General features: G+C 46.3%; 44 protein-coding genes (1 of these 44 running past the window's edge). 8 read left to right on the forward strand and 36 right to left on the reverse strand.

The genetic code is table 11. The annotated features are described in order from the left end of the window. Positions 1 to 387: 387 nt before the first annotated feature. The 4 genes from G589_RS0112325 to G589_RS19900 form a co-directional block, all read right to left on the reverse strand. On the reverse strand, positions 388 to 2,109 hold the full coding sequence (locus tag G589_RS0112325; protein ID WP_026522361.1) for a sugar ABC transporter substrate-binding protein: 1,722 nt from the start codon (positions 2,107 to 2,109) through the stop codon (positions 388 to 390). A 122-nt stretch (positions 2,110 to 2,231) separates the two neighbouring features. After that, positions 2,232 to 3,104, reverse strand: coding sequence for a carbohydrate ABC transporter permease (locus G589_RS0112330; protein WP_026522362.1), 873 nt, complete (start codon positions 3,102 to 3,104; stop codon positions 2,232 to 2,234). Between the two features lie 15 nt (positions 3,105 to 3,119). Next, positions 3,120 to 4,061: an ABC transporter permease gene (locus G589_RS0112335; protein ID WP_022768004.1), complete on the reverse strand. Its 942-nt coding sequence runs from the start codon at positions 4,059 to 4,061 to the stop codon at positions 3,120 to 3,122. Between the two features lies 1 nt (position 4,062). Beyond that, on the reverse strand, positions 4,063 to 6,918 hold the full coding sequence (locus G589_RS19900) for a glycosyl hydrolase 115 family protein (protein ID WP_035776062.1): 2,856 nt from the start codon (positions 6,916 to 6,918) through the stop codon (positions 4,063 to 4,065). Between the two features lie 173 nt (positions 6,919 to 7,091). On the opposite strand from G589_RS19900, the gene G589_RS0112345 reads away from it, so the two are divergent. After that, entirely contained in the window at positions 7,092 to 7,952 is an 861-nt protein-coding gene (locus G589_RS0112345; RefSeq protein ID WP_026522363.1) for an AraC family transcriptional regulator, read from the forward strand. Positions 7,953 to 7,981: 29 nt separating this feature from the next. Here the strand turns inward: G589_RS0112345 and G589_RS0112350 are convergent, their stop codons facing one another. Continuing rightward, positions 7,982 to 9,973, reverse strand: a complete 1,992-nt coding sequence (locus tag G589_RS0112350) for a glycoside hydrolase family 20 zincin-like fold domain-containing protein (protein ID WP_051192368.1) — start codon at positions 9,971 to 9,973, stop codon at positions 7,982 to 7,984. A 96-nt stretch (positions 9,974 to 10,069) separates the two neighbouring features. On the opposite strand from G589_RS0112350, the gene G589_RS0112355 reads away from it, so the two are divergent. Further along, the gene (locus G589_RS0112355; RefSeq protein ID WP_022768000.1) at positions 10,070 to 10,975 is read left to right on the forward strand and encodes an AraC family transcriptional regulator; all 906 of its coding nucleotides are present in this window, start codon (positions 10,070 to 10,072) and stop codon (positions 10,973 to 10,975) included. A 168-nt stretch (positions 10,976 to 11,143) separates the two neighbouring features. On the opposite strand, the gene G589_RS0112360 is transcribed toward G589_RS0112355, so the two are convergent. The 3 genes from G589_RS0112360 to G589_RS0112370 all read right to left on the reverse strand — a co-directional run bounded on the left by G589_RS0112360 (position 11,144) and on the right by G589_RS0112370 (position 16,415). Next, positions 11,144 to 13,048: a sialate O-acetylesterase gene (locus G589_RS0112360; RefSeq protein WP_026522365.1), complete on the reverse strand. Its 1,905-nt coding sequence runs from the start codon at positions 13,046 to 13,048 to the stop codon at positions 11,144 to 11,146. Between the two features lie 112 nt (positions 13,049 to 13,160). Next, entirely contained in the window at positions 13,161 to 14,891 is a 1,731-nt protein-coding gene (locus G589_RS0112365; RefSeq protein WP_026522366.1) for an SGNH/GDSL hydrolase family protein, read from the reverse strand. A 42-nt stretch (positions 14,892 to 14,933) separates the two neighbouring features. Continuing rightward, positions 14,934 to 16,415: a glycoside hydrolase family 43 protein gene (locus G589_RS0112370; protein ID WP_026522367.1), complete on the reverse strand. Its 1,482-nt coding sequence runs from the start codon at positions 16,413 to 16,415 to the stop codon at positions 14,934 to 14,936. Positions 16,416 to 16,591: 176 nt separating this feature from the next. Here G589_RS0112370 and G589_RS22390 point away from each other — a divergent pair, with 176 nt between their 5' ends. The 4 genes from G589_RS22390 to G589_RS0112395 all read left to right on the forward strand — a co-directional run bounded on the left by G589_RS22390 (position 16,592) and on the right by G589_RS0112395 (position 23,485). Continuing rightward, positions 16,592 to 19,369: a carboxylesterase family protein gene (locus G589_RS22390; protein ID WP_196811883.1), complete on the forward strand. Its 2,778-nt coding sequence runs from the start codon at positions 16,592 to 16,594 to the stop codon at positions 19,367 to 19,369. A 339-nt stretch (positions 19,370 to 19,708) separates the two neighbouring features. After that, on the forward strand, positions 19,709 to 21,517 hold the full coding sequence (locus G589_RS0112385) for a sugar ABC transporter substrate-binding protein (RefSeq protein ID WP_242826448.1): 1,809 nt from the start codon (positions 19,709 to 19,711) through the stop codon (positions 21,515 to 21,517). A 102-nt stretch (positions 21,518 to 21,619) separates the two neighbouring features. Then, positions 21,620 to 22,558, forward strand: coding sequence for an ABC transporter permease (locus G589_RS0112390; protein WP_026512402.1), 939 nt, complete (start codon positions 21,620 to 21,622; stop codon positions 22,556 to 22,558). A gap of 12 nt (positions 22,559 to 22,570) precedes the next feature. Further along, a complete protein-coding gene (locus G589_RS0112395; RefSeq protein WP_026522371.1) occupies positions 22,571 to 23,485 on the forward strand; it encodes a carbohydrate ABC transporter permease in 915 nt (304 codons plus the stop codon). Positions 23,486 to 23,575: 90 nt separating this feature from the next. On the opposite strand, the gene atpC is transcribed toward G589_RS0112395, so the two are convergent. The 10 genes from atpC to G589_RS0112445 are packed head-to-tail and all read right to left on the reverse strand — an operon-like array spanning position 23,576 to position 30,786. Then, a complete protein-coding gene (gene atpC, locus G589_RS0112400) occupies positions 23,576 to 23,995 on the reverse strand; it encodes an ATP synthase F1 subunit epsilon (protein WP_026522372.1) in 420 nt (139 codons plus the stop codon). Positions 23,996 to 24,007: 12 nt separating this feature from the next. Continuing rightward, entirely contained in the window at positions 24,008 to 25,399 is a 1,392-nt protein-coding gene (gene atpD, locus G589_RS0112405; protein WP_022766443.1) for a F0F1 ATP synthase subunit beta, read from the reverse strand. 33 nt (positions 25,400 to 25,432) lie between these two features. Beyond that, positions 25,433 to 26,293 (reverse strand): ATP synthase F1 subunit gamma, encoded by an 861-nt coding sequence (gene atpG, locus G589_RS0112410; protein WP_026522373.1) that lies wholly within the window; start codon positions 26,291 to 26,293, stop codon positions 25,433 to 25,435. 18 nt (positions 26,294 to 26,311) lie between these two features. Then, a complete protein-coding gene (gene atpA, locus G589_RS0112415) occupies positions 26,312 to 27,835 on the reverse strand; it encodes a F0F1 ATP synthase subunit alpha (protein ID WP_022767990.1) in 1,524 nt (507 codons plus the stop codon). Between the two features lie 29 nt (positions 27,836 to 27,864). After that, positions 27,865 to 28,404, reverse strand: a complete 540-nt coding sequence (gene atpH / locus G589_RS0112420; RefSeq protein ID WP_022767989.1) for an ATP synthase F1 subunit delta — start codon at positions 28,402 to 28,404, stop codon at positions 27,865 to 27,867. Between the two features lie 29 nt (positions 28,405 to 28,433). Continuing rightward, complete coding sequence (gene atpF, locus G589_RS0112425) at positions 28,434 to 28,931, reverse strand: F0F1 ATP synthase subunit B (RefSeq protein WP_026522374.1); 498 nt, start codon at positions 28,929 to 28,931, stop codon at positions 28,434 to 28,436. A 17-nt stretch (positions 28,932 to 28,948) separates the two neighbouring features. Next, positions 28,949 to 29,230, reverse strand: a complete 282-nt coding sequence (gene atpE / locus G589_RS0112430) for an ATP synthase F0 subunit C (RefSeq protein ID WP_013279572.1) — start codon at positions 29,228 to 29,230, stop codon at positions 28,949 to 28,951. Between the two features lie 58 nt (positions 29,231 to 29,288). After that, positions 29,289 to 30,059, reverse strand: coding sequence for a F0F1 ATP synthase subunit A (locus tag G589_RS0112435; RefSeq protein ID WP_022767987.1), 771 nt, complete (start codon positions 30,057 to 30,059; stop codon positions 29,289 to 29,291). 10 nt (positions 30,060 to 30,069) lie between these two features. After that, positions 30,070 to 30,480: an ATP synthase subunit I gene (locus G589_RS0112440; protein ID WP_026522375.1), complete on the reverse strand. Its 411-nt coding sequence runs from the start codon at positions 30,478 to 30,480 to the stop codon at positions 30,070 to 30,072. A 27-nt stretch (positions 30,481 to 30,507) separates the two neighbouring features. Then, entirely contained in the window at positions 30,508 to 30,786 is a 279-nt protein-coding gene (locus tag G589_RS0112445) for an AtpZ/AtpI family protein (protein ID WP_022766435.1), read from the reverse strand. Between the two features lie 208 nt (positions 30,787 to 30,994). Between G589_RS0112445 and G589_RS0112450 the strand changes: the two genes are divergently transcribed. Beyond that, the gene (locus G589_RS0112450; protein WP_026522376.1) at positions 30,995 to 32,356 is read left to right on the forward strand and encodes a GGDEF domain-containing protein; all 1,362 of its coding nucleotides are present in this window, start codon (positions 30,995 to 30,997) and stop codon (positions 32,354 to 32,356) included. Positions 32,357 to 32,382: 26 nt separating this feature from the next. On the opposite strand, the gene aspS is transcribed toward G589_RS0112450, so the two are convergent. The 4 genes from aspS to G589_RS21935 form a co-directional block, all read right to left on the reverse strand. Then, positions 32,383 to 34,191: an aspartate--tRNA ligase gene (aspS, locus tag G589_RS0112455; RefSeq protein ID WP_035776065.1), complete on the reverse strand. Its 1,809-nt coding sequence runs from the start codon at positions 34,189 to 34,191 to the stop codon at positions 32,383 to 32,385. Positions 34,192 to 34,296: 105 nt separating this feature from the next. Further along, the gene (locus G589_RS0112460) at positions 34,297 to 37,230 is read right to left on the reverse strand and encodes a DUF4135 domain-containing protein (protein WP_026522378.1); all 2,934 of its coding nucleotides are present in this window, start codon (positions 37,228 to 37,230) and stop codon (positions 34,297 to 34,299) included. 75 nt (positions 37,231 to 37,305) lie between these two features. Beyond that, positions 37,306 to 37,440 (reverse strand): hypothetical protein, encoded by a 135-nt coding sequence (locus tag G589_RS22335; RefSeq protein WP_255344696.1) that lies wholly within the window; start codon positions 37,438 to 37,440, stop codon positions 37,306 to 37,308. A 155-nt stretch (positions 37,441 to 37,595) separates the two neighbouring features. Then, positions 37,596 to 37,748 (reverse strand): hypothetical protein, encoded by a 153-nt coding sequence (locus G589_RS21935; RefSeq protein ID WP_155832541.1) that lies wholly within the window; start codon positions 37,746 to 37,748, stop codon positions 37,596 to 37,598. A gap of 367 nt (positions 37,749 to 38,115) precedes the next feature. Between G589_RS21935 and mgtE the strand changes: the two genes are divergently transcribed. Next, positions 38,116 to 39,480, forward strand: coding sequence for a magnesium transporter (mgtE, locus tag G589_RS0112475; protein ID WP_026522379.1), 1,365 nt, complete (start codon positions 38,116 to 38,118; stop codon positions 39,478 to 39,480). Between the two features lie 101 nt (positions 39,481 to 39,581). Here mgtE and G589_RS0112480 read toward each other — a convergent pair whose 3' ends face one another. The 14 genes from G589_RS0112480 to uvrC form a co-directional block, all read right to left on the reverse strand. Further along, the gene (locus G589_RS0112480; protein WP_026522380.1) at positions 39,582 to 42,041 is read right to left on the reverse strand and encodes a hypothetical protein; all 2,460 of its coding nucleotides are present in this window, start codon (positions 42,039 to 42,041) and stop codon (positions 39,582 to 39,584) included. A 9-nt stretch (positions 42,042 to 42,050) separates the two neighbouring features. Continuing rightward, complete coding sequence (locus G589_RS0112485) at positions 42,051 to 42,818, reverse strand: Crp/Fnr family transcriptional regulator (protein WP_026522381.1); 768 nt, start codon at positions 42,816 to 42,818, stop codon at positions 42,051 to 42,053. Further along, entirely contained in the window at positions 42,811 to 43,371 is a 561-nt protein-coding gene (locus G589_RS0112490) for an NUDIX hydrolase (protein ID WP_022767979.1), read from the reverse strand. Before G589_RS0112490 ends, G589_RS0112485 begins: the two co-directional genes overlap by 8 nt. Before the next feature lie 11 nt (positions 43,372 to 43,382). Next, entirely contained in the window at positions 43,383 to 44,537 is a 1,155-nt protein-coding gene (locus tag G589_RS19905; RefSeq protein ID WP_051192369.1) for a serine hydrolase domain-containing protein, read from the reverse strand. Between the two features lie 27 nt (positions 44,538 to 44,564). Further along, on the reverse strand, positions 44,565 to 46,358 hold the full coding sequence (locus G589_RS0112500; protein ID WP_022767977.1) for a Na/Pi cotransporter family protein: 1,794 nt from the start codon (positions 46,356 to 46,358) through the stop codon (positions 44,565 to 44,567). A gap of 74 nt (positions 46,359 to 46,432) precedes the next feature. Next, positions 46,433 to 47,350, reverse strand: coding sequence for a GNAT family N-acetyltransferase (locus tag G589_RS0112505; RefSeq protein ID WP_026522382.1), 918 nt, complete (start codon positions 47,348 to 47,350; stop codon positions 46,433 to 46,435). Between the two features lie 2 nt (positions 47,351 to 47,352). Further along, positions 47,353 to 51,138: a diguanylate cyclase domain-containing protein gene (locus tag G589_RS0112510; RefSeq protein ID WP_026522383.1), complete on the reverse strand. Its 3,786-nt coding sequence runs from the start codon at positions 51,136 to 51,138 to the stop codon at positions 47,353 to 47,355. Positions 51,139 to 51,488: 350 nt separating this feature from the next. After that, positions 51,489 to 51,749, reverse strand: coding sequence for an HPr family phosphocarrier protein (locus G589_RS0112515; RefSeq protein WP_026520016.1), 261 nt, complete (start codon positions 51,747 to 51,749; stop codon positions 51,489 to 51,491). 10 nt (positions 51,750 to 51,759) lie between these two features. Beyond that, entirely contained in the window at positions 51,760 to 52,704 is a 945-nt protein-coding gene (gene whiA / locus G589_RS0112520) for a DNA-binding protein WhiA (protein ID WP_026522384.1), read from the reverse strand. 3 nt (positions 52,705 to 52,707) lie between these two features. After that, positions 52,708 to 53,577, reverse strand: coding sequence for an RNase adapter RapZ (gene rapZ / locus G589_RS0112525; protein WP_022767972.1), 870 nt, complete (start codon positions 53,575 to 53,577; stop codon positions 52,708 to 52,710). 24 nt (positions 53,578 to 53,601) lie between these two features. Then, on the reverse strand, positions 53,602 to 54,516 hold the full coding sequence (gene murB, locus G589_RS0112530; RefSeq protein WP_026522385.1) for a UDP-N-acetylmuramate dehydrogenase: 915 nt from the start codon (positions 54,514 to 54,516) through the stop codon (positions 53,602 to 53,604). Positions 54,517 to 54,534: 18 nt separating this feature from the next. Then, on the reverse strand, positions 54,535 to 55,470 hold the full coding sequence (locus G589_RS0112535) for an ROK family glucokinase (protein WP_022767970.1): 936 nt from the start codon (positions 55,468 to 55,470) through the stop codon (positions 54,535 to 54,537). Positions 55,471 to 55,501: 31 nt separating this feature from the next. After that, positions 55,502 to 56,452 carry an HPr(Ser) kinase/phosphatase gene (gene hprK, locus G589_RS0112540; protein ID WP_026520013.1) on the reverse strand — a complete coding sequence of 317 codons (951 nt, stop codon included), beginning with the start codon at positions 56,450 to 56,452 and terminating at the stop codon, positions 55,502 to 55,504. Positions 56,453 to 56,566: 114 nt separating this feature from the next. Further along, a protein-coding gene (gene uvrC / locus G589_RS0112545) for an excinuclease ABC subunit UvrC (RefSeq protein ID WP_026522386.1) crosses the window boundary here: on the reverse strand, positions 56,567 to 57,671 show its 3' portion. The gene runs 788 nt beyond the window's last position; only the last 1,105 of its 1,893 coding nucleotides appear in the window; its start codon lies beyond the right edge, outside the window; its stop codon occupies positions 56,567 to 56,569.

A 57,671-nucleotide genomic window follows, 5' to 3' on the forward strand; every position in this document is an offset into this window, starting at 1 on the left:
GTGATACTTCTGTTCCCCATACCTATGATTGCTAGTATAAGTTTTTCAATTGGTATTTTTCTGCTCCTAACAAAATCCTTTCCCGGAGAAACACAGAACTGATCGATGGACTTGCAAACGCTGTGTATCTCCTTTAGTAAAATATCTCTAACTTGTTTTGATTTCACGTGCACCTCCTTGAATTTAGACTTTTGCCTCTAATTTCAAGGGCCGCTTTCGCTACCTCTAAAAATAAATCTGTAGCGAAAGCGGCCGCACTTTTATGCTTACATGTCAACTGTTTTTAGAAAAAAAGACCCCTACATCATTTTCAGATGTAGAGATCTTTATAGTGTCATCTTAACTTAATGACATTGCCCTAAAGCGCAGCCCCTGAGGAACTTAATATTATGGAAGCATATCTGCATCGCCGAAGTACTCAGCCCACTTAGCTGTTCTCTCGTCGATGATAGCCTGTCCACCTGCTGAAAGGTAATCAGCAATACCGGCTTCCCAAACTGCATCGAAGTCAGCAGTTGAAGCAACTACAGCCTGATCATAAACCTGATCTCTCTTAGCTGAAAGTGTATCACCTACACCTGCCTCAGCCTCGATAACACCAACGTTAACGTTCTTAGGCTCAAGTCCGTCTGTCTTTGAGATCTTGTCAGCAGCACTTACAAGCTCAGGATCCTGTCCGGCATAACCATAAGCGATTGAAAGGTCAGCAAGCTTCTGATCACCGAAGTATGTTCCGTTACATGTGATTGTGTAGTCAATGTTCTTACCTGAGTTCTGGATTGCATCGCCTTCTGCTGCGATGATCTGGATAGCACCTGACTCAAGAACTTCGTGTGTAACACCCTCTTCACCTGCCTGGAGGTACTTGATTGTCTCAGGCTTTGAAATGAAGTCGAGGTAAAGAAGTGATGCAAGAGGCTCTGTGTTTGTTGTAGGGAAGAAGAGCTTTCTGTCGCCTGCTGAAGAGTAAAGCCACTTAGCATACTTTCCATCAGCGTTCTGGAAGCAGTCAACCGGTACGAACTTAGCATCAGGACCTACGTTTCTCTGAAGGTTAGAGTTGATTGAATCTTCACCGTTTCTGAATACATAATCCCAGTTGTGCTGGAATGCGCCTACATATCCGGCCTTGATCATATCGTCCTCAGTTGTGTCTCCGCTTCCGTAAAGAGCGAAATCCTTCCACATAAGACCATCGTTATACCACTTGTTAAGGAGCTTAACAGCTTCCTTTGTTGAAGCCTGTGTAACTGCTCTGTCATCGAATCCGTTGATGTAGTACTCTTTGTCAGTAATCTTAGGATCCATGAAAGATGTGATGATGTTAGATGCTCTCCAACCTACATCATAGCTTGTTGAGAAAGGAACCATCTTGGAAGCGTCTTTTCCAAGAAGAGTATCAGCGTTGTCTCTGAATGCAACGAGCATGTCTTCGAACTCCTGAGTTGTTGTAGGAGCCTTCATGTTAAGAGCATCGAGCCAGTCCTGACGAACGAAAGTAACGATTCTCTGCTGCTCAGCACGTCTTCCTTCAAGTGCCCAAACTTCGCCTGTCTTAGGGTCTTTGTCCCAAAGCATGTTCTGGTCGCCAAGCCAGTTCCAAAGGTTTGGTGTATCAGCCTTGTACTGCTCAATGAGGTCCTGAAGATCGATAACACCGCCCATCTGAGCGTATGTAAGAACTGTAGGATAGCTGTATGTTACGCAGATGTCAGGAGCTTCGCCTGCTGCAAGAAGGTTGTTGATATCATCAACCTCTGTCCATCTTGGAACCTTCTTGAAGGTTACTTCTACGTTGTGCTCCTCGAGCATTCCCTTCTTGATGTACTCTGTGTACATGTTGTTCTCAGGATCTGAACCGCCGTCATTTCCTCTGTCGTAGATCTCTACTGTGATCTTTCTTGTGTCAGCGAACTTACCGTCTGTAAGCTCTGATGCTGTCTCAGGCTCAGCAGCAGGTGCTTCTGCCTGTGTCTCTGTTGTAGCAGCAGGTGTTTCTGTAGTAGCTGCCGGTGTCTCTGTGGTTGCCCCACCGCCCTCTGATCCGCAGGCAACTATTGAAAGAGCCATTGCAGATGCAAGAAACATAGATAATACCTTTTTCTTCATAACTCTACCTCCATATTTTTTATGTGAATTTTTAATAATTACCAACAAGGAAGTTCTGCTCTCGCGCGAGCGCTCGCCAGAACAAGAATTCGTACTAACCTCGAAAATACCTCGCTAAGTACTCATTCTTTTACCGCACCCAGCGTTACGCCATGGATGAAGTACTTCTGCAGGAAAGGATAGATGCACAGGATCGGGATGGTTGAGAACATAACGATGGCTGCCTTAAGTGATGCAGCAAGTCCCGGAGCTGAGAAGCCCTCCTGTGTTGCAACCTCTACCTGGTTGATGTTGTTGATGATGTTGTACAAAAGAAGCTGCAGTGTGTAGAACCTGTCATCTCTCATGTACATCAAGGCATCTGAGTAACCATTCCATCTTCCTACTGCGTAGAACAGTGCAAGTGTTGCAAGAACCGGCTTTGACAGAGGAAGGTAAATGCTCATCAGTATCCTGAAAAGACTTGCTCCGTCAATCTCAGCTGATTCCCTTAAGCTGTCAGGAATTCCATAGAAGAAACTCCTCATGATGATCATGTTGTAAACACTAAGTACACCGGGCAGGATCAGAACCAATGGGTTACTGAGCAGGTGGAGCTTCTGCATCAGCAGGTAGTTCGGAATTGTTCCTGCGTTGAAGAACATGGTAATGGTGATAAAAATGTTAATTGCTTTTCTTCCCTTTAAGTGCTCAAAGATAAGGGGATAAGCACAAAGTGTTGTCATTGTAAGAGATGCTATCGTGCAGACAATTGTAAGAAATACAGTCCACACAAATGCTCTTATGTATTTGGGATCCTTAAGTACCGTTGCATAGGCATCGAAGTTAAGTCCCTTAGGTAAAAGATATACTTCATTTCTTACCAGGAAATCCGTACCACTTAAGGATTTGGCAAGAAGGTTCAGCATAGGGATTACGCAGATAAGGCTCACAAAGAGGCAAAATATCACGAACACCCAGTCCCATACTTTATCAGTCGTTGATTTTACTTTCATCTCTTTTGCCCTCCCTTACCAGATTCCTCTCTCGCCAAGCTTACGAGAGATAAAGTTAGCCATCAGCAGGAAGAACACACCAACAACCGACTGGAAGAGTCCAACCGCTGTTGTCAGCGAGAACTGAAGTCCCTTGATACCTACACGATATACATAAGTTGCGATAACGTCTGCCACCTTCATGACCAGGTTGTTCTGGAATGCGAAAGGTCGATCGAACCCGCCACCCAGGATATTTCCGAGGTTCATGATAAGAAGAACTACGATGGTTGGCTTGATGCCCGGAAGTGTGATGTGCCACATCTTCCTGAATCTGCCTGCTCCGTCAACGGCTGCTGCCTCATAGAGCTCAGGGTTAATGCCGGCAATTGATGCCAGATATACAATGGAGCCCCAACCGAAGTTCTGCCAGATACCGAATCCGATGTAGCTGCCGATCCAGTGAGCTGCGTCGTTAAGGAACGGGATTGATGATCCGCCCATCTTCATAAGAACCATGTTTACAAGTCCGTCATTGGGTGCAAGGAGCTGCAGAGCCAAGCTGTAGATGATGACCCATGAAAGGAAGTGAGGCATGTAAGCGATGGTCTGCACAACCTTCTTATAACGCTGGAAGCAAAGCTCATTTAATATAAGAGCAAATATGATAGGTGCCGGGAATCCGAAAACAAGATCCAGCAGGTTAAGTGTCAGTGTATTTCTAAGTGCATATCTGAAATCATTATTTCCGAATGCCTTGATGAAATACTCAAAACCGTGATTAGCTGCCAGTGGCAGTTTCCAAACACTCTCTACCAGCGAGTATTTCTTGAACGCGATCTGCACATAGATCATAGGTGCATATTTAAAGATCAAAAGATACAACAGTGGTAAAAATAACATCACATAAAGTTGCCAGTACTTTTTAAGATAGACACCGGCGCCCGCCTTATTTTGGGCCTTAGCTTGCCTGCTCATTTCATTCCTCCTCTAATCCCCTGATATAGCTCTCCCTGGGTCCAAGATAGGACTTCGGGATTTTAATTCCTTTTTTTATAAGCACTATCCTCTCAAGAACGATTCCCGGACTGCAGCCGTAAAACTTAAGTTCATTTTCCCCTTTTACAAGCTTTACTGTGTCCGTGACGATCTTGACGCTGTTTATTGCTTCCTCACGCCACTGCGGGCTGAAGAAAAACTGGTTCTCCGGATCTCTGACGGTGTTTATGATCTTTGTCTTGCCGCCGTTTACCGAGTATCCCAGGTACTGCTCCGGCTTAAAAGTAACCGGTGTTGTCGGTGCCAGTAAAAAGACTGCCTCGTACTCACTATTTTCCGTCGCCATAAATCTGTATGTGACACTGGGTCTTGTCTTTCCCCTGTAAAAATCCTCTGTCACAGGAAATGCTTTGATGGCGCTTCCGCTTCTTCCATAGGGAGAAAGAACTTTAAATCCTCCCTTTTTGGTGTCAGCCTTTTCGGAAAAATGTGCTGCTTCCATGCAGATATATCCGTCGCTCTCAATAAAGAGTCCCTTTGGAGCATCTGCCGGGGAAGCTTCCACCGTTACGTGTGCGCATCCGATTCCAATGCCTTCCACTGTAAACGTGCCTGTGATCTTTTCGGACAAAAGAGCTTTATTCACCGAAAGGGTAATCCGCTCTCTTTTTTTGACCTCGCCCTCTGTTTTTGAAAACAAAAGCCAGCTGCAATCGGTGCTGATCCTGTATTTGTATGGGATCTCACTTCCACTTATCAGGTCAAATTCGATACTGCTCACATCCGGTCTTAGCATGTCACTCCAGGTCTGAGGGTGATCATTCCACTCAAGGCCTGTCATGTAGTTCTCATCCTCTGCTCTGGAAACCAGCATCCTCGGCGAGTTTGCGCCATATACAAGATGCCTTATTGGATATCTGTTATCCTCTTCGTTCCAGTTGATAAAGCCCACATGCTCCGATCTGCCAAAGCCTTTGTAATAGCCGCCGTCCACCGTTTCATATTCATCAATGATACGGGCATCTTCTTTTACGCAAGCGTCAAGCTGCTCTGCAACATCGTTGGCTTCAATCCTGTTCTGCATTGCAAAGAACTTGTTCCTGCCGGCCAGTATCCACATCTTCATGAGGTTGGCCGTTCCGCAGGCCGGATAGTACAAAAGAGATATGAATGCCGAGAGGTTCTCGACATCTATTCTCTTTTTAAGTGCAGCTGATTCCTTAAGTATCTCATCGCTGAGGTTAAGGACCATGTCTGCCTCTCCAAAGTGAAGAGGGTGGTAAACATCTGCATTCATGATCTCGTGGCGTCTCTTTTCAAGAAGAGAGGTGTAATCCCACAGGATCTTTTTTGCTTTGTTTCTTCCGGAGAGGGGAAGCATACCACCAAACTGCCTCTCCGCCCACTCATTTACGTAAGTCTCAGTGATGGCTGCATCTGTGCCGCCCCACTTATCTATGTCGTAAGCAAGGTCAAGGAAATATGAAAGACCAAGCTCCTGAGTGCCTATATCACCAACATTGGTGACCCATATCTGTCTTACGCCGAACTCGTAAGCTGCTGTCATCTGCTCCCAAACCCTTGGGAGGAAGGTGGCTCCTATCCACTTAAAGGAATAAGGACCACCGTGCATATCCATGTGATAGTACATTCCGAATCCGCCGGGATGATTTCTCATCTCCTTATCCGGAAGTGTTCTTGTGTAGCCGACGTTGTTATCGGAGAGGATTAAAGTTACATCCTCAAGCTCCGGATCACCCATGAGGCCCTTTGTCTTTTCATTGCCGTAGAAGAATTCTTCCACTTCGGAGAAAAGAACTATCTGCCTCGGAACGTTCTTTAAATCATCATCAATTGTTTCTTTGATAAGATCGTTCTGGGTCTTCAAAACGTCTTTTACCAGATCTATGTTATCCTGTAGCGAAGCATCATCCCCAAGTATCCTTGAGTCTCTCTCGCCTCGCATGCCAAGAGTTATTACATTTTCAAAGGACTTGTTTCTTATAAGTCCGTCTCGCCAGAAACGGGTGATTCCCTCTCTGTTTGCCCTGAAGTCCCAGGCATCTCCGTAGATTGAGTTCTCTCCCCGAAGGAGCCTGTACTCCTCGCCGCTTCTCATGCAGGGTTCGTGGTGGGATGTGCTCATCACCACTCCGTACTCATCCGCAAGTCTTGCGCTCTCAAGTCCCGGTCCGTCCATGCTGAAGTTTGACGCCCACATGGCAGGCCATAAGTAGTTGCCCTTAAGGCGAAGGAGAAGTTCGAAAACTCTCTCATAGCAATTGGCGTTTATTCCACCGAAGTGCTCTGTGGCCCAATTTCCAAAAGCCGGCCACTCATCATTTATAAAGAATCCTCTGTATTTAACAGATGGCTCTTTGCTGACCATGTTTACTTCATCTGTCAATGAAGCGTTTTTCTTCTTTTTGGGTAATACGTGATTCCAGTTAACAAGTGGTGATACCCCGAGAAGCTCCGAGAGATGGAACAGTCCGTAGATGGTTCCGCGCTTGTCGCTTCCGGCGATGACCACTGCGTGATCAACTCCATCCATCGGGCTGTCTATAACCTGAAAGCTGTAGACTTCCCACTTACCTCTCACTTCCTCTAAATCTATGAGTCCCTTTTCTTCAAGCTCATCCAGGTAATCGCTCCTGCCGACGGTTCCGTAAATTATCAGGTTCTTACACTTACATCCCTTTGTATATTCACCTGCATGAAACCCTGTTACCAGGTACAGGTCCTGCCTGACCAGTGCTGCTACCTTATTGACTCCGGGAAAAGATTTAGATTCGTAAGTGAACATTAACCTGTTATCAAAACTGACCTTTGACACTTTTACCCCCACCAGGTTTTCTTTCCACTTTTGCTTGTTGATGTTTCCCCATTTGAATGCTATAAATAAATCATAGGGCATGGGATTTTAATACAAATACACAAAAAACCATATATTTTTTGCATTTTCCGATATAAAGTGCACAAGCTCTTTTCCCATGTATAAGGAGAGGTATGAAAAAGTGTCTGAACTTCCCGTATACCGTCATAGACAGCGAGATCATCTGCGAGCACAAGAAGGCCCGTGTCGATCCCACTGACATCAGCACTGTCCACAACCACGACGGATATGAAGTTGTTCTTTTCTTAAAAGGGGATGTAAATATGATGGTGGAGCCCGAGCTTTTCAAGATGGAGCCCGGGGATATTTTCTTTATAAGCCCGCTGGTCTTCCACGGTGTTGACCTCGAGGATGTAAGCGGCTATGAGAGGATCGTCATCAACGTTCAGTACGAGTATCTAAAGAGCCTCGGCGATTCCGAGACTGATTTTAGCACGCTCTTTAGGAGCACGAATTCTGCAAACATGAATCACCTGCGCATTCCAAAGGAGTCCATCCCCAAGTTCATTGCTGTGGCAAAAAACCTTGAGGAAGCCCTTCACAGCGAGTGCTACGGCCACAGCGTGCTGGCGAAAGCCTACCTTGCAGAGTTCCTTCTTCTTACCTGCAAGTACTCAGAGAACGTTCCTCCGCAGAAAAAAAGCAGCACTATGCCCGTTGCCGTGGCAAAAGTGCTGGAATATATCGACAAGCATCTCTCTGATGAGATCACTATAAATACCATGTCTGCCGAGCTTCACTACAGCAGTGACCACCTTAGCCGCGCTTTTAGCGAAGCGACAGGAGACTCTTTAAAACATTACATTAATGCAAAAAAAATCGCTCTTGCACAAAAATTATTGCTGGAAAATAATTCCCCCTACGATGTGTGCTTCATGGTGGGATACAACAATTATTCCAGCTTTTCAAGGCGTTTCTCAACGCAGATAGGCGTCTCGCCCAAGCAGTATCAGTTATCGAACCGCGTGGGCTAAGCCTAAATATTGGTCATAAAGCTTGATTCTTAATATATGGTTCTGCCTTTTTCGTCCGGAATGCCACATTTTCTGTAGAAGTAGGAGTTCACCTGATCTCTCCACTCTCTGGCATTATCCAGCTGAAGGTCGAACCTTTCTTTTACTCTTTTGTAGACTTCCTCGGGAACTGCGCCTTTTAAGCTGTCCCAGTCTGCTGCAAGACCTCTTGCCTCTTCTTCTCCCTGGAAATGACTGTCGTAGATGTGCTGGATCAGTGTCTTTCCGGTCTTAAGCTTCCAGGTGTACGGAATGTGATGGAAGAAAAGAAGAAGTTCTTCCGGGCAGGTATTTGGGTCGTTGTACAACTTTGCATTTTCCGGGTAGTACTGCTGGGCATAGCCCGTTCCCTTGTCTGTTCTGTCAACACCGATCCCAAGGTGATCAGCCCTGTGATAGGTTCCCCATCTTGAGTATTCATAGCCGTCAACGCTTGGTCCGTAGTGGCCGTTTGGTGTTACCATCCAGCCGATTCCAAGAGGTGATGTGTATCTCTCGTAGATCTCTCTTGAGCGAAGAAGCATGCTGCAGAGGATGTCCTCTTCCTTCTTTGGAAGATTCAACGTCTGAGCGATCCACTCTCTTGCTATCTCTTCAGCTGTGAGCTCTGTGTTAAAAGACAATCTTCCGAATCCGTAAGTATTGGCTGCTGCCAGGTCATCCCCGGTCCAGTTCATGTCGTTTCCGGTGTTGATGACTGCTGCCATTCCGCCGAGGTTGTTGCCCATGGTGCGACCACTTATAACGTCAGCCACAGTGTCTTTTTCCTCATTGCAATGTGTGTGGAAGTCGAGAACTTCCTTGAAAAGAGGGATGAGATAACACAGGTCGATCTGATGGCCGGTGTACTCCTGAGCTGCCTGAACCTCCAGCATCTGGTTGGTCTTTGTAAGGCCGCCCAGAAGGGGAGATACGGGTTCGCGGATCTGGAAGTCCATAGGTCCGTTCTTTATCTGAAGGATGACGTTGTCATGATATGCTCCGTCAAGGTCCTTGAAGTAATCGTAGCCGGCTCTTGCTCTGTCTGTCTTGGTGTCACGCCAGTCCTGAGTGCAGTTATAGACAAAGCATCTCCAGATGATGATTCCGCCGTAAGGAGCTATCACATCTGCGAGCATGTTGGCGCCATCTGCCTGAGTCCTTCCGTAGGTGAAAGGTCCCGGTCTTCCCTCTGAGTCCGCCTTTACAAGGAACCCTCCGAGGTGCGGGAGATTGTCGTAAACTTCCTTTATCTTTTTCTCCCACCATGAGATGACTGATTTATCAAGAGGATCGCAGGTGTCCATGCCTCCGATCTCGATAGGTGATGCGAAGTTGAGGGACATGTAGAGCTTTATTCCGTAGCCTTCAAAGATGTCCGAAAGCTCTTTTACCTTATCAAAGTACCTGTCAGTGATGAGGTATGAAGCTGCTCCCTTTACATTTACGTTGTTGATGACAACGCCGTTGATGCCGATGCTGGCCATGAAACGGGCGTAGTCTCTGGTCCTGTCGTTTATGATGATCTCTTCGTTTTCGAAGAAGAAGGAATTTCCTGAGTATCCGCGCTCGATGCTGCCGTCCATGTTGTCCCAGTGGTTCATCATTCTAAGAGGGTTGGATGGGGAGGCAGTCTCGGCTACTTCATCAGCTCTTTTGCCACATGCTATTAGGCGCAGGATTGCAAAGACGCCGTAGAGAACGCCGTTTGTATCTGATGCGCCAAGGTCTATGCCATTAGCGTTTCCTTTGATGCTATAGCCTTCTGCGGATATTAAAGCGACCTTTGTGATCTTAAGTGTCAGCGCTTTCTTGCCGGCCTCTGTCTGATTTGTTACCTGTTCTCCGGTAAGGAGCTCTATAGCTTTTTTGAACTCGCATATTGCATTTGATATGACAGCATCTGAATCTGAAAATCCTTCAAGGGTGATGTTCCATACGCCATCGCCCTCGCAGACTCTGTGGTAATTCAGCCAAAGCTGTGTCCAATCAGTTGTTCCCATAAAAAGTTTTCCCTTCTGTATCACAAATATTTGCACGCCCTTGGCGTAAAATGCTAGAATATGTACGAGTTAACATAAATCAAAGGAGAATGATCCATGATTGAAGATATTAACGCCCAGTCCAGAGAAGATATAATTTACGACACTTTAAAGGGCGTCCTTCTCTATCACAATACGCTCAACGAATATCCGCTCCACTGGCACAACGAGGTAGAGCTGATCCTTCCTTTGTCAGGGTCATTCCAGGTTAAGTTTCACAACGACTCTTCCGCAGTTGTCAACTGCGTTCCCGGAGATATAATGCTTATCGCTCCCGGAACCCTTCATGAGTACCTGTCTGTTGCACCGGGCGGTGAGAAGATGATCCTTCTCTTTGACTTTACTCGCTACTCACAGGTTTCTCTTATGGTTCCGCTCCTTAAGACTCTTCCGCCCTACGTTCATGTTAAGCAGAGCCAGTTCCCTGTGGAAGCTGCTCGCCTTCAGAACTACTTCTGGGACATTGAGCGCCTCTACGGAGAGAGCGATGAATTCCTTCAGATATCTGTATATTCTCTGGTGACTCTGATCCTCGCCCAGATAGGAAGCATGCATCTTGTGGATGCTATTGTTCCCACCGGCACTTCAGATTCCCAGTCTAAAAACATTGAAAAACTCGTGGCTGTAACCAACTACATCGATTCCCACAGAAGTGAGGATCTCTCGGTTGAACAGCTTGCTGAGCTTGCAGGCTTTTCCAAGTACCACTTCGAGAGACTCTTTAAGTCCTCCATGGGCATCTCCTGCTATCAGTACATCACCAAGCGTCGCGTGATGATGGCTCAGGAGCTCCTTGGCGACACCGACCTCTCAGTCATGGACATCGCACTGCAGTCAGGTTTCTTCTCTCTTTCAACCTTCAACCGTGTATTCAAGGATATGAACGGCTGCTCACCCACCGAGTACCGCAAGATGTACCTCCAGGGTGCCGACGTCGCCGGCCGAACCTACACCAAGCAGTGAGTTACCGGGGAGTCAGTGGGGACGGTTCTCTTGGGGAGTCAGTGGGGACGGTTCTCTTTGACTCCCTTGTTAGATAATTAAGAACGATAAAATTCCCAAACAAAGGGAGTCAAAGAGAACCGTCCCCACTGACTCCCCAAGAGAACCGTCCCCACTGACTCCCTCGGCTTATTTTACTTCGAGTTCGAAGGGGCCCATTGGGAGGTTGGCCTTGTTGTAGATCATGGCGCCTGAGTATGTGTATGCAACCAGGTATCTGACCTTCTTTATCTTCTCTGCCTTGAGGTTTGTCTGAAGCTGAATTGCCTCGCCGACAATCTTAGCCTTGGCTTCGTATTCTTTTCCTTTATCATCAACCACAACAAAATCGCGGATCTCGCTGCCCTTGCCGATGTCTCTGGCAACCATTCCGTCAGCGTGATCAAACCTGATCTCTACAGTTGCGCCTTTCATAAGGCCTGAACCTGTAACCTTAACTGAAACAGGAATAGGTGTAGGGCCTGTGAACTCGCCGGCATAGCCGTAGCGAAGGTGCGCAGCCCAGAGGGCCAGGCGCTTGCCGATGCGGCGCTTTCCTGTGGGATGAAGATCGTTGTCTTCGCCAAGGTCCATATTTACTGTCATTCCAACCATCGGATCGTCCAAAAGCTTTGCCTGCTTTAATCTGAACTCAGGCCATGGGTCGTCCACCGGCTGAATATCTATAACAAAGTTAGGAAGCTGAACCGTGATGTAAGGAAGGTTTTCTTCTCCCCACTTATCTCTGTAGCCCTTTATCATGCGCTTTGAAAGATCCACATAGTCATATGGCTCATAGGTGTTTGACTCACCCTGATACCAGATGATTCCATCGATTGGGAAGTTGTGGCAAGGCGCAGTCATGGCGTTGTAAAGACCTGTCGGATGCCAGTTGATAAAGTCTGTGGGCGGAATCTCTCCGCATCTTGCAGCAACCTTGTAGTACCAGGTGCCGTCAAGCCTTACCTCAGCATCATCGTTGAAGATCTTGTACTCCTTGTCCGGAGTAATTCTTCCAAGGCCGTACTCAACGCAGAGCCTTATTGCAATAACATTTCCCTTTTCCCGGGTAAGTCCCTCAGGAATATCATATTTCCTCGGCGGATACTGATACTCGATCCCGCCGACCTTCACTCCGTTAACAAAGACCTCGTCCCTGTCAACCATTGTTCCAAGGAACAGTCTTGCGTTCTTTCCGGCAAGTTCCTTTGGCAGATCAAAGCTCTTTCTGAACCAGACAGATCCGCACATTCCGTTTAGCTCGGTGTCTTTAAACATCACCGGAATATCCATTTCCTTCCAGCTGCGCTCGTCAAGGTCCTCTTTCATCCATTTCTCTGAAAGTCCCCTGTCAAGCTTATCGAGCTTCTCTCTCCAGAGAGTTCCATTAATAACGTTTTTGTCTGCCTGATTCTTTCTGAAATCATCCTCGGCGTACTTATCCGCCTCTTCTATAAGTTCGTCATACCCCTCCAGCATCTCTTTTGACATCCAGGAAGAAATCTTGGATCCGCCAAGGGATGCATTTATAAATCCAACAGTCTGACCTGTGAGCTTCTGGAGATATGCAGCAAAGAAGTATCCTGTCGCAGAGAAGTCCATGATGGTATCCTTTTTAACTCTGCTCCAAGCGCCGCTCCTCAGCTCTGCCAAAGGTCCGTGGAAATCTGTGTCCTCCACGATCTTAAAGGTCCTGATCCCCGGATTCTCCTCAATCTGCGCAAGTGCCGGATACCTGTCCTTAACCCTGGCAATGGGAAGCTCCATATTGGACTGACCGGTGGCAAGCCACACGATTCCTATCATTACATCTTTAACAGCAATCTCCTCGTCCTTATCATCTGAAACGATGAGCTCGTACGGGCCTCCGCTCTCTTTTGCGGAAAGGTAGATGTCAAACCTTCCTCTCTCGTCAGCCTTTCCTGTGGACATGAGATTATCGAGCCTTACCTCGATTCCTCTTCCGGGCTCGTCCCATCCCCAAATATGTATTCTTTTACGTCTCTGAATGACCATTCCGTCCGAAATGATCTTTGGAAGTACTAATTTACCCATTTCGTTTTCCCCATGTTTCCCCATAGTCCTTCTATGGCTAATTATACAAAAACATGGCGACATGCTTCTTCACATTTTCCGCCATGTTTTTTCTCATTTTCTGATATCTATTTCAGCAGACTCCAAATCCGAGAATGGTAAACTTCTTATCTTCGTCTCCATTCTTCATCTTAATGAGGACCTCCCGTTTCCTGCTCTCTATCTCATTTACTAGGATCACGGCATTGCAGTGGGTCCATCCGTTTACGTGAGGATCCGCATCCAGGACCTTCCTGCCATCAACATAGACCTCAGCCGTGCCATGGCTTGCAGCAGCTGAATCCTTGAATATCAAAAGCAGTCTCTTACAGGTAAGCGTCATCTTAAAGGGCTCACTTCCACCTTTGTGGCACCAGTTGTGCGGAAATTCAGGAGTCATCTCGATATCCTTATCCATCTCCACAGCCTGCAGGTCTTCATCTTTTTGGTCAAAAGAGCCGCAGGCCACCTCTGCAATATCGTACTTCTCTTTAAGCGCATCCATCTCTTTCTTATCAAGAAGTTCTACCTGCTCAAAATCCGCTCCGATTGCCGGCTCAATTTCCGCAAGAGAAATCTCTTTTCCCTGATCAGTAGGAAGAGCCCCTGCACTTACCACATCCATCAGATTCGACAGGCAGTCAGCCATGATCTGATGTCCAAGATTGCTTGGATGATACACATCATAGAAGTACTGGTTCTTGGAGATGACGCGCCCATCCTTAGGCATCAGCGGAAACTGCGGACTTACGGCATCAAGAACACTGACCATCGGAAGATCATAATTCTTTCCAACAGGAGATAATCTGTCCTGAAGATTCCAGTCGTTTGAGAAAACTGCAAACAGCAGAACTACCGCAGGTTTCCAGGGAAGAGAAAGAGCTTTTCTCACAAGGCTCTCGTAGCATACGCCCTGAGTTTCATCGCCCTCATCGTTAACTGCAAACTCGATGACAATAAGGTCCGGCTCGCACTTTCCATCACGAAGCACATCTCTCTCAAACCTGATCATTCCAAGCTCCGAAGGAGTTCCTCCAACACCGGCCTTAACAAAGGTGCACTCTCCGCCCTTCATATATCTTTTTACAAAGTCCTCGTAAAAGACTCTTGCGTAGCACTTCTCATTGATTGGAATAGCGCCTGCTCCCTGAGTGATGGAGCCTCCGATAAATGAAAGGGTTACATCCTCTCCGGAAGCTGCCTTATCAAGGACCTTTCTGAGCCTTTCGGTATTACCGGTCTGCATAAGGCTGTTACCGATCATCTTTTTGTAGCCTTCAGAAGCAAAATCTACCGCAACTTCCTCGGGCTGCTCGGGAGCTTCAAATCCGTCATTGAGATAGAACCTCACATCTGTGGTGGCGCATAGTCCCTCTTTATCAAAAAGAAATCTCATCTGCCCCAGCTCTTTATCGCCATCCTTCCAGTCGATGCCATCAAGCTCAATTACAGTATCCATGCCATCCATGGTAAGCTCAGCCTCAATGACTGTTACCTCTTCGCCGGGAGTATTCGGATACATCTCTGCCACAAACCTTGTCTTCTCAGCTGCCTTCTCGCAGGAAACGCTGACTCCGATGGAGTGGACCATCTTCTGAAGACCTGCTCTTGTGGTCAGATTCTCTATCATCTCTTCATCTGTGACATTGCCCGTGAGCTTGGCCGCATCCGTAAGCCTTCCCATGTCCATGTACAAAAAGTGGGCAAAGCTTCCGTCCGGCTGCGGAGCTCCGAATATTTCCTTGTCCTTCAAAATATAGAAAAAAGGTCGTTTCTTTGTTGGATCCTTGGGTGCCACAGGCCCCCTGTTTGCTGTCTCTGCCATAATTTCCCCCATATCTTCCATATCAGTTTTCGCTGCGTAAAATCACTCTACAAATTTCCATGAATAGAACTCAAAGCCTTCACCCTCAAAGACAAAATACAGATCATGGATTCCCGCAGCCTGAGTATCGAGCCTGTTTGAAATCTTAATAAGCTCTTCTCCGGCGTCCACTCCCTTTACAGGCTCCATACTGACTTCAATCTCCTCTATGGGCTTTGACTCAGGTGAGTCAAGGCATACAAGGATCTTGCCTCTTATCTTATCTGACTTTCTTCCGTCAGCTCTTTTCACCATAACTTCCACAAGCCTTGCAGGATCTGCGCCAAAGTCCACGCCACTTATCTGCACCCAGCTTCCGCTCTTGATTGCAGTCAGGATCATGTCGCCGGAGCCGTACTTAACCGCCTCTTCTCCGTACTGCCTTGTGGCAACACCTGCTGAATTTGACATGGTAACTGCTTTTGTCTCCACATAAGGATCGACGCACTTTAGCTGCTTAACACCCTCTCTTGTAGCAACACTGGCAGAAGGCTGCCCCTTCTCATCGATCACAAGCTTATCAATGCCGGTGCTGCGATAGCCCTTAAGGATGCCCATGCTCTCCTCTAATATCCTTGAGTGGTAGGTTATGTAATACTCGCCTTCAAACTTAAACATGCAGTGGTGGTTGTTTCCGCCAAGTCCAAAGAAATGCTCAGGGTTCTTCAGAACGGGATTTGCCATCTCAAAAGGCCCCATCGGGTCATCGGAAACCATGGTAATGATCTCGCCCTGTTCAAAGCCTTTTTCCTTCTCGGCTTCAGGTGTCATGGAGAAGTTTGAGCAGTAGGAATAATAGTACTTTCCATCAATCTTATTTATGCCGGAATCCTCAAAGAGATAGGATACATTTTCTATGGGCTTTGGATCTCCCACGATAGAGATCATGTCTTTTCCAAGCTTGGCAACCCTTGCTGTTCCGGGATCGGACGCCTTGTCGTCAGAGGGAACTCCGCCACCGAAATATATGTAGCTCTCGCCGTCATCATCCATGAGAACCGCCGGGTCAAAGAGCCATGTTACTTCAGCACAGGTCGGTGTATCCCTTGATATAAGTGCATGTCCAAGAGGATCGGTAAATGGTCCGACAGGGCTGTCTGCCGTAAGGACTGCGATTCCGTTTCCACTGTTTGCAAAGTACAAAAAGAACTTATCCTTCCCATCTATTGTCTTCCATGCTGCTGCCGGCGCCCAGGAATTTCCGCCCCACTTCGCCTGGCCGTTTGCACCTGCTGCATAGACCGTTCCGTGGTCAGTCCAGTTTACAAGGTCGTCAGATGAAATGACGCTGATCTTGTCGATCTTGCTGTATGTATTCTCCTGAATCTCTCCGATGTCGTTGACCTCCGGATAATCCAGTGTCATGTAAATATATACTCTTCCCTTGTACTCAAGCGCATAAGGGTCAGCTCCGAATCTCTGCACCATTACAGGGTTGTGGTCTGAAAGCGCCTTGTAGCTGCTTAGGATCTTGATATCACTCATTTTGGTAATCCTCCAAGTTTTTGGTTCATGTTATAGAAAAATATACACCAAGTATTATTTCCGTTTCTTTTCATAAATTGCTAATTTATTGCCATTATTTGATTGGAAGATGGTGACCGTCGAGAATAAATTAAAATTAATGAACTATATAATTCATGAGAATAAGGGGAAAAATCATGCTTAGAGAAACAGTAACAGAAAACGGAAAAGTCAGGGGACTTCCCGGAAATGACCCTCGTATCACGGTCTTTAAGGGCATCCCTTTTGCAGCACCACCTATAGGAAAAAACAGATGGAGAGCGCCACAGCCTGTGCAGAACTGGGAGGGGCTACTTAACGCCTTCGAGTTTGGCCCCATCTCAATGCAGGACACACCGGGCATCGGCGAGCTCGTTTATAACCGCGAGTGGCACGTTGATCCCGAGATCAGAAACAGCGAGGACTGCCTCTACCTCAACGTCTGGACTCCTGCCAAAAAAGCCGACGAGAAACTCCCCGTCCTTGTATGGATCTACGGCGGCGGCTTCCAGTGGGGCTACACGGCAGAGATGGAATTTAACGGAGAACCTCTTGCTGAGAGAGGTGTCATTGTCGTTAGCATTGCCTACCGTCTTGGATGCTTTGGCTTTATGGCTCATCCCGAGATAACAGGCGAATCACCGGCTTCTCCTTCCAACTTCGGTCTTCTCGACCAGAAGGCAGGTCTTGACTGGGTTAAAAGAAATATCGCCTCCTTCGGCGGAGACCCGGATAGGATCACTATCGGAGGCCAGTCAGCAGGCGGAGCCAGCGTTCAGCATCAGCTCAGTTGCGAGGACAACAAAAACATCATAAAAGCCGCAGCGATCTTTAGCGGAATCATAAGACTCGATAATTCGGACGCAGACATCTTCCATCCATTAAACCTTAAGCAGGCAGAGGACCTCGGAAAAGAATTCTTTGAGAGCCTCGGTGTAAAAGACCTGGAAGAATCACGAGCTCTTTCTTCAAGAGAGCTACTTGATGGCTACAACAAATTTGCAGAAACTCACAGAAGAATGTTCCCGATCATCGACGGACTCTTTTGCAAGGATGATCCCACAGAAAATATCGCAAACGGCAAGAGTCTTGATGTTCCCATCATTTCAGGAAACACCACGGATGAGTTTTCAGAAGCCGGCGTAAACATGGTGGAGCGCTCTGTTAAGCAGGTGTTCCTGAAGGCAAATGAAAACCGCCCGGATCAGAAGCTTTACTACTACAGATTTGATCCCGACATTCCGGGAGACGGTCATAAGGGAGATTCTTATCCCGGCACTTTCCACTCAGTAGATCTGTGGTTCTTCTTCGATACACTTCACATGTGTCACAGGCCCTACGCAGGAAGGCACTTTGATCTGGCCTGTCAGATGTGCGACTACTTTGCAAACTTTATTAAAACAGGTGATCCCAACGGATGTGGCAAGGACAGAACTCCTCTTCCGAAGTGGGAAGCCTATACGGATGCAGCCAGAAACGAAATGGAATTCCTTGGCCGCGGAGCATCACCAAGGCAGGAAGGCGGCATAAGACAGGGCAGCAAGAAGCAGGCAGTCAACCCCTATCTTCCATCCTGGGAATACATCCCGGACGGCGAACCTTACGTATTCGGAGACAGGGTTTATGTCTACGGTTCACACGATCTTGTGGGAGGAGAGACCTTCTGCCTCGGAGATTATGTGTGCTGGTCAGCACCTGTTAATGACCTTGGCAACTGGCACTACGAGGGTGTTATCTATCCCAAGACTTCAGATCCTTTAAACCCTGACGGACATCAGTGCCTCTATGCACCTGATATCACAGTCGGACCGGATGGAAGATACTATCTCTACTATGTTCTCGACAAGGAAAATGTCGTGTCGGTAGCAGTAGCCGATACTCCTGCAGGACCTTTTGAATTCTACGGATATGTTCACTACGAAGACGGAACAAAGCTCGGCAAAAAAGCCGGCGACGAGCCACAGTTTGACCCCGGTGTAATGACAGAGGGCGATCTCACTTACCTCTACACAGGCTTCTGCGGACATGGTGACAAGTCAAGGCACGGTGCAATGTACACAGTCCTTGGAAAAGACATGCTGACAGTAGTTAAGGCTCCCGAGATAATCGTGCCAGGTGCCCAGTACAGCCAGGGAACAGATTTCGAAGGACACGCTTTCTTCGAAGCTCCATCCATCAGAAAGCATGGAGATACCTACTACTTCATTTACTCATCGGAAGTTATGCACGAGCTGTGCTATGCAACATCTGATAAACCGGAAGGCCCATTTACCTACGGCGGCGTTATTGTAAGTAACTGCGACCTCCATATAGATACCTACAAGAAAGCCGAGGATCCATCCGCTTACGGCGCCAACAACCACGGCAGCATCGTGGAAATTGAAGGCAGCTGGTATATCTTTTACCACAGACATACCCATGGCACCTGGTTCTCAAGACAGGGCTGCGCAGAAAGGATCGAGTTTACAGAAGATGGAAAGATTCCTCAGATAGAGATCACCTCCTGCGGTCTTAACGGTGCTCCTCTTAAGGACATCGGTGAATACCCTGCTTACATTGCCTGCAACATCTTCACTCCCGAGAAGAAGATGTATGTTGAGGACGGCGCTCCAAGGATTGTCCAGGAAGGTGGCGATGGCGACCAGAACGAAGGCTACATCAAAGGAATTACAGACGGAACAACCATCGGATTTAAGTACTTTGATCTTAAGGATGTAAAAGGACTTCGCATTAAGACGAGGGCATACTTTAATGGTCACTTTGAAATTAAGACCGATCTTTCAAAAGAGCCTTTAGCTCTTTTGAAAGCAATCGGATCAAACATCTGGACAGCCCACGAATGCAGGTTTGATGCGGTTTCCGGAGAAAATCCACTTTACCTTATATATAAAGGAAGCGGAAGCTGTTCTCTTAAGTCTGTTGAGTTCCTTCACTGAGCATTCATTGGCAAGACCTTGCCAATATTTGATTGGAATGGGGTGGTCCTGATGTTATACATTACTATTAACATCAGGACAGTCATTCAGACTTTATATGGCAATATGACAAGAAATTTGTGCAAATTATTAATTATACCAAATAAACATGTCCATTTTGCACAAGAAAAAGAAACAAAAAGTAAATTTTCTGTTAAAGAAGTAAAAAAAGTGCTTATTGAAGTAAAAGAATTCCATTCTATCAAAATTTTCTGAGTTCTATAATAATCCATGAAAAGTGTCACATAATCATACTTTTTTTGGAACAAATAAAAAAGTAAAAGGGAGAAAGGGGTAATTATGAAAAACAAAGCAATGAAAAAAGTTGTTGCTCTGTCAATGAGCACAATGCTCATGGCAACCGCTCTTGTTGGTTGTGGTGAAGCAGCTCAGAGCACAGGCGACAGCGCACAGACATCAAATGGGGGCACAGAGACAGCAGCACCTGCTACTACAGACACAGCAGCAGACACAACAGCAGCTGCAGAAGAAAAGACTTATGCACCTGACGAGATCGTTGACTTCACATTCTTCGCAGGAATGCCCGGAACAGAGATCAACAGCGGTAACAACGAGATCCAGGACATGATCGCAGAGAAGACCGGTGTTCGTCTTAAAGAGACATGGCTGACAGGTCAGACAGTTTCAGAAGCAATCGGATCAATCATCGCATCAGGAACATATCCTGACCTCATCGATGGTGGTGACGGATCTACAGATCTTTACAACGAAGGTGTTCTTATTCCTTGGGATGAGTACCTTGAGAGTGGCAAGTATCCTAACCTTACAAACTACTACACTCCTACAGAGTGGGATCAGTTCAGACAGGATGACGGACACATCTACTGGTGCAACGTATTCCAGAACACAAAGGGCGCTCCTACAGGAACAGCTCACAACGACGAAGCATTCTGGATTCAGGCAAGAGTTCTTGAGTGGGATAACTACCCTGAGATCAAGACACTTGATCAGTACTTCGATCTTCTTGAGAGATATGCAGCAGCTAATCCTAAGACAAAAGACGCTAACGGCAACGAGATGGATATCATCCCTTACACATGCCTTTGCGATGACTGGAGATACTTCTGTATTGAGAACGCTCCTCAGTTCCTTGACGGATATCCAAACGACGGTTCTGTAATCGTTGATTTCGAGGGCAAGGATCCTACAATCGTTGACTACAATACAACTCCTACAGCTAAGAGATACTTCGCTAAGCTGAACGAAGAGTACAAGAAGGGTATCGTTGATAAGGACTTCGGAACACAGAAGTACGACGACTATATCCAGAAGCTTTCAAACGGTAACGTACTTGGTATGTGCGATCAGTACTGGGATTTCCAGCAGATCAACGACGCACTCCTTACAGCAGGTCTTGACGCTCAGGGCTGCAACTATGTTCCTCTTGGACTTACAATTGACGAGGGAATGGACAACCGTTGGCATACATACGGCGACACACTTAACACAGCTTCAGGTATCGCAGTTACAACAAGCTGCGCAGACCCTGACCTTGCATTCTCATTCCTTGACAAGATGCTTGACCAGGATATCATGAACCTTCGTTTCTGGGGTGTTGAAGGTGTTGACTACCTCGTAGACGATAACGGACTCTTCTACAGAACTCCTGAAATCAGAGCTCAGGTAGCAGATCCTAAGTACAAAGCAGATCATATGTGCACATACAGCTACCTTCCTCAGTACGGCGGAACAAGCGACGATGGAAAGAACGCTAACCTTCCTGAAGAGCAGCCTTCAGAGTTCTATGATAAGCTGGCTGAACCTCTTAAGAAGTGCTTCGACGCTTACGGTGCTAAGAACTATCCTGATCTCATCGGATCAGTTGTAGAAGATGTAAACGCAACACATCCTTGGTTCCCTATGTGGTCATACTCAAACAACCTTGATACATCAACACAGGGTGGTGTAGCTTGGACAAAGATGGGTGAAGTTAAGCACGAGTGGCTTCCTAAGGTAGTTATGGCTTCAGACTTCGAGAGCGAGTGGAACAACTACATGAAGGCTTATGAAGGATGCAATCCTCAGGACTTCCTTAGCCAGATGCAGGAAGAGCTCGACAGAAGAGTAGCAGCAAATTCAGGCAACTAATGCTTTAATTCTTGTTCTAGATGATAAGGCAGCCATATGCAGCTTAATAAGTATATGGCTGCCTTTTTATACAGAATTATTAAACGAAAGGTACCAAAAGGGATGAGTAAAACCGCCGCAAATAAAAAGAAAACGGTCATCACAAGAAAAGAACTCGCCAAGCAAAAGGTTCTTATAGCATGGTCTGCAGTATTTGTAATCTACGGATTTATCTTCTGTTATCTGCCCCTGGCCGGCTGGTTGATGGCTTTTGAAAATTATAAGAATAAGACAGGCCTCTTCCACTCAAAGTGGGTTGGACTTGAAAAATTCAGATTCCTGTTCTCAGATGTAACCTTCCTTAAGGTAATCAGAAACACTTTCTGCATGGGAACATTGAATCTTATCTTCACTACTCTCACAGCTATCGTCTTTGCGATCCTCTTAAATGAGTTCAGACTGCTGAGAGCCAAGAAGGTAGTACAGACAATCTCCTACCTTCCACACTTCCTTTCATGGATCATTGTTACAGGTATTTTGAATGATGCCCTTTCATCAACAGGTATCATAAACGAGCTTTTAGTTAAATTTGGATTAGTAAAAGACACTGTTCCGTTCTTCTCGATACCGGCTCTGTTCTGGCCTATCGTAACCTTCGCACATGTATGGAAGGAAACAGGATGGAACGCGATCATATATCTTTCAGCTATCACATCCATTGATCCCTGCCTGTATGAGGCAGCTTCCATCGATGGTGCAGGTAGATGGGGCAAGATCAAGAACGTTACATTGCCCGGAATCAAGCCTACGATTATTATCCTGCTTATTATGAACATGGGAAATCTGCTTAATGCAGGTTTCGAAGTACAGTATCTCTTAGGAAACGGACTTGTAAAGAGCGTATCAGATACCATCGATATCTACGTTCTGACCTGGGGTATCAGCCAGAATGACTATTCCCTCGGTACTGCAGCCGGTATCTTTAAGAGTGTAGTATCCATAGTGATCATAGTACTTGCAAATCAGATCGCTAAGAAGACCGGCGAAGAAAGGTTATTCTAAGGGAGGTGCTGTATGGAAAAGAATGAGTTTAAGTCAGGTGGACTTCATAAATTAAGTGCATGGGATGTAGTTTTCTACATTTTCCTTTATCTATTCATGCTGATCTTCTGTATAGTAACCATTTACCCGGTACTTAACACACTGGCCATTTCATTTAACGACGGTGTCGACGCCATGAGAGGCGGTGTACATCTCTGGCCAAGAATCTTTACTACACAGAACTATTCCGCAGTACTTGCCCTTCGTAATATCGGACGCGGCGCTGTTATTTCAGTTTTAAGAACCGTTCTCGGAACAATTTTTGCAGTTGCAGCCAATGCGCTTCTTGCATTCATTGTCAGCCAGAAGAACTTCGTGTTCAGATCACAGCTTTCACTCTTCTGGGTTATCACAATGTATGTTAACGGTGGTATGATCCCTGTAATGCTTTTGTACAGAAACCTTCATCTCACCAATTCCTTCTGGGTATATGTAATCCCGGGAATGATAAGCGGTTTCAACATGCTGGTTATGAGAACCTACATGGAAGGTCTTCCGGATTCACTTCAGGAAGCAGCTCAGATCGACGGTGCAGGTTACATGAAGATCTTCTTATCGGTTGTATCTCCTTTGTGTAAACCTATCTACGCAACAATAGCTCTTTTCGTTGCTGTAGGTCAGTGGAACTCCTGGTTCGATACAATGCTCTACAACCGTATGGCAGACCAGTACACAACACTTCAGTACGAGCTGATGAAGATGCTTTCAGCCGTTACCTCCCTTAAGGGTAACGCAGGTGCTGCTACCACAGGAACACAGGTTAACATCACTCCCGTTTCCGTAAGAGCTGCAGCTACCATCATTACAATGGCTCCTATCGTTATGCTCTACCCGTTCCTGCAGAGATACTTCGTTGCAGGTCTTACAATCGGCGGCGTAAAGGAGTAATTATATATAACCCTTACACAATTAATTGAAAATGCCCCCGGCTAAATGCCGGGGGCGTTTTCATTATGTTTAAATCTCTTATTTTAATTCTTATAATTCGCGATCCTGATGACCGGTGGAACCAAGTCGTACGAGCGCTCTGTAGAGCTTAGCCTCAGCTCTTACTCTGGCTTCCTTGTCCAGGAGCTGGTCTGAAAGTCTCTCTTCAGCTTTTGCTTTGGCAGCCTTAGCACGCTCAATATCAATATCTTCACTCCACTCCCAGGTGGTAGGGAAGACTCTGACTTCGCCCTTTAAGACTGAAAGCATTCCACCGATACAGGCTGCTTTTCTCTCTGTGCCGTCTTCCATGGTCACTCTCGCTGTGCCCATTCCAATAGCGGTACAGTAGTCGGTGTGGCGAGCAAGGATCTCAACATCACCGTCTATTGTACGCAGAAGCAGCTTCTGAACTTCTCCATCGAAATCCAGGCCATCCATGGAGACAACCTGTAAATGATAACTAGACATAAGTCGCTCCTTTTACTTTTTAGCCTTTTCGAAGACTTCGTCAATGGTTCCAACAAGAAGGAATGCTGACTCCGGAAGATCATCGCACTCACCGTCAAGGATCATCTTGAATCCACGGATAGTCTCCTTAAGAGGAACGTACTTTCCGGGAAGTCCTGTGAACTGCTCAGCAACTGAGAAGCTCTGTGACAGGAAGTTCTGAACCTTACGTGCTCTGTAAACGGTAAGCTTATCTTCTTCTGACAGCTCGTCCATACCCATGATAGCAATGATATCCTGAAGTTCACGATATCTCTGAAGCACCTGCTGTACTCCCTTTGCTACTTCATAATGCTCTTTTCCTACGATATCAGGTGAAAGGATACGGCTTGTTGAATCAAGAGGATCAACCGCCGGATAAATACCCTTTGAAGCGATATCTCTGGAAAGAACCGTTGTAGCATCCAGGTGAGTGAAGGTTGTAGCAGGAGCAGGGTCAGTAAGGTCGTCCGCAGGTACGTATACGGCCTGAACGGATGTAATTGAACCCTTCTTGGTTGATGTAATTCGCTCCTGAAGAGCCCCCATCTCAGTAGCCAGTGTAGGCTGATAACCTACGGCTGAAGGCATACGTCCAAGGAGGGCGGAAACCTCAGATCCGGCCTGAGTGAAACGGAAGATGTTATCGATGAAAAGAAGCACGTCCTGATTCTTTACATCACGGAAGTATTCAGCCATTGTAAGTCCGGAAAGACCAACTCTCATTCTGGCTCCCGGTGGCTCGTTCATCTGACCGTAAACCAGTGCGGTCTTATCGATAACTCCACTTTCCTTCATTTCTCCGTAAAGGTCGTTACCTTCACGGGTACGCTCTCCAACACCGGTGAATACTGAAATACCACCGTGTGCCTTAGCAACGTTATTGATAAGCTCCATGATAAGAACGGTCTTACCAACTCCGGCACCGCCGAACAGACCGATCTTTCCGCCCTTAGCGTAAGGGCAGATAAGGTCTACGACCTTGATACCTGTCTCGAAGATCTCTGTAGCAGGAACCTGATCCTCATAAGAAGGAGCAGGACGATGGATTGGCCATCTCTCTACATCCTCCGGAGCAGGCTCGTTATCTACAGGCTCTCCAAGAAGATTGAAGATTCTACCCAGACACTTGTCACCAACCGGTACAGTGATTGGGCCTCCTGTGTCTTTTGCATCAACGCCACGAACAAGACCGTCTGTGGAACTCATGGCAACGCAGCGAACTACGTCGTCACCGACCTGCTGAGCAACCTCAGCGATAAGTCTTCTGTCCCCAACCATAATCTCAATAGCATTGTGAAGATCCGGAAGCTCACCCTCTTTAAAGCGGATGTCAAGTACAGGGCCTGTAACCTGTATTACCTTTCCAATATGATTTTCACTCATTGTGTTTGACTCCTTAATTTATTAGTAGCGTGATCAGCTTTCGGCTCCAGCTACTATTTCTGTAATTTCCTGCGTAATGCTTGCCTGACGCGCTCTGTTGTAGTACAGACTCAAGGTATCAATCATCTCTTCTGCGTTGTCTGTTGCTGCTTCCATCGCGGTTCTTCTGGCCGCAAGCTCACTGGCATAAGAAATGTTGATACTGGAATAAAGAATTCCCGCCAGATATTCCGGAACAATAGCATTGAACACTGTCTCTGAGTCCGGCTCGTACAAGATCAGATCCCTTGGTTTTCCATCAGACTTCACATCTTCGGATCTAAGGTCCGAGAGAGGAAGAAGTGATGCTGCTGTGGGTACCTGTGAGAGCATGGATATAAAATTCGTGTAGCACAGGAATATATGTCCGAACTCTCCTGATTTGTACGCTTCACAGATCAGCTTGGCAACCTGGAAACAATCCGAGATGTTTACCTTGGCAACTTCTGCGTACTCTTCTGTGAAAAGAGGTACGTTTCTGTGCTTAAAGTACTCTACGGATTTTTTTCCGATGGGAAGAACTGTTACATTATCTCTCCCCTTGGTCTCCTGCTCCATGAACTTAAACAGGTTTGAGTTGTATCCGCCTGCAAGACCTCTATCTCCGGCGATTACAACGTACAGCCACTTATCGTTCTCCGCAGCCTTTGTAAAAGGCGACTGGAAATCCGTGTTTGAATTGGCTATATCTGTAAGAGTTCCAAGCATGGTCTCAAGGTAGGGCTTAGATGCATCAGCTCTCTCTTTTGCCTTACGAAGTTTGGATGCAGCAACCAGCTGCATGGCCTTCGTGATCTGCATCGTGCTCTGAACGCTCTTGATTCGGAGTTTAACAGCTTTCATTGATCCAGCCATTATCTTATCCTCCTCTTATCAGCCTTTCTGCTTAATGAACTTGTCTGTATAAGCGTCCAGTGCCTCTTTTAACTTGTTCTCAGTTTCAGCCTCGAGCTTACCGGTTTCACGGATGTCACGCATTGCTGCGATTCCGGAAGGATCTGCATCGAGGAAATCATAAAGTCCTGCCTCGTACTCTGCAACGTCTGCAACATCAACCTTCATCAGGATGTTGTTGACAACCGCGTAGAGGATAGCAACCTGTTTCTCTACAGGAACCGGTTTGTTCTTATCCTGCTTAAGAACTTCCACGATTCTTTCACCCTGAGCCAGACGGTTCTTGGTATCCTCATCAAGGTCGGATCCGAACTGTGCAAAGCTTGCCAGCTCACGGTACTGTGAATAAACAAGTTTCAAAGTTCCGGCAACCTTCTTCATGGCCTTGATCTGAGCGTTACCACCAACTCGGGATACTGAGATACCGGGGTTAACCGCCGGCATGATACCTGAGTGGAAGAGCTCTGTCTCAAGGAATATCTGACCATCAGTGATGGAGATAACGTTTGTAGGAATGTATGCCGAAACGTCGCCTGCCTGTGTCTCGATGATAGGAAGGGCTGTAAGCGATCCGCCTCCGTTCTCATCAGAAAGCTTAGCAGCTCTCTCAAGGAGTCTTGAATGCAGGTAGAATACGTCTCCGGGATAAGCTTCACGTCCCGGTGGTCTTCTGATCAGCAGGGAAAGTGCACGGTATGCAACCGCGTGCTTTGAAAGGTCATCATAGATGCAAAGCACATGCTTACCCTGATTCATAAAGTACTCACCCATAGCACAGCCTGTGTATGGTGAAATGTACTGCAGCGGGCTTGGCTCTGACGCTGTAGCTGCTACAACGATGGTGTAGTCCATAGCGCCGCCCTTCTTAAGGTCTTCAACCAGTGCTGTAACGGTTGAACGCTTCTGTCCTATAGCTACATAGATACAGATAACGTCTTTTCCCTTCTGGTTAAGAATTGTATCGATGGCGATTGTCGTCTTACCTGTCTGTCTATCGCCGATGATCAGCTCACGCTGTCCTCTTCCGATAGGGATCATGGAATCGATAGCCTTGATACCTGTCTGAAGTGGCTCCTTAACGGGCTGTCTTGCGATAATACCGGGTGCAGGTGACTCAACCGGCCTGTACTCTGTTGATTCGATCGGACCCTGGCCATCGATTGGCTGTCCAATAGCATTTACTACACGTCCGATCATCTGCTCGCCTACAGGAACAGATACGACTCTTCCTGTACGCTTAACGGTCTGTCCTTCGCTGATTCCAACATCCTCGCCGAACAAAACCGCTGAAACTACTGTTTCCTCGAGGTTCTGAGCCATTCCGAATGTTCCGTTCTCAAACTCAAGAAGCTCACCGGACATACAGTTCAAAAGACCGCTGACACGTGCGATACCGTCACCGACTGTGAGAACTGTACCCGTCTCGTTCTGAATGATTGCGTTCTGATAATTCTTTATCTGGCTTCGAATGACCTCGGATATTTTTTCTGGTTTTAACTCCATATCATCCTCCGATGTATTAGTTCATGTAATTAGATGACGATGTCATCAACTCTTTTGCGAAGCTCGGATAACCTGCCCTTGACTGATCCGTCAAAGAGCTGTCCCTCCAGGTCTACTCTGACACCACCCAGGATGCCGGTATCCACTTTCTGTTCCAAAAGGACTTTCTTACCGCTGATCCCTTCAAGTTTCTCTTTTAACTGCGACAGCTGTGCATCCGATAAAGCAACTGCGGTTGTTACCAGTGCATCTGCTATGCCGTGGGCCTCATTATAAGATTTTCTGAATCTCTTATAACAAGCTGAGTACTCACGAAGCAGTCCTTTTTCTATGAGTATCTTGATAAAGTTCAGATGGTAAGTATTTAAGCTGCTTCCCAGCGACTCGTCTACGAGTTGCAGCCTTTCCTTCTTGGGGACTGAAGGCTCCGACAGGAGTGTTATGTAATCGGGATTCTCTTTAAAGATCTCCCTCACACTCACCATTTCGCCCAGTATATCATCCGTAAGGTTCTCTTCCGCTGCCAGATCATACAGGCTCTGCCCATAAAGATCTCCAGCTTTGCTCATTTTCCTTACCTCTTTTCTTCGAAAAAATCTTATGCTCCGACTTTGTTAATAAAGTCCTCAATAAGTTTTTTGTGATCAGCTTCGTTGATCTCTTTCTCAACAACCTTACCTGCAATGTCCATTGCAAGGGAGCTGATCTCGTCCTTGGCCTCGTTGATAGCCTTTTTCTTTTCCTGTTCAATATCAGCAGCCGCTCTGGCTTTAATGCCTGCTACCTCTTCCTGTGCATCCCTTACCAGTGTGTCAGCCTTACTCTGGGCTTCCTTCTGAGCATCGGATACGATCTGTGCAGCTTCGGCATGAGCATGTGTGAGACTGCTCTCATACTGTTCTTTCAAGGAATCGGCTTCAGTCTTAGCCTCTCTGGCTTCCTTGATCTCTTTATCAGCAAGGTTTCTTCTCTTTTCCAAAATGTCATTGATAGGTTTGAAAAGAAACTTCTTGATCAGAAAGACCTGAATAAAAAGGTTAATGATCTGAATGATAAAGGTCCAAGGCACAAGGGTTACTAGATCTTGTGTCTGCATATTTTATCTCCTTTTTATTACTGAAGGTAATTCATAAACATACCAGGTGCAACGAAGATAAGAAGAAGTCCGGTAACGAAACCGTAGATACCGGTTGTCTCAGCAACGGCACATCCAAGAAGCATTGTTCCTGTTACATCGCCCTTACACTCAGGCTGACGTCCGATAGCTTCGAGAGCCTTTGAAACAGCAGTTCCTTCACCAATACCAGGTCCAATACCTGCGATAAGTGCACATCCTGCACCTATTCCACAACCTGCAAGTGCAATACCTTTTGCCAGCATCTGAAAATCACCCATAATTCTTTTGCCTCCTAAAGCATTTATTATTTTTTAGTGTTACGTACGTATTAAGTTGTTATCCTTCCTCAGCCGCATTGGCGATGTACATGACGGTCAGCATACAGAAAATGAACGCCTGCATGCATCCTGAGAACCAGTCAAAATACACTCCGGTCACAGCCGGAAGACCAATTCCGAGAATAGGAATGTTGGAAAGGAATTTTCCAACGGCACCGGGTATAAGTCCGAAAAGCGCTGCTGATGCAAGGCCCAGAGCCCAGTAGATCAGTCCGTCAATAACAACACCCGACAGGATATTACCAAAATGACGGCACGCCATACTAACCGGTGTTGCCAACTCAGACAGAATATTGAATGGTGTCATAACTGCAATTGGAGTCGTGAATCCTTTCAAATATCCGCCAAATCCGTTGGTCTTAATCTTTGTAGACGTAATCATGATGAACACGACTATCGCCCAGGCAGCTTCTGTTGACAGATCTGCTGTAGGACTTCTAAGTCCCACAAGACTTATCAGGTTTGAAACCACACTAGTGGCAAAAAGAGCTGATACAAAGGGTATCAGTTTATCAAACTTGTTTCCTCCGGTATTATTGCGGACAAAATTGTTGCCCATCTCTACCAGCATTTCCGCAAAAGCCTGCCTTTTCGAAATGTTCTCGACCTTAAGGTCTCTTGTCAGGAAGATACACAGCCCGGTGATTATGATCATTACGATCCAGCTCACTATGAGGGTCTCGGTGATCTTTAAATCTCCAAGGATCGGAATACCGGTCTTGATAGTCCAGTATATCTTCGCATAATCAACTTCGAAGCTTTGACTCATGCTTTCGCCTTCAACCTCCTTTCCCCGCAGAAATGATACCGCGTAGTTTTATAAATAATGCAGGAATAAGTAGCGGAACTATGCCCGATACAGGATTAAATATCGGAACAACGATCGCCAGTATTATCCACAAGATCTGAAGCAGCAGACGATATCTGTAGCTTACGCCCATTGTTGATCTCGCCGCCTTTTCATCATCCATGGATGCAACTTTTTGCACAGTGATACCCATCCATAAGAAGTTAGCGACAGCTACTATAAATCCGCCGATTCCTCCCAGGATGACTTTTATATCAAATGGCGCCCAATTAGGAACGACCATGTGCAAACAAAAGAACACTGCGTACATGACAAGTACGCCTACCCCCGTCGCGATGGCAATTCTCCCCGTTTCAGTCTTAACAGCCGGCTGTAATTTCATACCTATATATTCTCCCCAAAAATAGTTTTATATATGCTTACTGAAATAAACCTCATTTGGGTTTCTCTTTATTTTCTTTTTCTCTTCTTTTTGAACAACTGACAGATAAACCTTGTAGGCGGTTGTCATAGAAGCCCCAAGTCCCAATATGAATCCGGGGATGTATATCCAGACCGGAAGAGATAACTTGGATACAAGCAGATAACATGCGAAAAGACACATCAGAAGCGGCATCAGAAGTGATAAGCCAAGCTGGCCAACCATGGCGAACTGTCCAATAAGCTTTGAAACATTTCTTACTTCCATCAGGCTTTCTGCGCTCCTTTCTGAAAAATAAAGACCCATAGTCTATTTTACTGCATTTTTAGGGCTTTCACAACAAAAGTGCGACAATTTGGAAGGCGATTTATAAAACTTTTATCAAAATTTCGCCAATTTGAAAGCATTATCTGTTGCTAACAAGACTTATTTTCTGATAAATTCAAAATAGGCACAATTTTAGTATGGAGGTAGTATGCGACGGTTTAAAAGATATCTCATATGCGTAGATAATGAGCTTAATATCGTAAAAAATGACAATGCATTTTTAAGCTATCTTGGCATGAAAGAATTACATAATTTAAGTCAGATCATTCCGCCGCCTGACTTCATGCAGCTCCAGAACTGCATGTTTGCCATAGGTTACGGCAAAACCAATCTTACGTGTTTTCGCGTCAGATCCGGAAACAACGGCCTTGACTGGTTTGCAGCCAATATCAACAAACCGGAAAATCCGGAGGAGCCGATACAGATAGAGCTCAGCGACATCCAGACCATGAAAAGCGGAAGCACCGACAGCTACTATGACAAGATGACCGGGCTTTACAATAAGAACACCATCACGGACTACGCCATGAATCTCATGCAGTCCAAGGATCATTCCCCATTCTATTTCTTCCTGATGGACATAGACAACTTCAAGTCTGTCAACGACACATTCGGCCACATGAAGGGTGATGAGATCATCACTGATGTAGCGCATATTGCAAAAGAGTTTGTAGGAGATAACGGCGTTGTCGGAAGGATCGGCGGCGACGAGTTCATGCTGGTCCTTGAAAATGTCAGCACCGAGCATGACCTTAGAATTATCCTCAAGAACATTCGCAAGACTGTGGAAGAAAAGTATCAGGATATGGGTAACAACGTCTGCGTAACCGTATCGATGGGAGGAGCTCTTTTCCCTGCAGACGCCTTTGACTATGAGAGCATGTTTACACTGGCGGATAAGATGCTGTATCTGGCCAAGACCAAAGGACGAAACCGATATGTCTTTTACTCCCCGCTCATACATGGGAAGATGCACTTCGACAAGACGGTCATGACGGTTTCCCAGAGCAATATGATGAACCAGGAAAAGAGCTCTATGATGATAGATCTGCTGGATAAGCTCATTGTAGAGAAGAATTTTGATACAAAACAGGTGCTTGAACAGCTGCTCAGTGTCTATGTGATAGATGAAGTCCACATGGTAGATGCAGACGGAAAAACGAGTTATTACGGGCTGCAGAGGAACACCGCCCCGGACGGCAGTATTTCTTTTGACCACAATGTACTGGAGACTCCAATTGTAGGCTGCGATGAGCTTAAAGATAAAGCGGACAGCTCGCCCATTGCTGTGTTCGGATTTAATCTGAACCGGGAGCTAATGCCCCATATCGCCGATTTCATGAAAATGAACGACCTGAGGGTTATGGTAATCTATCATATGAAGACAGGCAAAAGGCCCGGGTATATCATGTTCATGAATCACACCCAGAGCACCTGCAGATTGTCCCTGACGGATTTGACGGATATTACCTATGTTTCTCACATGATAGAAATAAGCGGACAGTGCTGATACACTGCCCGCTCTTTTTATGGTTATTATTCTTCTGTTTTAACATCTACGGTTCTGATGTGGAGCTCCTCAAGCTGCTTGTCTGTTACGTATCCGGGAGCGTCCATCATTACGTCCTGAGCATTCTTGTTCATAGGGAACGGAATGATCTCTCTGATGGTATCCTCGCCTGCAAGGAGCATTACCATACGGTCTACGCCGGGTGCGATTCCTGCGTGTGGCGGAGCACCATAGGTGAAGGCGTTGTACATAGCAGGGAACTTGGCCTTAACGTCGTCCTCGCCAAGTCTTACCATCTCGAAGGCCTTGATCATGATCTCGGGATCATGGTTACGAACGGCACCTGATGAAAGCTCAACACCGTTACATACAAGGTCGTACTGATCAGCTGTTATTGAAAGAGGATCGATCTCGCCTCTCTCTGCCTTAAGAAGTGTCTCAAGTCCGCCTGAAGGCATTGAGAATGGGTTGTGGCAGAACTCGAGCTCGCCTGACTCCTCCCCGATCTCGTACATAGGGAAGTCAACTATCCAGCAGAATGCGTACTGCTCTTTGTCCATGTGACCGGGAACTGCTGCTCCGAAGGTCTTAACGATAACGCCTGCTGTCTTCTGAGCTGCGCCGAGCTTACCTGCTGAGAGAACCACGAGGTCTCCTGACTTGAGTGAAAGAGCTGATACTACGCTGTCCTTGATAGGAGCAACAAACTTGGAGATTCCTCCGACAAGCTCTCCGTTCTCGTCCATTCTGAACCAGTAAGCCTTGTTACCTGACTGAACCTCAACATCGCCGATGGTCTTGTCGATGAACTTACGGCTCTCCTTGAAGTCTGAAATTACAACTGCCTTGATCCTTACGTCTGTGTCCTGTCCGTCCTCGCTCTTAGTTGCGAAAGGTCCGAAACCGCAGTCCTTAAGGGACTCTGTAACATCAGTAACTGTAAGGTCGATACGAAGGTCAGGCTTATCTGATCCGTATTTCTCCATAGCCTCAAGATATGGGATCCTCATGAAAGGTGATCCTGAAGCACGGTTATATGTGCCGTATTTAGCAAAGATTGGAGGAAGAACATCCTCACATACTGAGAATACGTCCTCCTGAGATGCGAATGCCATCTCCATATCAAGCTGATAGAACTCTCCCGGGCTTCTGTCTCCTCTCGCATCCTCATCTCTAAAGCAAGGTGCGATCTGGAAGTAGCGATCAAAGCCGGCTGTCATAAGAAGCTGCTTGAACTGCTGAGGAGCCTGTGGAAGTGCATAGAACTTGCCCGGATGCTTTCTTGCAGGAACCAGGTAGTCTCTTGCTCCCTCAGGGGATGAAGCTGTAAGGATAGGAGTTGTGATCTCCAAAAATCCGTGCTCTGTCATTGACTGACGAAGAGCTGCAATAACATTGCATCTAAGGACAATGTTCTTCTTAACCTCAGGATTTCTGAGATCTAAGTATCTGTACTTAAGACGTGCTGTCTCATCGGTCTCTCTTGAGTGATTGATCTCAAAAGGAAGCTCGTTGTGCTGGCATCTGCCAAGAACCTCGATTGACTCAGGAACAACCTCGATATCACCGGTTGCCTGCTTAGGGTTCTTGGAGCTACGCTCTCTTACAACACCCTTAACGGAAATTGTTGACTCTTTATTGATAGCCTTGGCTGTCTTAACCATTTCTTCTGTATCAAGGACAATCTGAGTTGTGCCGTAGAAGTCACGAAGAACTACGAATCCAAGTCCCGATCCGACTTCACGCATGTTCTCAAGCCAGCCTACAAGTGTTACGCTCTTGCCGGCATCCTCAATGCGAAGCTCACCACAGTTATGTGTACGTGATTGCATCATTTGTATTACTCCATTTCTACTCATTACTACTGTTAACCACAACATTTTAGAACACTTGGCTCAATTATTCAAGGTCTTAAAAAGATGTGACGAGAACGCTTTTTACTAAATAACAATACATGGAAAATCGTCAAGCAATCTCAGATAAGCATAGCCTATCCCTGTTATTCCACGATACAGAGAGATATCATTTATATCTGTAAGTCCATTAAATACATATCCCTGCTCTTTTAACGAGAATATTATTCTCCTGATCAGAACATTGACTCTTTGCACATATTGCGGCTCTTTTTGCAATTCAGCCAAAAGATCAATCCATGCAGCAATTCCGCAACACAACGAATCATTGCCTATCATAGACGTGGAAGACATGAAATTCAAAGCCCTGTCATACCATATATACTTTTTATCTTTTTCTCCCAAGCAATCGCATATCTTCCCGTATGCCATAGCAGCGCCCACAACTCCCGAGCAATTACCATACATAAAACGCTTAATATATTTATTTGGATCCGTATCGCGCATCTTTATAAAGAATCTTCTGTAATCCGGAAGATTACCGGCCTCAATGTCAAAGCTATTCTCCTCATATTCCATAGCTCTTTTGATTGTCTCTGAAACAAATGCTCTTTTATCAGTTTCTAAGAATTCCAGGCTGCTGCTAAGTGCCAGGATGTATCCCGTTTGTCCATGAGCAAGGCCTGTAAGCGGATGAAACTGATTGTCAGCATCGAACCAGAGCCCGGATTCAAGTTCTATTCTGGATTGCAACGTTTCAACTATTAGATTTACAGTATCAATTAAGTCTGCTTTGTAATGATCTTCACAATCTTTAAGAACTAAGCATGTGACATACAGAAGTCCGGATAGTCCTCCAAAATAATCACTTTCTTTTGAACTTTTAATGTCTTTTTCCGAAATCTGTTTGATTATCTGTGCACCATAGTTCAGAAAGACCCTGTCATTATATAGCTCTGACTCCTTGCATAAAAAAAGAATCACACCTGCGATACCTGATGCCAGACCAAGACTGTGAAATTTCAACCTTGTGGTCTCTGCAAGAAAGTCCTCACACCATTTTATTACGAATGGCTTCATCTCTTTTTCAGTGTTGTTTTCTCTCCATTTTCCAAACATCGAGAGGAAATAATACACACCAAACGTTCCATCATAGAGAGTGTTCTTCATTACTTCCAGTTCATAATGACCGTTCAACGTGTTTTTTATTGGAGCATAATATATCCTGTTATCTGCATCCAGAATATAGTCATCTATGATTCCATTAATGCGATCAACTTCAGACGTACAAAAATTCAAACAGTCCTCATCTGTATCTATCCACTTTCTTCCCACATTCAGATAACTCCAAATACTCGTGTAATCCTGCCTTCTGTGTACTGCACTTATTCTTAAGATAATATCCAAATATTTGAGTTCCTGTTCCAAGTGATAGTCCGAAAAATAATCAAGAGTTTCAAAAACACTGCGTATCGGTTCTTTTTGAAAAAAGTCGGTTATTATCTTTTTGTGATTTACAAGGTAAAGACTTTTTTCATTGTTATTGCAATAGAATATCGGTATATTGCCACTTAGCAATGCCTCCTGCTCTGCTCTTATAAGCGGTATGACAGTAGATAACATGTCATCTTCCGTTGCAAGTAAAAAAGGTGCATAGACCCGGAGCGATGCCAGATTGTGCATCATGTTGTCATGTAAATATTTAGGATTGGCCATGTACGATAACAACTTATAATATACGCGCGTATCTCTAAGAACAAAACGAACCTGGCAGCTACCAAATTCAGATAAGGCTTCTCTAAAGAAATCTTTGTTTGTCAGAATGATCCGATAGCATTTCTCATAACCATCAAGAACGTTTTGGGCATAAAGGTCAGCATATGCAATTGATCCATCTTCACGAAGCGGATAATTATGATGGTCCTCATTGTATGCCGTTAAAGCTCCTATATTTACTGCCGTCGCAAAACTACTGCCAACCCATTTTGACAGCAGCAAAGATCGTGATGGATTTAGCGACACTTCATTTGATGCCGGTTCATTGTCTACCACACTGGAGTATTCTCTTTTCGAAATCGGAGTCAATAAAGTCTCCAGATCAAGAATGATTGGACACTGCTTTGAAACCATAACATTCTCATGGTGAAAATCACTTCCTCCAAGAAGCGACACAATACAAAGAAGTTCCCCAAATCTTTCGTAATACAGCTTCAATTCGGATTCTGTCATGACAGGTTCATATTTGATCAACTCACAAAATCCATAGTTGCCATAAGATAATGCTTTAACACCTGCCAGTTGGATTACATCATCAAACAAGTTAAATTTTTGCAAAAATGAATTCCACGCAATATCTATTTTTGTGTCTCGTGGTTTATATACAGCCCCCTGTCCATTTTCATATTTTAAGATCACAACACTCTTTCCGTTGTTGTGCAAATCCGAAACACCACATTCAAGCGACTGCAATTTCACCCCGGCTTGAATTCCGAAAGCAGCAAATATTTCACCTTCATGTTCTCTGATTCGCGTAATACATTCCTGTATATTGAGGGCAACGCTTTTCAATAAATGAAACAGCTTATAAAAAGCCACCGGATAGCTTTCAAACAACTGAGTATATCCGGATTCCAAAAGCCATTTATCAAAGCCCTTGCCTGAATTATCAAGTTTACTACAGTAATACTTTTCTGCTGTAGTGACAATTTTGTACAAATACAGATTACAATAATCATTAATCAGCCCTGACAACTCGATTGGAAACTTGTCGAGGTCATTGTCGGCAAGTATTATATTCATCATTTTATAGAAGGGAGAGTATTTGCCCTCTCCGTTCCGGCTGGCATCCGCAAGACTTAAATCCCATATCCTGTCAAAATCAGCATCCTGCATATCAAAGCCGTCAAAAATGCTGTCAATACTGTCGCTTCCCATCAGACGCAAAAAACGTTCGTAAAAATCATAATTTTTTCCGCCTGCCAAATTTTCGACTGCAATTTTTCTTATTTCACTTGGTTCCATTTCTTTCCCCTGAATATTTAAAAATAAAGCCTGGAAACCAGTCCAGGCTTTACAAATCTAAATATGATACATTTCTTAACAGCAGCAAGAATCAACACAAGAACTAACGTTGCAGTTTGTCTTTTCTGTGCTTGCAGCCTTTGAAAAACCATTGACGAATAAATCTTCATCAAATGCCTTTTCCTCAACTTCGAATTCAGCGAACATCATCCCCTCCTCCTTTCCACTGTATTTATAACCCTTAAAGGTTCTTTCATAACATAAATACATTTTATCACTACCAATTCCATAAAGAAATAGTATGTGTAATAATTCAATAAATTAGACGAGGCGACGATAAATGTTCGCCGCCCCGTCTTTTGCCCCTAACGAGAATTAAGTAGTTTCTTAAGTTCCTGTGTTTCTCTCTCAACTTCTTTTTTCATGAAGTAAACATTCCTGCGATGAAGTGCCTTCGCATGAAGCTTCTCCTTCAACATATCAATTTCGTACTGTGCTACACCCTTAAGTTCTCCCATTTTTGATACCTCCTGTCAGTGTTTGTTCAACACCCCCTCACGAGTCTCAAGGTTATTTTAATCATAATATTTGTTTAAAAATGGTTTATTGTCTGAAAATTGTGTGAATTATTTCTTTTGTGAAGCCACATGTCATATTTATCCTCGCAACAAAATTTCAAATTTGCGGATTATACTTGTACACTTTTAAGCGTAGTTGTGATAAAGTAAGAGTGCTGAAGTGCAACTGCTTTCTATGCAGATATTCCAATGCACTAATCTCCAACAGAAAGGTGGTGGTTTTTAATGAAGTCTGATTCACATATATGCAGTAGTGATTCTGCTCCCGGTCGAAGTACCATAAAAACCACATACAAAGGAGATTACCATGGAAAAAGAAGAAGAAAAGACTCTCGTTGAAACACTTCAGGAACTTCTATCATCCAGGCAATATACGCTGCTTCGCCAGACCATCTCAGAGATGAACACAGTAGATATCGCTGCTGCCATGAGTGAGATGGCGGACGAGGATTCTCTTAAAATGTTCAGAATCCTCCCCAAGGATATGGCGGCTGATGTTTTTGCCGATCTGGAAATGGACGTACAGCAGTACATCATTCAGTCCATGTCAGACCGAGAAGCTTCCAACATTATTGAAAATCTGATGGCCGATGATGCTACAGACCTGCTGGAGGAGATGCCTGCCAGCGTTGTTAAGCGTATCCTGGCCAATGCGAGCCCCGAGACTAGGGCGGATATCAATCACCTGCTTCGCTATCCTGAGGATTCAGCCGGATCTATCATGACTGTGGAGTATGTTGACCTGCGTGAAGATATGACGGTCAGCGAAGCCATAGAGCGAATCAGGAAAAAAGGCGTTGATTCAGAGACCATCAACATCTGCTACGTTGTAACCAAGCAAAAGATCCTTGTAGGAACGGTTGCTCTTAGATACCTGCTCATTATGAAACCCGATGACGTGATCGGTGATATCATGAACACCAACGTCATAAGCATTGGAACTATGACCGACCAGGAAGAAGCGGCCAGAATGTTCCAGAAATACGGCTTTACAGCGATGCCCGTTGTCGACAACGAATCGCGTATGGTCGGTATCATCACCATCGATGACGTAGTGGACATCCTGGAAGAAGAGGCTACCGAGGATATCGAGAAGATGGCAGCTATCGTGCCATCCGACAAGCCCTATCCCAAGGTTGGTATATTTGAAACTTACAAGAACAGAATACCGTGGCTATTGTTCCTCATGATCAGTGCCACATTCACAGGCGCCATAATCACAGGCTTTGAGGATGCGCTCTCTGCTTACGTTGTGCTCACCGCTTACATCCCGATGCTGATGGATACCGGAGGAAATGCCGGTTCCCAGGCAAGCGTTTCCATCATCCGTGGTCTTTCGTTAAAAGAGATCGAGTTCGAGGATATCTTTAAGATCATCTGGAAGGAAATCCGAGTTGCTGTGCTCTGTGGTTTAACACTTGCGATCGCAAACTTCGCCAAGCTCCTGCTTTTGGACAGAGTATCATTTCTCGTGGCTGCAGTAATCTGCCTGACACTGCTCTTTGTAGTGCTCATCGCCAAGCTCGTCGGCTGCTGCCTTCCTATGCTGGCATCCAAGATCGGCTTCGACCCGGCAGTTATGGCCAGCCCATTTATTACAACAATTGTTGATGCACTTTCACTTCTGGTTTACTTCAACATCGCAACCAGAATGTTGCATCTGGTAGCATAGCAAAAGAAACACCTCCGGAATCTGGGGTTACTCCAGACCCGGAGGTTTTATTTTTTGGTAAAAGAGCTTTTAAGGAGTCAAAGTGAAACGTCCCCGGTGACTCATCCGGGGACGCCTTTTTGTAGGTCTTTGATTCGGGAGACGAGGCCGTTTGCCTCGTCGAAGGTGTATACATAGCCGCCAAGGGTGCTGACCTTGGGGCGCAGGTTCTTGGAGTGGCTCCAGACGAGGATTGCAGACTTGCCCTTGCCGTTTCGGGCCTCCTGGATGAGGTTTCCGGCGGCGCTGTTGCCATCGAAGGCCACAACCATGGATGGGCGGCGCTCAAAGATCTCGTAGTTGAAGCTCTTGTAGATTCCCATGCCCTGGGATTCTGGGGAGACTCTGATCTGAAGATTCGGGTAAGACAATAGTCTGTCCCTCTCCTGCGCAGTGACAAGAGCCGGAACAACTGCATAAACCCTGAAGCCCTTCTTGTTGTGGTCCAAAAGATATTTCTCATACCCCGAGATCTTATGCCCGATAACAAAGCACACTTCCTCAGGATTTAAAAACTTAAGGAGCGAATCCAGTTCTTTCTTGCCGGCCTCAGTTATCCTGGTGGCGCGGTTTTCCGTGTTAAAGCTTCCGCCAAGCACTACAACCGGGAATCTGTCCCAGGTGATATCGCTGATGCGGTCCTTGAACTCCCTGTTGGCATCGAGCTTTTCTTCGCCGCCCGATAATGCCCCGGATATCTTAACCTTCTGCATCTTCTCAAGGAGAACTTCTTCCATGTCCCTGCCCTTAAGAAGTCTACCAAAGGCTTCTTTCTTTTCAGAGTACGCTTCCTGACTGGACTTGATGATTGCGCTCTCGGCAGCCTTCATAAGCCCAAGCTCTGCATCCGTCAGCCCCAGCATGGTCTTTAATGAGAGCTCCTCATCTATGGATGACGTTCCATAGAGTGCAGCTCCGTCCGTTCCCTGAACACACCAGATTCCCTGTTTCAAGTACTGCTTCAGGGGATGATCCTTAAGCGAATTCAGGTTGTTGAGTCTTACATTACTTGATATCTGGAACTCCAGCACAACCTTGTTTTCCTTGAGCTGTGCCAGAACTTCCTTGCCCTTTTTGGACCTTGGACTGTAGGTATAAAGGCCGTGTCCCAGCCTCATCCTCGGCATCTGCTGCCCGGGTGCCAGACAGTCCTTGACGCACAGAATACTGTGGGCAATATTGTCCTTCTGGCTGTCGTTCTCTCCAGCATGGACCCTGATAACAAAGCTCGGATCCTTGGCGGCGATCTTCACGATCTCCTTAAACGCCGGTTTAAGCGTAATAATGTCGTTTATCTCCTCGCCGACAAAGTCACACCCTGCCACATACGGATCCAGCGCCGTAGCTTTCAAAACCTCCAGGTTCTGCTCCAGATAGTTATCCGGAGTTACAGCATCCTTAACGATAGTGAGCGGAATCCTTCTGATGGCAGCCAGGAACCTGATCATGACTCCGGTCTCCTGATATATCTTGGGCATTACCTCATGAACCTGCCTCAGCATCTCTATTGATTCATACTTCTTAACCAAAGTCGTGTCGCTGATCTCCGCATAGCACACACCCTGCTTCTTGTAGCTTCTTGCAATCCAAAGGAGCTTGTCCTGGAAAATGGTATTTCCGCAATAATCCGGATTCTCCCTGTCGCGCAGCATCTGCTTCAAATGCCTCTTAACATCATCATCGGGAATCTGATCAATCCCGCTAAGGTCGATCTTGTCCTCACTCTCCTTGCCTTTGCAAAAGACATAACGGTACAAGTATACCTTCTCCAGATTGGTAAACACCGCCTGCCCGTCCTTGATAACCGCCAGCGAGCCACGGATCTTAACAATGTTCATCTCTGCATTATCAAGGTTGTTGAGGATCAGATCCGCAAAGTTGATAAAGGTATTGTCATCAATCTTCCTGTCCAGATACTTGCCCTTCAGATCCGAGGAAGTCCACTGCCATGCAACCTTCTTGCGCTGCTTAAGAACCTTCTCCCACTGAGCATTTGTAAGGCCCAGCTGAAGCTTTTTTACATAGTAAAGCGGATAGCGTATCTGGTGCGCAATTCCCAGCGCAATGAGAATATCCCCGGAGAGATTACCGTTCATGTGAGTGTGAAGGTCTCCGGCGAACTTAAGCTCTTTCCTGATATGCGTCTTAAAGACCGTCTTCCTGAGATCAAAGTCCGGCTCCTTGGTCTGACTCATCAGAGTCTTGGCGATGGCAGGAATTGAAGCCTTTGTCTCAACAGTCCCATCGAGATAAATATTCGCCACCTCGATATCACCAAGGCTAAAGATATAGCATTCCTTATTATCGGCATCCACATAGCAGGGAACTTCTCCCCTTATCTCCAGCATCCCGTCCTTGTTCTTCGTAAGCGGAAGTCCACAGGTGGAAGCCAGATTCCTAATAAGGTTTCCGGTACCGTGATTTGGTGTTGAGAGCACAAACATAAGCCTGTCCAAATCTTTGTACAGGCTTACGATAATGTCTTTTTCGTTATCAAGGAAAAAGCATGTGAAATATGTCATAGACGCTCCTTACTGAGAAACGTATATCTCCTTAAGTCCATCGCGGTCCAGCACTCTGATCCTTGCGTGTCCGAGCCTCTCAATAAGGCCCTCCCTCTCCATTTCGCGAAGCTTCCTGGAGACGGTCTCGGTACGAAGACTTACGCTGGCTGCGATATCATCGAGCTTTAAAATAACATCGTCGTCGATACTTCTGTCGACTCTGTATAAAAGAAATCCCGCCAGCCTTGCCATCGGGTCCTTAGTTGAAAGAAGCATGTTCCTCTCATTGGCATCATGCAGCTTCTTGCTAAGAAGTATTATGGTGTTCATGGCTGCGTGGGGATCATTGACAACTTTGATGAAATCATCCCTATGTATCTGACAGATGGAAGCATTGGTGAGGCATACAGCAGAATAGGGATAGATACTGCCGTCAAGGAACATGCCTTCCCAGATGATGTCGTGATCTGCAAGAATCGTTACTATCTGCTCCCTTCCGAGGGAGTCGTATCTGCAGAGCTTGACTCTTCCTTTTCGGATAATACATATTGAATCAACAGGCTCGCCCTCCCTGAACAGATAGCTGTTCTTCTTGAGGTTCTCATGGATCGAGTGCTCCATCAGGCTCACCTGGGCATTGACAGGAAGCCCCTCGATAAGGGGCACGCTCTCGGTGCAAAAACCTCCGCATTCCTCGCAGATGTTTAGGCCCGATATTCCTCTCTTGAGTTCTTCACCGCGACTCTTGTCCTTGGCGCGGTAGATTCCGCCTGAACTGCCCATCTCTTTACCCATTTATCCAACAATAGCAATATGCCTGTGTTCTTACTGCAAACGGCTCTGTAGCCAGCAGCTCTTTTACCTCACTCTTTGTGTACCAGCGGGGCTCAATCTCTTCCTGGAAGGATGTGCTCTCGGAAAAAGACCCTCCTGCCACACCTACGCAGCAGGCATTTCTCTCATTTGAAAAACCGATGGCGCTGTAGCACGGTCCCCACCACTGGTCTATCCTTAAGATATCAAGTCCTGTCTCTTCCTTGAGCTCTCTCTTTGCTGCCTGTTCCGGTGTCTCTCCGGGATCGATAAGGCCTGCCGGGAAGTTGTAAACCCATCTTCCTGTGGCCATTCTGAATTCTCTGTTAATGAGGATCTTCTCGCCGGACTCATCATGCATGATGATGGCAACTGCGTCCTCCTTGCGGTTCTGAAGGTCTTCAAAGGTCTTAAGATCAGGGTTTCTGCTGATCATCTCGTAGACCTTCTCGTTTCCGTCCACCATCTTGTAATGAACGTCATAGCGGTTGATGAACCTTCCCTGCTCTTTCTTTTCTATATATTCAAATTCCATTACTTACTCCGTCAACATGCACCGTAAACTATTTGCTTGAGGCCTCTTATGAAGCTGAAGTCACAGCCTCCCTCAATCTGCTGCATGTATATAAATATCAGTTCTTCCTCAGGGTCAACAAAGAAGTATGTTCCGCCCAGTCCGTCCCAGCCAAACTCTCCGACGCTTCCGTTTGAGCAGGCGCTAGCCGGATCTGTGAGGATCCTGAATAAATTGCCATAGTTGCATCCCTTGCAGGATTCGAAATCCAAAGTGCTGAGCTGCTGGGGATTAAGCTGAGGCGATGTCATGAACTCAAAGGTTCTTCTGCCGATGAGCTCCTTGCCGTGGTATGCTCCCTTGTTGAGAAGCATCTGTGCAAAGTGCGCGTAGTCTGCAGCGGTGGAATAAAGACCTGCTCCGCCCCTCTCAAACCATGGGTCCTTACTCGGATTCTCCATCTGAAGGCGTCTTCTTACGTCATCCTCGGCTCTTACAACCTTGCCCTTTTTATCTCTTCTGTAAAGGACTGCTGCCCTGAACTCTTTTCCCTCGTCGATCTTAAAGCCTGTATCCTCCATGTTAAGAGGAGTGAAGATCTCTTTCTTGAAAAACTCAGATAACTTCTTGCCTGTGACAACCTCGATGATGCCACCTAAGATGTCCGCAGAATATCCGTATCTGAAGTACTCGCCGGGCTCAAAGGCAACTCCTGCCTCAGCCAGCTTGTTGCAGATATCGACGCCACTCTTTAAGATCCCTGATTCTCTCTGGGCTCTGGCCTCTTTTACGATCTTGGCCATGAGTCTTTCGGCTTCACCGAACTCTCCCGGCATCACGATACCTGAGGTCATATTTAAAAGATCTTTTACAGTAATGGGGTTTACAGCCTTTCTGATACCTTCGGCAGAAACCACGTTGACACTCTCATACGCCGGAAGATAGTCAGACACCTTGCTCATAAGATCAAGGTCGCCTCTCTCATACAGGATCATGGCAGCCATGGCCGTTACTGGCTTGGTCATGCTGAAGATCTTGTAGATGCTGTCCTCCCTGTCGGGCTCGTAGTGGTTTTCGTAAACTCTTTTACCTTTGTGCTCAACGATTATCTTGGCGCCCTGAAGTGCGCCTGCCTGTCTTTGTTTCTCTATAAGTGTATCAAGCCTGTTCAGCTTTCTGATGTTCATAACACAATTATCCCCGGTAAATATTTCTTAGTATTTAACTGAAGGAAGCAGATACTTTCTCTGATAGAAGTCGACTGCCTTCTCGAATTCTTCGCCCTTGTCGGCCTTGAGGTGCTCGATGTACTCGTGAGCATCGTAAGCGTCCTCATCAACCTCAATAAGACCAACTGCGATATTACTGCAGTGATCGGCGATACGCTCAAAGTCCGTGCTGATATCCGTGAGGTCAAAGCCCTGCTCGATGGTGCACTTACCTTTTCGAAGTCTCCTGATATGTCTTCTCTTAACCTCCATGTTGATGCCGTCAATGGTCTCCTCAAGTGGTTCGATCATCTTGGCAAGGTCAACATCCTGAGCCTCGAAAGCTCTGACGGAGAGGTCAACGATCTCTTTTACCGCATTGGAGAAGATCTCCATCTCGGACTGTGCCTTTGGAGTAAACTCTCTCTTAGACTCGCTCATGCCTCTGGCCTTCTGCATGATGTTGAGGGCATGGTCACTGATACGCTCGTAGTCAGTGATGCAGTGCAAAAGAACTGACAGAGTATGCGAGTCTTTTACACCGAGGTGATGAGCGTTGATCTGCATGAGGTATGTTCCCAGCTGATCCTCGTAGGTATCGACCTTTCTCTCAAGGTAATCGACATTCTGAGCCTTCTCTTCCTCAAAGTTATCAATAAGTCCGATAGCCTCGTAAAGAGCATCCTTGCACATGTTAGCCATGGCAATTGCTGCTATCCTTGCCTGCTCAAGAGCAAAGGGCGGGTTTGAAAGGAAGCGTGGATCCAGTGTGCGGATACCTTCCTGCTCCTCCTGCTCCTTCTTTTCCTTCTCGTCGATAGGAATGGTCTTCAGTGCCATGTTTACAAGAAGATTTGAGAATGGCAGCATAAGCGGAGTTGCCACAAGGTTAACCAGCGTGTGGATTCCGGCGATTCCTACCATTCCGATATCATTGTCCATGAACGCGAAGTTCACGATGGAATGTATCAGATAGAACAGGATCATGAAGGTTGTTGCCTTGATAAGGTTGAAGTACAGATGCATAAGAGCTGTTCTCTTACCGTTCTTGTTAGCTCCAAGAGATGAGAGAATAGCTGTGATACAGGTACCTACTTCCGCACCAACTACAACAGGGATAGCCATGCTGTACTTGACCTTGACGGATAGTGATAACGCCTGCAGTACACCGATGGTTCCGGCTGAAGACTGGATGGTCATGGTGAAGAGGATACCAACAAGGAATCCGATGATGGGATTACTGAAGCTTGTAAGTACTCTCTTGAAGCCGTCTACATCCTTAAGAGGTGAAACTGCGTCAGACATGGTGCTCATTCCGAACATAAGAACCGAGAAGCCAAGAAGAATTGTTCCGATATTTTTCTTCTTATCATTCTTGGAAAACATGTAAAGCGCAATACCGATAAGCGCCAGGAAGGGCGTAAAGGACTTGGGCTTTAACAGATTGATTATAAAGTTTTCACTGCTGATTGCGTTTAATGAAAGAAGCCATGCAGTAAAGGTTGTACCGAGATTGGCACCCAGAATAACATTAACTGCCTGCTTAAGAGTCATTATCCCCGAATTAACAAGACCAACTACCATGACGGTAGATGCTGATGAAGACTGAACCAGCGCCGTAACGCCCACACCAAAGAGGTATGCGATTACCTTGTGCTCAGTCACTTTTGCAAGCACGCTCTCGAGCTTGCCTCCTGCGGCTTTTGTGAGTCCGCCACTCATTACATTCATTCCGTAAAGGAACATTGCAAGACCACCGACCAGGCCTGCGATTAGACTAAATACTTCCAGTGAGCTCATTTTCTCCTACCATTAATTATTCTTTATCCATTTTTCTACGTTTACAGCTATATCTTACAGGATTAAGCTAAAAATTACCATAAAAATATCATTCTCACATACTTGCCGAACTTGGATTCGCTAAGAGAAACTCTTTTTCCGTCGTTGTAACCGTCGCCGTAGATGTTCTCCTCGACGTCCACATCCTCTGTCTTTTTAAATCCAAGTCTCTCGCAAATGTGGATGGATACTTCATTCTCAGCTTTGACAAGAGTCTGCACCTTATCAAACTGGAGGACATTTCTTCCATATTCCATGATGGCTCTTAGAGCTTCCATGCAGTAGCCCTGTCTCTGGAACTCTTTTCCTACGAGGAACCCCAACTCCGGTTCATCAAATCCGTTTCTTACGGAATACCCTGCCCTGCCTATAACGCGGTTATCTTCCTTCCTGACAATAGTCCACACGCCAAAGCCCAAGAGGCCATAGACCTTCTCAATGTAATCCTTCTGATATCTTTTTTCATCTTCAGGATCATCGAAGAGCCCCTCCATGTACCGCGTCATCTCAGGGTCGCTGTAGATCTTGTAGAACTCATCTACGTCTCTGACCGTGGTCTCACGGATAATGAGCCTGTCAGTCTCAAGTACTGTCCATGGCTCGCCTGCATACCTCTGATAGACCTTTACGAATGAATCAATATCAACTTCTTCTATATCGGAAAAGACATATTTAAGTCCCGGAAAAGACTTCCCGGCTTCACCCTCATGTAAAAGCCCAACGCAGAAGTACCCTTCCTCCGACAGCTCTTTTGCCAAAAGAGGGTCATCTGTCAGAACCAGCATCTCCTGCCGATTTTCGGACATGGAAAGTGGCAGCGGATCCTTTCCATCTGCCACGTAAACACTGTATCCATTTTCTTGTATGTAGGCTGCAGTCTCTTTTACAGCCTCCTTAAAACTCTCATCCTCAGGGCCATCTCCCCCAAGGACGAATGCTATGGTCTTAAGCAATCTTAAAGCATCTCCTTCTCGTAAGTTACTTTAAATCCTTCGTTCTTCGAATTATCGTTCCACTTATTTATAATTCTGTCGGCTATCTTGCCGGCGATCTCCTGACTGACATCAGAGAGGAGCACAATGACTCTGTTGCCACTGTCGTTGCCGTAAACATCAACGTTGCGCAGGTTTTCCATGAGAGTATCAAGGAACAGCTCCATGATCTCGGGAGTTACCTGAGCCCCTTCAGGACCAAGGATGGTAAAGTGCACCAGCGCGGAATTGAGGATTTCATTGTCGCCGTATCTGACAAGAAGCCTGTAAATATCCTGCATTCGCTCGCGCTCGACGCGATATGGCTTATCGGACTTGCCTCTCTCTCCAAGAATTGCCTTAAGCTCCGAGATGCCGGTTATATTCGAATCATCCCCAACCATTGCCACGATCTCTTCGTAGAGCTTGCAGCCGTGCTTGCCTGCGTTCTTGACGGAATAAAGCGCTCTGTCCGCTCTTCTGAAGAGCTCATCATACTCAATCTGACTTCCTGCAGAAACAGATACACCACCGACAGAAACGCCCAGAGGGATGCTCATGTCATCGCCCATGTGCTTCCTTGCCGACTCCAGGATAGCTTCGTTGAGGAACTTTGTCTTTATCTCCATCTGCTCCGGAGTTGTATCCGCATAGAATGCGAGGAATTCGTCACCACCGATTCTGCAGAGCACATCTTTATTATCAGCGCTTCGCCGCAGGATCTCGGCAAGGTCGATCAGCATACGGTCACCCATATCGTGTCCGTAGATATCATTTACCGGCTTGAAGCTGTCAAGGTCGAGAATAGCCAGGATACCGTTGCGCTTACCAAGTACATCCTTGAGAGCTTCTGCCGCTCCCCTCTTATTCAAAAGACCTGTCAGAGGATCCTTGGATGCTTCCTGCTCAAGACGCTGGATGCTGTTCATATCCTGTACCAGTGACGCTATTGCCCATCCGATGTAAGCAACCAGTAAAAAGCTTACCACAAACAGATAGATCCTGAAATACTCTCGCTCGTAGAGCTGAGATTCTTTGACCACCGGGAATATCTCTTCTCTGATAACGTGCTTGCCTGCCGTATCAAGAACCTGCACATGAAGCCTGTAATTGCCGTACGGGAGGTTTGTATAGGTCAGGGACTGCATGTTTCTCTGATAGCAGGTGACACCTTCGTCCTCAGTGCCCTCCAGGAAAATGTGGAGAAGCGGATTGGAAAGAGCATAGTTCATCACCGCAACATCAAAGACAATACGTCCTGACATCGCAGGAATTCTGTAAACGCCGTTTACCGGCTCTATCGGCTCTTCTCCGGCAAGTATCTCCGAAACCCTGATCTGATACTTGTTGTTAAAAGAGTCATAGTCTGAAGTGGAGACTTTTCTTACACCATCTGTACATGGAAGGTAGAGATTGTCTCCTTTGAGCGAATAGAACCCGTTTGCTGTAATAGAAGTGCTAAGTCCCCTTGTTCTGTTAAGAAGCATGTATTTGTTTGCTTTATTTGCCAGAAGGTCCCTCTCGTCTAGCACAAATATACCGGCGCTGGAGAGTACCCATGCCTTCTTGTTTTCATCTATAAATACGTCGTAGTTATTGCTGTAAGGGAAGGAATCCAGCGGCTTTATTTCAGCGCCGTTGTTGTAATAAATGGCGTTACTGGTCACATAAAGATATCCGCCTCTGCATGGTGTGATCTTCATGACAACCTGTGACTTAAGACCGTCCTCAGCGCCAATGGTATCTACCACTCTGAAATTCCTGATGACAAATATTCCGCCGCCGTCAGATCCTGCATAGATGGTTCCGTCAGCTTCCTCAACAATGCACAGCACCGATGCCGTGATACCGTCATCCTCGCCGAGCTTTTTGAAAATGCGCTCGTTCCTGATAAAGTTCAGGCCGGTGGTTGAAAGCGCAACAATAGTGCCATCGGATAGCTCGTAGGTACTTCTGTACTTCTCGCCTTCTGTTCCGTCATACTTCCGGTTATACGAGTTTATTGTCTTATCCGGGTGCATCACAACAAGACCCGCCGGGCCGTATGTGCTAAACCAGAGGTTATCATTTCTGTCAGCCATGACACAGCGGATTCGTACATCCCTCAAAACTTCCGGGTGAGGAATAGGCACGGAATAGAAGGTCTTAAGATCGATCGTCTTAAGGCCTGAGCCGGTTCCGGCGTAGAGAACACCGTCTTTTACAAGAACGCTGTTTACAACTTCGTTCTCAAGATTTGCCTTGGAATAGATATCCTCGAAAGGATTCCAGGAGAACTTCTTGATACCCTGTTTGTTGGAAGCAAACCATACATTGTCCTGATAATCCACAAAGATATCAACGATGGAGGTGTTGAAGTTCGAGGTTGAAAGATCTGTCACAACACCTGTATCCGATATAAATCCCAGGCCGTTCTCGCAAGCTATGAAATATCCTTTGAAGGACTTGGAATAAAGAATGTCATTGAAGTAGGTCAGCTTGCCGGCTAGGTGCTTGGACATGATATCCGTCATGCCATCCTTGATGTAGAGCCTACCGGTCATGTTGTTGCTGTTTCCTATTATATAGTTGCCCTCTTCTTCCTTGGTAATATCCGTGTAATTACCCGCAAGGACATAGATTATCTTCTTATCTCTGAAGATCATAAGGCTTCCGTCACTTCTGACGCCCGCCACAGTATCTCCGCTGGAGCTCAGTTTACTGACACCATAAAAGCTCTTTGCCGTAAAGACTTCAATCTCACCCTTTTGGTCTATCTTGCAGAGCTGCTTGATAGTAGCAACATAAATGTTGCCCTCCGAATCCTCACATATCGCTCTTATAGCATCGGAAGAAAGGCCTCTTCCTGTATCGAAGAACTCTATCTCACCGGTATCAACATCATAGCAGCCGACACCACTGTCATTGGTTCCGATCCAGAGCCTTCCCTTGGAATCCACAAACAGTACCATAACGTTCTTGATTCTCTCGTCTATGGCAAAAGACCTGAACCTGTAGCCATCGTATCTGTACAATCCGGAGAAGGATCCTACCCACATGTAGCCATCCTTAGTCTGAGCAATTGCGTTTATCTCAACGGACTCAAGTCCGCTCTCCGTGTCATAGAGAGTTCCTGCGTACTCTGACTCGAAATCTACAGCGTAGGACTTAACGGGATAAAGCATAAGAGGGGCTATCACTGACAGAGCAAGTAATGCGCCAAAGGCCTTAGCTGCCGTTCTGTGACTTTTGCTCACAAGGCCTATCAGCTTCATGAGACAAAAGGCTATGATAAAGCTCACCACCTTATCCGGAATATCAACAAAGGCTTCGCCCAAAAATGAGTTGAGAGCCTGGACCTGAATATCGCTGGAGAGCATGTCCATAAAGCTGTCGCCCCAGGCATTTCCGGTCTTTCCGTCATAAATGATGATGTTAAGAGGAGTTGATATGACTGCAGAGAGAATTCCGGTCATAACCATGGTGGATATGGCCTTGAAGACATTTCTTTTTTTTCTGGGATAAAAGACTCCTACGCAGACACCGATGGCTATTGACACAGCCATGTACGGCAAAGATACCGGATCCGCAAAGGATATGATGGCATTAAGAAGCAAACCACAGACTGCACCGGCAATAGGTCCCAGTACAACTGCAGCAAGGATTGTTCCAATCGAATCAAACCAGAAAGGAATTTCATAGCCCGAGGCTATAGTCCTTCCCAGCAGGTTTAGACCGACGCATATGACGATAACAAACCAACCTACCCATGATTTAAGTTTATTATTCATGTTATCCTCAAAATTGATGGCACAATCAAACAAAACGCAGCTAAATATAGATATGCGTATTCACAATAATTTTATCACTATTTCGAACGTTTTCCCAACGGTTAATTGTGAAATATCTATTAAAAAAACGTCAAACAATCGGCACGTATGCGCGATCTTTGACGTTTACAATTTGTTAACAATTAATTAAAAGAATAGTTACTTCAAATCATCTTTTAGACACATTAGCTTGTTAATATAATATTGTCAGATGAGTTAAGACAATACCAAACAAAAACTTTTTCATAATATGCCAGGTAAGGAAGCTTACCTGGCATCCTCCCTTTTATAGGGCTTTTTTATTTATAGGATTATTTCTGTGATCCCTGAAGGAACTTCTCAAGATCTGCAACTGCAGACTCCTCATCACTTCCCTCTGCAATAACCGTAACCTCCTCACCGGAAGCAAGATTAAGTGTCATCATTCCCATGATGCTCTTTGCGTTCACCTTCTTGGACTGAGCCTCGATGTGAACAGTGCTGTCATACTTACTTGCAAGCTGTACAAGTTCCGCAACAGGTCTTGCCTCAAGTCCTCTTGGGAGCTTAATTTCGATAGATTTTGTGATCATAATATCCTCCTTAAGATCTCAACTTGTCCGCCAGCTCTGAGAGCTTGCGAAGCCTGTGGTTAACTCCTGACTTACCCACGGGCGGGTCGAGAAATTTACCAAGTTCCAACAACGTTGCATCAGGATGCTCAAGTCTGACCTCTGCCATTTCCTTAAGTCCTTCCTGAAGTTTACCAAAACCATAATGGTCTCTGATATAGGTTATATCTTCTACCTGCTTGGTAGCAGCATTAACTGTCTTGGTGATATTGGCCACCTCACAGTTTACCTTCCTGTTGATGGAGTTCCTCATCTCCTTGAGAATCCTAAGGTTCTCAAGATTCATCAGACTGACCGGCGCCTCCATTATATTCAGAAGATCCACGATTCCAGATCCCTCTTTTATATAGAGAACGTAGTACTTCTTGCGCTGTACTATCCTGGCCTCAATGTCAAAGCTCAGGGTCATGTCAGCCAGTTGCTGCGCCAACTCCGGAGTGCTGCATACATACTCCAGATGATACCCTTTATTGGGGTCGCTGATAGAGCCGATGCACAAGAATGCGTCTCTCAGAAATGCCCTCTTGCAGCAGGAATTTCTGGTGACCATCTCGCTCACTTTAGCACCTGTTTCTCTCAGGTTTCCATTCTGATCCATCAGCCTGATCGCCATTAAAACGGATTCCACATCATGCTCTGAGTCAAGGACAGGGCGGTAGATTCGGCCTCCTGCCTTAACATCGGGAATCCCCTCTAAAATGCTAGTAACTATATTAAATGCTTTTCTTAATAATGTAAAGAACTTTCTAAGCACCTGCGCGTTGTCCGCCTGCAGGTAAAGCACCGTATTTCCTGCCTTATCGGCTTCCACATGGCCTATGCAGGTAACGATGGCCGAGATTTCAGCCAGCTGACAATGCCTGGATGATGCGATGCGCTTTGAGAGTTCCTCTTTTACCTCCGAGGAAAAAGACATATCTCACCTTGCCTGTTTAACGTCCCTATGAGACAGATTAAGTCCGTAGTTACCGCCGGATGCCTTTAGTCTCTCGTAAACCTCATTGGCGATGGTAACACTTCTGTGCTGACCGCCGGTGCAGCCAATAGCTACCACCAGCTGATACTTGCCCTCCTGAACATATCCCGGGATAAGGAAGTTAAGCATATCTACGAGCTTGTCCACAAATTCGCCGCAGGCAGGGAAGCTCTTAACATAGTCCTGAACAGGCTTGTCGTTACCTGTCAGGTGCTTGAGCTCATCGATGTAATAAGGATTTGGCAGGAACCTTACGTCAAAAACAAGGTCTGCATCTGTGGGGATTCCGTGCTTAAATCCAAAGCTCATAACGTTGACCATCAGGGAGTTGTACTCCTTGTTCTCAACGAAGATCCTGTCCAGCTCCTTCTTGAGCTCTCTGGTAAGAAGGTTTGAAGAGTCGATGACATAATCAGCCTTCTTCTTGATCTCCGCAAGGACTTCTCTCTCCTTGGCAATTCCGTCCTCGAGCCTGTCTCCGGCTGCATTCATAGGATGGATCCTTCTGGTCTCTTTGTACCTTTTTATGAGCACCTGGTCTGAAGCATCCATAAAAAGGATCTCAACAGGAATTCCTCTTTCCCTCATGGAATCTATGATTCCGGTCACGCCCTCAAAGCTCTGACCGGCTCTTGCATCAACGCCGAGGACAACTTTTGTTATTTCGCTGTTGGGAGCAGAAATAAGCTCCGTGAACTTTCCAATAAGAGATACCGGAAGATTGTCAACGCAGTAAAATCCTGCGTCTTCAAGCATATTTATAGCAGTGGCTTTTCCTCCGCCGCTCATACCTGTTACAATTACAAATCTCATTTTTCAGGTCCTTTCAATACCTCTTTATTCAAAGTCTCCAACCAGGATAACTTCCGGCTCAAGGCTTACGCCCGAGTCCTCGAGTACTCTCTTTTGTACTTCTTTTATAAGTATGTATATATCTGCAGCCGTGGCCTGTCCCTTGTTGATGACAAAGCCGCAGTGCTTCTCAGAGACTGCTGCATCTCCCACGCTAAATCCCCTAAGACCCGCATCCTCTATGAGTTTGCCGGCAAAGTAGCCTTCAGGTCTCTTGAATGTTGAGCCTGCGCTTGGATACTCAAGGGGCTGTTTTTCTTTTCTCTTAAGTGCCAACTCCGTCATAAGGTCTGTTATCTCTTTTTCATCACCCTTTTTTAACTGCAAAAGAGCTGACAGAACAACGTAGCCTTCTCTCTTTAATGCACTGGTCCTGTAGCCAAAATCGCAGGTTTCTGCCGGCAGCTCTTTTACCTCTCCGGCAGGAGTAATGGCTCTTACAGACACTGTGATCTGCTTCATCTCTCCGCCGTAAGCTCCGGCGTTCATGATCATTGCTCCGCCTATGGTTCCGGGAATTCCGGCAGCAAACTCAAAGCCTGCAAGTGCGTTTTCTTTGGCAAAAGAGGCTATCCTGGAATTTAGTGCACCGGCCTGTGCGCGGATGGCTGTATCGCCCTCAAGGCTTATCTCCGAGAGGTTCTCAAGACTTATGACAGCGCCGTCATAGCCCTTGTCGGAAACCAGGAGATTGCTGCCGTTGCCAAGGAGCATAAAGGGTGCCGATTTGTCTTTTAACAGGGCGATAGCCTTTATGAGCTCTTCCTCGGACTGTGGGCGCAAAAATAAGGTGGCAGGCCCACCACATCGAAATGTAGTGTGCCTGCTCATGGGTTCATTTATTAATGTATTTTCTTTTGAAACAATCTGACTTAAAGCTTCTATTACTTCTGTGTTCACTATATGTCCTCAACAAGATCAATCGATAACGAGCTTGGCTGCTCCGAATACACCTGCGTCATTTCCAAGCTTGGCAAGTGCGAACTTGGCGTCTGCACAGCCCGGGAATACGTACTTCTTGAAGCTTGGCATAAGGAGGTCAAAGAGCATGTCGCCGGCCTTTGAAACGCCGCCGCCGAGAACGATGATCTCAGGGTTTGTAACTGAAGCAACTGCTGCGATACCCTTTCCGAGGTAGTAGCCGTACTGCTCAGCAGCCTTCTTGGCAAGAGCGTCGCCTGACTTGGCTGCATCGAAGATGTCTCTGCACTCGAAGTCTTTGCCGCGAAGAACGCTGTCTTCTGTAGTGGAAGCAAGGAGTCTCTTGGCAAGTCTTACTGCACCTGTTGCGCTGGCATACATCTCAAAGCATCCGTGATTTCCGCATCCGCAGGTCTCGGGCTCATCATCAACAAGATGAAGGTGTCCGATCTCTCCGCCTGATCCCTTGGCACCGTTTAAGATCTTGCCGTCAACGATGATTCCGCCGCCGACACCGGTTCCGAGAGTAACAAGGAGCATGTTGGGATAGCCCTGTCCGCCGCCCTTCCAGGCTTCGCCGAGAGCTGCAACGTTAGCATCGTTACCTGCCTTAACAGGGAGTTTGAGCTTTGAGTGAAGCTCGTTTACAACATTTACCTTCTCCCATCCGAGGTTAACTGCCTGATGGCACATACCATCTGAATTAACTGCGCCGGGTACGCCGACACCTGCACCTACAACCTGTGTGTCCTCGATGTTCTTCTCTTTCATCTTGGCTCTGATGGACTCTGCGATATCGGGAATGATATTGATTCCATGGTCCTCTGTTCTTGTGGGGATCTCCCAGAAATCCACCTTCTCACCGGTCTCTGTAAGGAGTCCGATCTTAACTGTTGTTCCTCCAACGTCTGCGCCAAATACGTATCTTGCCATTTTTATTCCTCCGATTTTTTAATAGGGTTTATCATTCGTCGTCGTCGTCATCCTCTGACCTTCTTCTGGCCAGGGAGTTCTGTACTCTGTTGTAAAGCTCCTGAGCTGCGTTGTAACCCATTGCCTTCTGTCTGTGGTTAACCGCTGCTGACTCACAGATGACAGCCAGGTTTCTGCCGGGACGGATAGGGATCCTGTGGCAGACAACCTTGTTTCCGAGGTACTCTGTGTACTCCTCTTCAAGGCCGAGTCTGTCGTACTCTTTGTCTTTATCCCAGTCCTCAAGCTTGATCACAAGGTCGATGTTCTGGGTCTCCTTTACACTTGATACACCGTAAAGGGTCTTTACATCAATGATTCCGACACCGCGCATCTCGATGAAGTGCTTGGTGATGTCGGGAGCTGAGCCGATGAGGGTCTCTTCACTTACTCTTCTGATCTCGACAACGTCATCGGATACAAGACGATGTCCTCTCTTAATCAGCTCGATGGCTGTCTCGGACTTACCGATTCCGCTCTCACCTGTGATAAGAACGCCGACGCCAAAGACATCCACCAAAACGCCATGGATTGAAATGCATGGAGCAAGCTTAACATTGAGCCATCTGATGATCTCTGCCATGAATGCAGATGTTGATTTCTTGGTAATAAGTACCGGTACTCTCTCTTCAAGAGCTATCTTTACAAAAAGAGGATCCGGAGCAAGCTCTCTACAGAAAACTACTGCCGGGATGTCAAAGGATAAGAACTCCCTGTACATCTTCTCCTTGTCTTTCTCAGGAAAATTCTCCATATAGGTGTACTCAACGAAACCAATTACCTGAAGTCTTGTGGCTTCGAAGTGCTCGAAATATCCTGCCAGCTGCAGCGCCGGTCTGTTGATATCCGGCTGAGTGATCCTGATCTTCTTGGCATCGATCTCAGGTGTCAGGTTCTCGAGCTTCATTTTTTCAATGATGGTTTTAAGACTTACACTCGACATGCTATCCTCCTAGCAATATTATTGATAATCTGTGAGTTATTATATATTAATCACACGGAATTTGCATCCTTTTGTAATGAGTCAATCTGAAACGTCCCCGGTGACTCAAAGGAGTCAAAGAGAACCGTCCCCGGTGACTCCTTCGGTGTGGAAGAAGTCGTAGATCTGCTGGGCGGTACTGAGAGGGATCTCGGGTACGGCGCTGAGGTCTTCCACTGAAGCCTGTCGGATATCCTCGATAGATTTGAAGGCCTTCATGAGGGCCTTGCGCCTTGCAGGACCGATGCCCGGGATGTCGTCTAAAGAGCTCTTGACCTGGGCCTTGCTGCGAAGGGATCTGTGATACTCGATGGCGAAACGGTGAGCTTCGTCCTGGATCCTGGTGATGAGCTTAAATCCTTCGGATCTGGTGTCGATGGGAAGCTCTACATTATTATAGTAGAGACCCCTTGTCCTGTGGTTGTCATCCTTGACCATTCCGCAGACGGGAATGGTGATGCCAAGCTCCTCAAGGACCTGAAGACAGATGTTGACCTGTCCGCGTCCGCCGTCCATAAGGATAAGATCCGGAAACTTGGTAAAGCTTCCGTACTGAGCGTCAATGTCCCTGACCTCCAGGTCGTGGCGCTCCTCTATTCCGTGAAGGAGTCTTCTGGTCAGAACCTCCTTCATGCATGCATAATCATCAGGACCTGCAACGGTCTTGATCCTGAACTTACGATAATCACTCTTCTTGGGCTTGCCCTTTTCATAGACAACCATGGAACCTACATTGGCAAAACCACTGATATTGGAAATATCGTAGGCCTCCATCCTGGTCAGCCCCTTGATGCCGAGCAGACTCTCAATCTCCTTGACCGCGCCGATGGTCCTGCCTTCCTCGCGCTTGATCCTCTCCTTGTCCTTGGAGAGAACCAGCTCTGCGTTCTGGGCAGCGAGCTCCATGAGCTTCTCCTTCTGACCGCGCTCAGGCACGGTAATATACACACGGCTTCCCTTTCTCTGGGTCAGCCACTTCTCGATGATGTCCATGTCCTCGATCTCATCGGGAAGCAAAAGCTGCCTCGGAATAAACGGAGTTCCGGCATAGAACTGCTTGACGAAATTTCCAAGAATCTCCTCCTTGGGCGTATCCGAAACATGCGTCATGTAGAAGTGCTCGCGCCCTATAAGCCTTCCATCCCTGACAAAGAACACCTGAACAACGGCGTCTTTATCA

Origin of the sequence: Butyrivibrio sp. VCB2001 (assembly GCF_000423965.1) — a bacterium.
In the GTDB taxonomy this organism is placed as follows: domain Bacteria; phylum Bacillota; class Clostridia; order Lachnospirales; family Lachnospiraceae; genus Butyrivibrio.

Coding starts and splice junctions, on each gene's coding strand:
- atpD (WP_022766443.1), bottom strand. CDS start 25,399: ATGAGTGAAAATCATATTGGAAAGGTAATACAGGTTACAGGCCCTGTA.
- G589_RS0112480 (WP_026522380.1), bottom strand. CDS start 42,041: ATGACATATTTCACATGCTTTTTCCTTGATAACGAAAAAGACATTATC.
- G589_RS0112325 (WP_026522361.1), bottom strand. CDS start 2,109: ATGAAGAAAAAGGTATTATCTATGTTTCTTGCATCTGCAATGGCTCTT.
- G589_RS22390 (WP_196811883.1), top strand. CDS start 16,592: ATGCTTAGAGAAACAGTAACAGAAAACGGAAAAGTCAGGGGACTTCCC.
- atpF (WP_026522374.1), bottom strand. CDS start 28,931: ATGCAGACACAAGATCTAGTAACCCTTGTGCCTTGGACCTTTATCATT.
- whiA (WP_026522384.1), bottom strand. CDS start 52,704: ATGTCTTTTTCCTCGGAGGTAAAAGAGGAACTCTCAAAGCGCATCGCA.
- G589_RS22335 (WP_255344696.1), bottom strand. CDS start 37,440: ATGATGTTCGCTGAATTCGAAGTTGAGGAAAAGGCATTTGATGAAGAT.
- G589_RS0112450 (WP_026522376.1), top strand. CDS start 30,995: ATGCGACGGTTTAAAAGATATCTCATATGCGTAGATAATGAGCTTAAT.
- G589_RS0112390 (WP_026512402.1), top strand. CDS start 21,620: ATGAGTAAAACCGCCGCAAATAAAAAGAAAACGGTCATCACAAGAAAA.
- atpA (WP_022767990.1), bottom strand. CDS start 27,835: ATGGAGTTAAAACCAGAAAAAATATCCGAGGTCATTCGAAGCCAGATA.
- G589_RS0112365 (WP_026522366.1), bottom strand. CDS start 14,891: ATGGCAGAGACAGCAAACAGGGGGCCTGTGGCACCCAAGGATCCAACA.
- G589_RS0112395 (WP_026522371.1), top strand. CDS start 22,571: ATGGAAAAGAATGAGTTTAAGTCAGGTGGACTTCATAAATTAAGTGCA.
- G589_RS0112345 (WP_026522363.1), top strand. CDS start 7,092: ATGAAAAAGTGTCTGAACTTCCCGTATACCGTCATAGACAGCGAGATC.
- hprK (WP_026520013.1), bottom strand. CDS start 56,452: ATGTCGAGTGTAAGTCTTAAAACCATCATTGAAAAAATGAAGCTCGAG.
- G589_RS21935 (WP_155832541.1), bottom strand. CDS start 37,748: ATGGGAGAACTTAAGGGTGTAGCACAGTACGAAATTGATATGTTGAAG.
- G589_RS0112515 (WP_026520016.1), bottom strand. CDS start 51,749: ATGATCACAAAATCTATCGAAATTAAGCTCCCAAGAGGACTTGAGGCA.
- G589_RS0112535 (WP_022767970.1), bottom strand. CDS start 55,470: ATGGCAAGATACGTATTTGGCGCAGACGTTGGAGGAACAACAGTTAAG.
- atpE (WP_013279572.1), bottom strand. CDS start 29,230: ATGGGTGATTTTCAGATGCTGGCAAAAGGTATTGCACTTGCAGGTTGT.
- G589_RS0112330 (WP_026522362.1), bottom strand. CDS start 3,104: ATGAAAGTAAAATCAACGACTGATAAAGTATGGGACTGGGTGTTCGTG.
- G589_RS0112500 (WP_022767977.1), bottom strand. CDS start 46,358: ATGAGCTCACTGGAAGTATTTAGTCTAATCGCAGGCCTGGTCGGTGGT.
- atpG (WP_026522373.1), bottom strand. CDS start 26,293: ATGGCTGGATCAATGAAAGCTGTTAAACTCCGAATCAAGAGCGTTCAG.
- G589_RS0112440 (WP_026522375.1), bottom strand. CDS start 30,480: ATGAAATTACAGCCGGCTGTTAAGACTGAAACGGGGAGAATTGCCATC.
- G589_RS0112460 (WP_026522378.1), bottom strand. CDS start 37,230: ATGGAACCAAGTGAAATAAGAAAAATTGCAGTCGAAAATTTGGCAGGC.
- G589_RS0112385 (WP_242826448.1), top strand. CDS start 19,709: ATGAAAAACAAAGCAATGAAAAAAGTTGTTGCTCTGTCAATGAGCACA.
- rapZ (WP_022767972.1), bottom strand. CDS start 53,577: ATGAGATTTGTAATTGTAACAGGTATGAGCGGCGGAGGAAAAGCCACT.
- G589_RS0112510 (WP_026522383.1), bottom strand. CDS start 51,138: ATGAATAATAAACTTAAATCATGGGTAGGTTGGTTTGTTATCGTCATA.
- aspS (WP_035776065.1), bottom strand. CDS start 34,191: ATGATGCAATCACGTACACATAACTGTGGTGAGCTTCGCATTGAGGAT.
- G589_RS0112435 (WP_022767987.1), bottom strand. CDS start 30,059: ATGAGTCAAAGCTTCGAAGTTGATTATGCGAAGATATACTGGACTATC.
- mgtE (WP_026522379.1), top strand. CDS start 38,116: ATGGAAAAAGAAGAAGAAAAGACTCTCGTTGAAACACTTCAGGAACTT.
- G589_RS0112335 (WP_022768004.1), bottom strand. CDS start 4,061: ATGAGCAGGCAAGCTAAGGCCCAAAATAAGGCGGGCGCCGGTGTCTAT.
- G589_RS0112355 (WP_022768000.1), top strand. CDS start 10,070: ATGATTGAAGATATTAACGCCCAGTCCAGAGAAGATATAATTTACGAC.
- atpH (WP_022767989.1), bottom strand. CDS start 28,404: ATGAGCAAAGCTGGAGATCTTTATGGGCAGAGCCTGTATGATCTGGCA.
- G589_RS0112485 (WP_026522381.1), bottom strand. CDS start 42,818: ATGGGTAAAGAGATGGGCAGTTCAGGCGGAATCTACCGCGCCAAGGAC.
- atpC (WP_026522372.1), bottom strand. CDS start 23,995: ATGTCTAGTTATCATTTACAGGTTGTCTCCATGGATGGCCTGGATTTC.
- G589_RS0112490 (WP_022767979.1), bottom strand. CDS start 43,371: ATGGAATTTGAATATATAGAAAAGAAAGAGCAGGGAAGGTTCATCAAC.
- G589_RS0112360 (WP_026522365.1), bottom strand. CDS start 13,048: ATGGGTAAATTAGTACTTCCAAAGATCATTTCGGACGGAATGGTCATT.
- G589_RS0112370 (WP_026522367.1), bottom strand. CDS start 16,415: ATGAGTGATATCAAGATCCTAAGCAGCTACAAGGCGCTTTCAGACCAC.
- G589_RS0112445 (WP_022766435.1), bottom strand. CDS start 30,786: ATGGAAGTAAGAAATGTTTCAAAGCTTATTGGACAGTTCGCCATGGTT.
- G589_RS0112350 (WP_051192368.1), bottom strand. CDS start 9,973: ATGGGAACAACTGATTGGACACAGCTTTGGCTGAATTACCACAGAGTC.
- G589_RS19905 (WP_051192369.1), bottom strand. CDS start 44,537: ATGAACATCAGAAAGCTGAACAGGCTTGATACACTTATAGAGAAACAA.